This window comes from Mucilaginibacter sp. FW306-07-L (assembly GCF_058782065.1).
This window is the reverse complement of record NZ_JBYSXI010000003.1, coordinates 862,206-919,876: the sequence shown is the minus strand read 5'-3', so window position 1 is coordinate 919,876 and position 57,671 is coordinate 862,206. Positions and strand designations below refer to the sequence as shown.

52 protein-coding genes and 1 tRNA gene (1 of these 53 only partly in view) are annotated in these 57,671 nt (G+C 43.3%); 32 read left to right on the top strand and 21 right to left on the bottom strand.

Going from position 1 to position 57,671, the window contains the following annotated elements:
- Window positions 1-848 carry the 5' portion of a class I SAM-dependent rRNA methyltransferase gene (locus tag AC3WJC_RS19295; protein ID WP_492400756.1) on the bottom strand. The gene continues 340 nt to the left of window position 1, outside the view, so only the first 848 of its 1,188 coding nucleotides appear in the window; the start codon lies at window positions 846-848; the stop codon falls past the left edge of the window.
- 27 nt (window positions 849-875) lie between these two features.
- Window positions 876-2,369, bottom strand: coding sequence for a bifunctional phytoene desaturase/3,4-desaturase (gene crtID, locus AC3WJC_RS19290; protein ID WP_492400755.1), 1,494 nt, complete (start codon window positions 2,367-2,369; stop codon window positions 876-878).
- 95 nt (window positions 2,370-2,464) lie between these two features.
- Between crtID and AC3WJC_RS19285 the strand changes: the two genes are divergently transcribed.
- The 4 genes from AC3WJC_RS19285 to AC3WJC_RS19270 are packed head-to-tail and all read left to right on the top strand — an operon-like array spanning window position 2,465 to window position 4,746.
- Complete coding sequence (locus AC3WJC_RS19285) at window positions 2,465-3,301, top strand: phytoene/squalene synthase family protein (protein ID WP_492400754.1); 837 nt, start codon at window positions 2,465-2,467, stop codon at window positions 3,299-3,301.
- On the top strand, window positions 3,301-3,840 hold the full coding sequence (locus AC3WJC_RS19280) for a hypothetical protein (protein ID WP_492400753.1): 540 nt from the start codon (window positions 3,301-3,303) through the stop codon (window positions 3,838-3,840). The genes AC3WJC_RS19285 and AC3WJC_RS19280 overlap by 1 nt, the downstream gene beginning before the upstream one ends.
- Window positions 3,837-4,517 (top strand): lycopene cyclase domain-containing protein, encoded by a 681-nt coding sequence (locus AC3WJC_RS19275; RefSeq protein WP_492400752.1) that lies wholly within the window; start codon window positions 3,837-3,839, stop codon window positions 4,515-4,517. Before AC3WJC_RS19280 ends, AC3WJC_RS19275 begins: the two co-directional genes overlap by 4 nt.
- On the top strand, window positions 4,510-4,746 hold the full coding sequence (locus AC3WJC_RS19270) for a cytochrome b5 domain-containing protein (RefSeq protein ID WP_492400751.1): 237 nt from the start codon (window positions 4,510-4,512) through the stop codon (window positions 4,744-4,746). Before AC3WJC_RS19275 ends, AC3WJC_RS19270 begins: the two co-directional genes overlap by 8 nt.
- 100 nt (window positions 4,747-4,846) lie before the next feature.
- Here AC3WJC_RS19270 and AC3WJC_RS19265 read toward each other — a convergent pair whose 3' ends face one another.
- On the bottom strand, window positions 4,847-5,761 hold the full coding sequence (locus tag AC3WJC_RS19265; RefSeq protein WP_492400750.1) for a PfkB family carbohydrate kinase: 915 nt from the start codon (window positions 5,759-5,761) through the stop codon (window positions 4,847-4,849).
- Window positions 5,762-5,848: 87 nt separating this feature from the next.
- Here AC3WJC_RS19265 and AC3WJC_RS19260 point away from each other — a divergent pair.
- From AC3WJC_RS19260 to AC3WJC_RS19230, 7 genes are all read left to right on the top strand, one after another.
- Window positions 5,849-5,922 (top strand) — tRNA-Asn (locus tag AC3WJC_RS19260).
- 353 nt (window positions 5,923-6,275) lie between these two features.
- Window positions 6,276-7,298, top strand: a complete 1,023-nt coding sequence (locus AC3WJC_RS19255) for a sensor histidine kinase (protein WP_492400749.1) — start codon at window positions 6,276-6,278, stop codon at window positions 7,296-7,298.
- The gene (locus AC3WJC_RS19250) at window positions 7,295-8,074 is read left to right on the top strand and encodes a LytR/AlgR family response regulator transcription factor (protein WP_492400748.1); all 780 of its coding nucleotides are present in this window, start codon (window positions 7,295-7,297) and stop codon (window positions 8,072-8,074) included. The genes AC3WJC_RS19255 and AC3WJC_RS19250 overlap by 4 nt, the downstream gene beginning before the upstream one ends.
- A gap of 96 nt (window positions 8,075-8,170) precedes the next feature.
- Window positions 8,171-8,989, top strand: a complete 819-nt coding sequence (locus AC3WJC_RS19245) for a sterol desaturase family protein (protein ID WP_492400747.1) — start codon at window positions 8,171-8,173, stop codon at window positions 8,987-8,989.
- A gap of 315 nt (window positions 8,990-9,304) precedes the next feature.
- On the top strand, window positions 9,305-9,700 hold the full coding sequence (locus tag AC3WJC_RS19240) for a DUF4890 domain-containing protein (RefSeq protein ID WP_492400746.1): 396 nt from the start codon (window positions 9,305-9,307) through the stop codon (window positions 9,698-9,700).
- A gap of 47 nt (window positions 9,701-9,747) precedes the next feature.
- Window positions 9,748-10,797: an alpha/beta hydrolase gene (locus AC3WJC_RS19235; RefSeq protein WP_492400745.1), complete on the top strand. Its 1,050-nt coding sequence runs from the start codon at window positions 9,748-9,750 to the stop codon at window positions 10,795-10,797.
- 14 nt (window positions 10,798-10,811) lie between these two features.
- Window positions 10,812-11,876 carry a serine hydrolase domain-containing protein gene (locus AC3WJC_RS19230; protein ID WP_492400744.1) on the top strand — a complete coding sequence of 355 codons (1,065 nt, stop codon included), beginning with the start codon at window positions 10,812-10,814 and terminating at the stop codon, window positions 11,874-11,876.
- Window positions 11,877-12,163: 287 nt separating this feature from the next.
- Here the strand turns inward: AC3WJC_RS19230 and AC3WJC_RS19225 are convergent, their stop codons facing one another.
- A complete protein-coding gene (locus AC3WJC_RS19225) occupies window positions 12,164-13,429 on the bottom strand; it encodes a hypothetical protein (RefSeq protein WP_492400743.1) in 1,266 nt (421 codons plus the stop codon).
- An 86-nt stretch (window positions 13,430-13,515) separates the two neighbouring features.
- Between AC3WJC_RS19225 and AC3WJC_RS19220 the strand changes: the two genes are divergently transcribed.
- From AC3WJC_RS19220 to AC3WJC_RS19200, 5 genes are all read left to right on the top strand, one after another.
- Window positions 13,516-14,517 (top strand): sensor histidine kinase, encoded by a 1,002-nt coding sequence (locus tag AC3WJC_RS19220; protein WP_492400742.1) that lies wholly within the window; start codon window positions 13,516-13,518, stop codon window positions 14,515-14,517.
- Complete coding sequence (locus AC3WJC_RS19215) at window positions 14,502-15,194, top strand: LytR/AlgR family response regulator transcription factor (RefSeq protein ID WP_492400741.1); 693 nt, start codon at window positions 14,502-14,504, stop codon at window positions 15,192-15,194. Before AC3WJC_RS19220 ends, AC3WJC_RS19215 begins: the two co-directional genes overlap by 16 nt.
- Window positions 15,195-15,396: 202 nt before the next feature.
- On the top strand, window positions 15,397-15,978 hold the full coding sequence (locus tag AC3WJC_RS19210; protein WP_492400740.1) for a hypothetical protein: 582 nt from the start codon (window positions 15,397-15,399) through the stop codon (window positions 15,976-15,978).
- Between the two features lie 441 nt (window positions 15,979-16,419).
- Window positions 16,420-16,752: a helix-turn-helix domain-containing protein gene (locus tag AC3WJC_RS19205; RefSeq protein ID WP_492400739.1), complete on the top strand. Its 333-nt coding sequence runs from the start codon at window positions 16,420-16,422 to the stop codon at window positions 16,750-16,752.
- Between the two features lie 277 nt (window positions 16,753-17,029).
- Entirely contained in the window at window positions 17,030-17,209 is a 180-nt protein-coding gene (locus AC3WJC_RS19200) for a histone H1 (protein ID WP_492400738.1), read from the top strand.
- Between the two features lie 82 nt (window positions 17,210-17,291).
- Here AC3WJC_RS19200 and AC3WJC_RS19195 read toward each other — a convergent pair whose 3' ends face one another.
- The 11 genes from AC3WJC_RS19195 to AC3WJC_RS19145 form a co-directional block, all read right to left on the bottom strand.
- On the bottom strand, window positions 17,292-18,359 hold the full coding sequence (locus AC3WJC_RS19195) for a PLP-dependent cysteine synthase family protein (protein ID WP_492400737.1): 1,068 nt from the start codon (window positions 18,357-18,359) through the stop codon (window positions 17,292-17,294).
- A 159-nt stretch (window positions 18,360-18,518) separates the two neighbouring features.
- Window positions 18,519-20,168 carry a protein-disulfide reductase DsbD family protein gene (locus AC3WJC_RS19190; RefSeq protein WP_492400736.1) on the bottom strand — a complete coding sequence of 550 codons (1,650 nt, stop codon included), beginning with the start codon at window positions 20,166-20,168 and terminating at the stop codon, window positions 18,519-18,521.
- 187 nt (window positions 20,169-20,355) lie between these two features.
- Entirely contained in the window at window positions 20,356-21,432 is a 1,077-nt protein-coding gene (locus tag AC3WJC_RS19185; RefSeq protein ID WP_492400735.1) for a redoxin domain-containing protein, read from the bottom strand.
- A gap of 256 nt (window positions 21,433-21,688) precedes the next feature.
- Window positions 21,689-23,770 (bottom strand): S41 family peptidase, encoded by a 2,082-nt coding sequence (locus AC3WJC_RS19180; protein ID WP_492400734.1) that lies wholly within the window; start codon window positions 23,768-23,770, stop codon window positions 21,689-21,691.
- A 101-nt stretch (window positions 23,771-23,871) separates the two neighbouring features.
- Window positions 23,872-24,807 (bottom strand): S1 family peptidase, encoded by a 936-nt coding sequence (locus AC3WJC_RS19175; RefSeq protein WP_492400733.1) that lies wholly within the window; start codon window positions 24,805-24,807, stop codon window positions 23,872-23,874.
- A gap of 64 nt (window positions 24,808-24,871) precedes the next feature.
- Window positions 24,872-25,996, bottom strand: a complete 1,125-nt coding sequence (locus tag AC3WJC_RS19170; protein ID WP_492400732.1) for a redoxin domain-containing protein — start codon at window positions 25,994-25,996, stop codon at window positions 24,872-24,874.
- Window positions 25,986-26,528, bottom strand: a complete 543-nt coding sequence (locus tag AC3WJC_RS19165; RefSeq protein WP_492400731.1) for a TlpA family protein disulfide reductase — start codon at window positions 26,526-26,528, stop codon at window positions 25,986-25,988. The genes AC3WJC_RS19170 and AC3WJC_RS19165 overlap by 11 nt, the downstream gene beginning before the upstream one ends.
- 37 nt (window positions 26,529-26,565) lie before the next feature.
- On the bottom strand, window positions 26,566-27,522 hold the full coding sequence (locus AC3WJC_RS19160) for a DUF1735 domain-containing protein (protein ID WP_492400730.1): 957 nt from the start codon (window positions 27,520-27,522) through the stop codon (window positions 26,566-26,568).
- A gap of 81 nt (window positions 27,523-27,603) precedes the next feature.
- Window positions 27,604-29,013: a RagB/SusD family nutrient uptake outer membrane protein gene (locus AC3WJC_RS19155; protein WP_492400729.1), complete on the bottom strand. Its 1,410-nt coding sequence runs from the start codon at window positions 29,011-29,013 to the stop codon at window positions 27,604-27,606.
- A 3-nt stretch (window positions 29,014-29,016) separates the two neighbouring features.
- A complete protein-coding gene (locus AC3WJC_RS19150) occupies window positions 29,017-33,138 on the bottom strand; it encodes a SusC/RagA family TonB-linked outer membrane protein (RefSeq protein WP_492400728.1) in 4,122 nt (1,373 codons plus the stop codon).
- 272 nt (window positions 33,139-33,410) lie between these two features.
- Window positions 33,411-34,556 carry a FecR family protein gene (locus AC3WJC_RS19145; RefSeq protein ID WP_492400727.1) on the bottom strand — a complete coding sequence of 382 codons (1,146 nt, stop codon included), beginning with the start codon at window positions 34,554-34,556 and terminating at the stop codon, window positions 33,411-33,413.
- Between the two features lie 262 nt (window positions 34,557-34,818).
- Here AC3WJC_RS19145 and AC3WJC_RS19140 point away from each other — a divergent pair, with 262 nt between their 5' ends.
- From AC3WJC_RS19140 to AC3WJC_RS19100, 9 genes are all read left to right on the top strand, one after another.
- On the top strand, window positions 34,819-35,490 hold the full coding sequence (locus AC3WJC_RS19140) for an RNA polymerase sigma-70 factor (RefSeq protein WP_492400726.1): 672 nt from the start codon (window positions 34,819-34,821) through the stop codon (window positions 35,488-35,490).
- Between the two features lie 490 nt (window positions 35,491-35,980).
- Window positions 35,981-36,193, top strand: a complete 213-nt coding sequence (locus AC3WJC_RS19135; protein WP_492400725.1) for a hypothetical protein — start codon at window positions 35,981-35,983, stop codon at window positions 36,191-36,193.
- Window positions 36,194-36,413: 220 nt separating this feature from the next.
- Complete coding sequence (locus AC3WJC_RS19130; protein WP_492400724.1) at window positions 36,414-37,019, top strand: AAA family ATPase; 606 nt, start codon at window positions 36,414-36,416, stop codon at window positions 37,017-37,019.
- A 189-nt stretch (window positions 37,020-37,208) separates the two neighbouring features.
- On the top strand, window positions 37,209-37,466 hold the full coding sequence (locus AC3WJC_RS19125; protein ID WP_492400723.1) for a hypothetical protein: 258 nt from the start codon (window positions 37,209-37,211) through the stop codon (window positions 37,464-37,466).
- A gap of 168 nt (window positions 37,467-37,634) precedes the next feature.
- Window positions 37,635-38,045, top strand: coding sequence for a plasmid mobilization protein (locus tag AC3WJC_RS19120; RefSeq protein ID WP_492400722.1), 411 nt, complete (start codon window positions 37,635-37,637; stop codon window positions 38,043-38,045).
- Window positions 38,012-39,238 (top strand): relaxase/mobilization nuclease domain-containing protein, encoded by a 1,227-nt coding sequence (locus tag AC3WJC_RS19115; protein ID WP_492400721.1) that lies wholly within the window; start codon window positions 38,012-38,014, stop codon window positions 39,236-39,238. The genes AC3WJC_RS19120 and AC3WJC_RS19115 overlap by 34 nt, the downstream gene beginning before the upstream one ends.
- A gap of 10 nt (window positions 39,239-39,248) precedes the next feature.
- Window positions 39,249-41,189, top strand: coding sequence for a conjugal transfer protein MobC (gene mobC, locus AC3WJC_RS19110; RefSeq protein WP_492400720.1), 1,941 nt, complete (start codon window positions 39,249-39,251; stop codon window positions 41,187-41,189).
- Between the two features lie 202 nt (window positions 41,190-41,391).
- On the top strand, window positions 41,392-41,856 hold the full coding sequence (locus AC3WJC_RS19105; protein ID WP_492400719.1) for a MauE/DoxX family redox-associated membrane protein: 465 nt from the start codon (window positions 41,392-41,394) through the stop codon (window positions 41,854-41,856).
- Between the two features lie 141 nt (window positions 41,857-41,997).
- On the top strand, window positions 41,998-42,294 hold the full coding sequence (locus AC3WJC_RS19100) for a DUF6520 family protein (protein WP_492400718.1): 297 nt from the start codon (window positions 41,998-42,000) through the stop codon (window positions 42,292-42,294).
- Window positions 42,295-42,335: 41 nt separating this feature from the next.
- Here the strand turns inward: AC3WJC_RS19100 and AC3WJC_RS19095 are convergent, their stop codons facing one another.
- The 5 genes from AC3WJC_RS19095 to AC3WJC_RS19075 all read right to left on the bottom strand — a co-directional run bounded on the left by AC3WJC_RS19095 (window position 42,336) and on the right by AC3WJC_RS19075 (window position 49,090).
- On the bottom strand, window positions 42,336-43,706 hold the full coding sequence (locus AC3WJC_RS19095; RefSeq protein WP_492400717.1) for a RagB/SusD family nutrient uptake outer membrane protein: 1,371 nt from the start codon (window positions 43,704-43,706) through the stop codon (window positions 42,336-42,338).
- A gap of 10 nt (window positions 43,707-43,716) precedes the next feature.
- Complete coding sequence (locus AC3WJC_RS19090; protein WP_492400716.1) at window positions 43,717-46,932, bottom strand: SusC/RagA family TonB-linked outer membrane protein; 3,216 nt, start codon at window positions 46,930-46,932, stop codon at window positions 43,717-43,719.
- A gap of 7 nt (window positions 46,933-46,939) precedes the next feature.
- Window positions 46,940-48,265 carry a TlpA family protein disulfide reductase gene (locus tag AC3WJC_RS19085; RefSeq protein WP_492400715.1) on the bottom strand — a complete coding sequence of 442 codons (1,326 nt, stop codon included), beginning with the start codon at window positions 48,263-48,265 and terminating at the stop codon, window positions 46,940-46,942.
- 69 nt (window positions 48,266-48,334) lie between these two features.
- The gene (locus AC3WJC_RS19080; RefSeq protein ID WP_492400714.1) at window positions 48,335-48,694 is read right to left on the bottom strand and encodes a hypothetical protein; all 360 of its coding nucleotides are present in this window, start codon (window positions 48,692-48,694) and stop codon (window positions 48,335-48,337) included.
- A 132-nt stretch (window positions 48,695-48,826) separates the two neighbouring features.
- Window positions 48,827-49,090, bottom strand: coding sequence for a hypothetical protein (locus AC3WJC_RS19075; protein WP_492400713.1), 264 nt, complete (start codon window positions 49,088-49,090; stop codon window positions 48,827-48,829).
- A 347-nt stretch (window positions 49,091-49,437) separates the two neighbouring features.
- Between AC3WJC_RS19075 and AC3WJC_RS19070 the strand changes: the two genes are divergently transcribed.
- The 7 genes from AC3WJC_RS19070 to AC3WJC_RS19040 all read left to right on the top strand — a co-directional run bounded on the left by AC3WJC_RS19070 (window position 49,438) and on the right by AC3WJC_RS19040 (window position 57,112).
- Window positions 49,438-49,653, top strand: coding sequence for a helix-turn-helix domain-containing protein (locus AC3WJC_RS19070; protein WP_492400712.1), 216 nt, complete (start codon window positions 49,438-49,440; stop codon window positions 49,651-49,653).
- A gap of 600 nt (window positions 49,654-50,253) precedes the next feature.
- On the top strand, window positions 50,254-51,771 hold the full coding sequence (locus tag AC3WJC_RS19065) for a hypothetical protein (RefSeq protein WP_492400711.1): 1,518 nt from the start codon (window positions 50,254-50,256) through the stop codon (window positions 51,769-51,771).
- A gap of 6 nt (window positions 51,772-51,777) precedes the next feature.
- On the top strand, window positions 51,778-52,086 hold the full coding sequence (locus AC3WJC_RS19060) for a hypothetical protein (RefSeq protein ID WP_492400710.1): 309 nt from the start codon (window positions 51,778-51,780) through the stop codon (window positions 52,084-52,086).
- 259 nt (window positions 52,087-52,345) lie between these two features.
- Window positions 52,346-53,188 (top strand): DNA adenine methylase, encoded by an 843-nt coding sequence (locus AC3WJC_RS19055; RefSeq protein ID WP_492400709.1) that lies wholly within the window; start codon window positions 52,346-52,348, stop codon window positions 53,186-53,188.
- Window position 53,189: 1 nt separating this feature from the next.
- Window positions 53,190-54,392, top strand: a complete 1,203-nt coding sequence (locus AC3WJC_RS19050; RefSeq protein WP_492400708.1) for a metallophosphoesterase family protein — start codon at window positions 53,190-53,192, stop codon at window positions 54,390-54,392.
- Window positions 54,379-56,175 carry an ORC-CDC6 family AAA ATPase gene (locus AC3WJC_RS19045; RefSeq protein WP_492400707.1) on the top strand — a complete coding sequence of 599 codons (1,797 nt, stop codon included), beginning with the start codon at window positions 54,379-54,381 and terminating at the stop codon, window positions 56,173-56,175. Before AC3WJC_RS19050 ends, AC3WJC_RS19045 begins: the two co-directional genes overlap by 14 nt.
- Window positions 56,176-56,179: 4 nt before the next feature.
- Window positions 56,180-57,112: a hypothetical protein gene (locus AC3WJC_RS19040; RefSeq protein ID WP_492400706.1), complete on the top strand. Its 933-nt coding sequence runs from the start codon at window positions 56,180-56,182 to the stop codon at window positions 57,110-57,112.
- Window positions 57,113-57,449: 337 nt separating this feature from the next.
- Here AC3WJC_RS19040 and AC3WJC_RS19035 read toward each other — a convergent pair whose 3' ends face one another.
- Window positions 57,450-57,644, bottom strand: a complete 195-nt coding sequence (locus tag AC3WJC_RS19035; RefSeq protein WP_492400705.1) for a hypothetical protein — start codon at window positions 57,642-57,644, stop codon at window positions 57,450-57,452.
- Between the last annotated feature and the right edge of the window lie 27 nt (window positions 57,645-57,671).

The window sequence follows — 57,671 nt, the reverse complement described above, 5'->3', positions numbered from 1 at the left end:
AACTGGCTATTCACATCAGCCTTAATGGCCTGGTTTTTTTCAGCGTCAAACCCATTCAGCCTTATATTTTCATTCAGCGTTTCAACAGCCAGGGCAGAGCTATCTACGCTGGTAACCGAAGCCGCCTCGCTTTTTAAACTATTGAGCGTAAAGCCGCCGGTGTACGAAAAGCAATCCAACACCTTTTTGCCTTTAGCATATGATGCCAGTATGCGGCGGTTATCCCGCTGGTCGCAGTAAAAGCCTGATTTTTGTCCTTCGGCGATGTTGATGCCGTAAGTAATGCCGTTCTCTTTAACTTCAACCAATTCGGGTGGTTGTGTACCCCAAAGCAGTTTATTATCAGTTGTAAGGCCCTCATGCTGCCGCGATGAGGCATCGCTTTTATCAAAAATGCTTTTGGGTTTGAGCAGTTTTTGTAGTTCGTCAATAATAACCGGCAGGTTGTTTTCAATACCCGAGGTGAGCACCTGCACGGCCAGGTGGTCGGCGTATTTGTCAACGATGAGTCCCGGCAGGTAATCAGCTTCGCTGAATATCAATCGGCAGGTATTAGTGCTGCCATCAGCCAGTACATGGCGGCGGGCATTAACGGCATCCGCCACTTTGCTACGAAACCAGGCTTCATCAATAGCCGCTTCTTCATTCCATTCCAGCAGCCTCACCGCCACGCGCGATTTATCGTTATAAAAGCCATAGGCCATAAACAAGCCCTGGGCAGATACCAGCTTTACTACCTCGCCGTTTACCGGCTTACCCTTAACACGCTCAATAGCGCCCGAGAACACCCAGGGATGGCGTTGCAGTACAGCTTTTTCTTTGCCTTTCTTTAATATAACATCAACCATAGGCACAAAGGTAGCAAATACAATGTGTTATGGCTGTCCGCCGGCAGGCTTTATCAGCTTTTGTACCTCGGCAGCCACTACCCTGCCCGATATTATGGCGGGCGGCACACCCGGCCCCGGCACTGTAAGCTGCCCGGTATATAACAGGTTACTGATGTGTTTTGCACGCATGGCCGGTTTTAAAAACGCGGTTTGCTGCAAGGTATTCGCCAAACCATAGGCATTGCCTTTGTAAGAGTGATAATCGGCCTTAAAATCATTTATGGCGTAGCTGCGCTTTACAACGATGGCATCCCGGATAGTTTCACCTGTTATTGCTTCAAAGCGGCTCACCATTACATCAAAATACTTTTCGCGCATGGCTTCGCTATCCTCTAACCCGGGTGCCAGCGGCATTAAAAAGAACATGTTTTCACACCCTTCGGGCGCTACGCTGCTATCCGTTTTTGAGGGGCACGAGGCATAGAACAGCGGCTTGGAGGGCCATTGGGGTTGGGTATAGATCTCGTGAGCATGCTGGTCAAAATCCTCATCAAAAAACAGGTTGTGGTGTTTGATATCACCCACCTTTTTATTCAGGCCGATGTAAAACAGCAAACTCGATGGTGACATGGTGCGGTTATCCCAGTATTTTTCGGTATAGTTTCTAAAGGGTTTATCAATCAGTTGCTGGTCTACATGCGCGTAATCGGCACCGGCAATAACGAAATCAGCCATATAATCGCCCTGGCTGGTTTTAATAGCGGCTACTTTGCCATTGGCTACTTCCAGATGCTTTACCTCTGTATCAAGCTTAATGGTAACGCCCAATTCACGGGCAACGCTTACCATGGCTTTTACAATTTCATTCATCCCACCCATGGGGTACCAGGTGCCCAGTGCCAGGTCGGCATAGTTCATCATACTATACATGGCCGGCGTATTTTGCGGGGTAGCCCCTAAAAATAACACGGGAAACTCAAGCAACTTGATCAGTTTGGTGTTTTTAAAGTACTTGCGCACATGCTTACTCATGCTGGTGAGTAACTGTATGCCCATGCTTTTTTTGATCAGGCTAAGATCAAAATACTCGGTAACCGAATGCGAAGGCTTAAACACGTACTCGCCCATACCTACCCGGTATTTATATTCGGCTTGCCTTAAAAACTCACGCAACCCCTGGCTGCTGCCGGGCTCCGTTTTTTCAAACAAAGCCTCAAGGTCATCCATTGCCGCGGGTACATTTATTAAGTCGCCCGCGCCAAAATATACCCGGTAACCGGGGTCAAGACGTTTAAGCTGGTAATAGTCTGACGGTTTTTTTCCAAACAGGGCAAAGAAATCCTCGAAAACATCGGGCATCCAATACCAGCTTGGCCCCATATCAAAACGGAAGCCCTGTGTTTCCCAAACCTGCGCGCGGCCGCCGGGCTGGCTGTTCTTTTCATAAATGGTTACATCATAACCTTGTTTGGCTAACACGCAGGCGGCGCTTAACCCTGCAAAGCCCGATCCGATAACGGCTATTTTACTTTTGAGCATCTGATAACACTAATAACCCAAAGTACTGAAATTGTTTGAGCACATAAAAAACAAAGTGTGTGTTAATTTGTACATTTGAGGTAGTTCCAAAATTTATGATGCAGCTTTACGATAGCACCTGTTTTGATTGCAGTAGGCTAATTACCAATAATTACAGCACCTCGTTCAGCTTAGGCATAAAGGCTTTCGCAAAAAAGTTCAGAGATCCTATTTATGCCATTTATGGCTTTGTAAGGTATGCTGATGAAATTGTAGATACCTTTCATGATCATGATAAGGCCAAACTGATAGCCACTTTTCGTGCTGATACCTTTAGGGCCATTGAGGAGCGCATCAGCCTGAACCCGGTTTTACATGCCTTCCAGATCGTGGTGAACCATTACGGCATAGAGGCTGACCTGATCGATGCCTTTTTAACCTCGATGGAAATGGATCTATACACACAAAAATATGACGAGGATGGCTATAAAGCCTACATATACGGCTCGGCCGAAGTAATCGGCCTGATGTGCCTGCGCGTATTTTGCGAGGGTAACACCCAGCAGTACCAGGCTTTGCTGCCCAGTGCCTGCAGCCTGGGATCGGCATTTCAAAAAATTAATTTTTTGCGTGATGTAAAGGCCGACCGTGAGGAACGCGGCCGCACCTATTTCCCTAATGTAAATTTTGATGCGTTTACCGAGCGCGATAAACAAGTCATTGAGCTTGACATACAAAAAGATTTTGACGATGCCTTTGAAGGCATAAAAAAGCTGCCTGTTGGCAGTAAGCTTGGTGTATACATCGCTTATACTTATTACAAGCAATTGTTTAAAAAAATAAGCCGTATGCCGGTTGACAGCATATTGCAAAAAAGGATCCGTGTATCAGACACGCGAAAATTAGCGTTATTTGCACAAGCAGTGATGCAGCAAAAACTTAACGTTATTTAATGAAGGCCCTTGTAATAAGTTGTTTTATATTTTTCACCATTGGTTTTACGCCAACAAAGGCTTACGACCACGATCCTGAAACTATACGTAAACAACTTTTAACAGCCCTTAAAAACAGCAAAACTACCGATTCGCTCTATAACTCGCTGAATGCCGTAAAACACAAAAGCGCGCTTATAACCGGCTACATCGGCACCCTGCAAGCCCTCAAGGCCATACACGCCTGGAACCCCATCAGCAAGTTAAAATACCTTAATGCTGCCGAAAAAACCTACGCCGAGGCGGTAACTGCCGACCCGCATAACATCGAAATAAGGTTTATGCGTTTTTCGGTTGAGCATAATGTACCCGGCTTTTTAGGCTACCATAAAAACCTGGATAACGACCGCAAAACCATCATCGAACAACTAAAAAAAAAGAATTACAAAGACGAGGATAAAGACCTGATCAGAACAACCGTAAAATTCCTGATCGATTCAAAAAGATGCACTCCGGCCGAGAGTGAGTACCTTAACAAACAATTAGCCGCACTAAAGTGAAATACACTTACCTCATCATCAATTTTCTTACCATATTCTTCCCGGTTGTACTCTCGTTTGATAAAAGGGTACAGTTTGGCAAAAGCTGGCGGCATATATGGCCGGGCATGGCTATAACCGGCCTGGTATTTTTATTTTGGGATGTGCTGTTTACCATTAAAGGCGTGTGGTGGTTTAGCCAGGAACGAATTATCGGCATCAACTTTTTTGGCTTACCGCTTGAGGAGATACTCTTTTTTTTAACCGTCCCTTTTGCCTGTATCTTTATTTATGCCTGCCTCAATTACTATGTAAAGTGGCAGCCTAACATCAGGCTTACGCGTATACTATCAAACCTGATCCTGATCCTATCAGCACTGTTACTGATCCTTTATTATGACAGGATATACACCGCCGTTACCTTTGGTTTACTATTCGCATTGCTTGTTTACCTGCAATTTATAAAACAGGTTGAATGGCTTGGCCGCTTTTATATGGCCTTTGTGGTATCGCTTATTCCGTTTTACATTGTTAACGGCTTGCTTACCTCTATACCGGTTGTGTTGTATAACGATGCTGAAAACATAGGTATACGCGCCGGCACCATACCGTTTGAGGATCATTTTTACTCGATGGCCCTGCTGCTGATGAATGTTGGCTTTTTTGAATATTTTAAGCATCGCAAAGCAAATGGATGATCTGCCACAATACACCCGCTTCCAACTGGCCCTGCGCAACGGGCAGGACAAACCGCAGATATGGGTGGCCTACCAGGGCATTATTTATGATGTAACCGATAGTCGCTTGTGGCGCAATGGCAAGCATTATGAGCACTGGGCCGGGCAGGACCTCACCGAAGAACTGGCCGACGCACCGCACACACAAACTGTTTTTGAGAAGTTCGAGAAAGTAGGAAAACTAAGTTAAGCCCTAAGCCAAGACCCCTGCCCCCTAAGGGGAGCTTAAACTCAGCTTGTTTAAATATCATTCCCCCTTTAGGGGGTTAGGGGGCCGGAGCTGTTTGGGCTTACAACTCAAACTTCGACAGCTTCACGAATTGCTGTACACGTTCCGCTATTTCTTCCTGGGTAAGGTTTTTTATACGTTCAGGACCGAATTTTTCTACGCAGAAAGATGCCAGGGCTGAGCCGTAGATCAACGCGTTTTTCATGTTATTAAAGTTGATGCTGCCAACCTTTGCCAAATAACCGATAAAGCCCCCGGCAAAGGTATCTCCGGCGCCGGTTGGGTCAAACACCTCGGCAAGCGGCAATGCCGGTGTAGCAAAAACCGAGTTTTGATCAAATAACAAAGCACCATGCTCTCCCTTTTTTATAACAAGATATTTGGGGCCCATGGTTAATATTTTAGCGGCTGCTTTAACCAACGAATATTCGCCTGAAAGCTGTCGTGCCTCTTCATCATTAATGGTCAGTACATCTACCATTTTCAGGGTATCAAGCAGGTCATCAAGGGCGATGTTCATCCAAAAGTTCATGGTGTCCATCACAATCAGCTTTGGGCGTTTGGTTAAACGGTTAATAACCGTTTGCTGCACTTGTGGCGTAAGGTTACCCAGCATCAGGTATTCGCAATCCTGGTAGCTATCCGGAATGATCGGGTCAAAGTCGGCCAAAACATTCAGATCTGTTACCAAAGTGTCGCGACTATTCATATCATTATGATATTTGCCTGCCCAAAAGAAAGATTTTTCACCCTTTTTTATCTGCAAGCCTTCGGTGTTGATGCCATGCGCGTTAAAATCGTCTATTTCGCTTTGGTGAAAATCATCGCCAACAACGGCAACAATTTTAACTTTATTGTATAAATAAGAAGCGGCCAGGCCGGCGTAAGATGCTGAACCACCGACAATTTTATCGGTTTTACCAAAGGGTGTCTCAATAGCGTCAAACGCTACGGTGCCAATAACAACCAAACTCATGTGAAAATATTTTAAATTTTTTTTCAGCAAATATTGTGAAATTAAAGCAGAAAATATACTTTTGCACACCCAATCAGGGAAAAGCATTCCTGAGTAGCTCAGCCGGTTAGAGCATCTGACTGTTAATCAGAGGGTCGCTGGTTCGAGCCCAGCCTCAGGAGCCTCAAAATCAATGATTTAACCCCACTCTGGCGAGTGGGGTTTTTTTATTTGCATAAAATTTGCATACTTTTTATAGTTTGCATGCTAATATCTACTCAACTACTCTAGTTTACCTTTTGCGGAAATCATCGACAGACCCCATATAGGAACGCCGTCCTATTTGATTCGCATAGTCGGAAAATTGATAATACAGTATTTGCTCATACAATATACGGGGTGGTCTTGTGGATTGTTCAAATGTCCAATCAAGGTGTTTATTTTTCGCGCCTTCTTTTTAACACTTAAGCTGCTGTTTTATCAGCTTCACCTTACCCGCATATAGGCAATGGAAATATAATAGCTAATTTCACATATGGACAAGAACGAACTCCGTATTTGCGTATACAGCTCCCTGCTGATCTCCCTAATGGTGAATTCTGCCCGTTTGCTGGCTTTACGGACAAATGGGGTCATGGCGCGCTACTGGCAGTTCGACCTGGGGGAACTGACTTTTCAGTTCGTTTTTAACCTGGTATTTTGTGCATTACTATTTTACCTGAACCTGGAAAAAGGTGCGGGTTTCGCTGGCTACCGGAAACAAAAACGGTATGGCATTTATATCGCGGCTAACGGGATGCTGATCTTTTTGCTTATGGGGACAGGGAATTTCCTCCAATATACCCTGTTTGCAGGCAACCACTTAGCGGGCATTTACCGGATGGGGTATTTTCCCCGTTTCGGGTTGAGTGCCATCCTGATCGGTATCACCATCAGGATCATCCTGCTGCTCAGGGAAAGTAAGCAAAAAGACAAGGCCCATGAGCAATTAAAGAGCGCATACCTGGAAGCGCAGCTGGAACTGCTGAAAGAGCAGCTGAACCCGCATTTACTTTTCAACTCGCTTAGTAGTCTTTCCGGTATTGTCAGGGAAGACCCGAAGCTGGCGCAGTTCTATATTTTTCATTTGTCTAAAGTATTCCGCCATGCGCTGACACGTTCAGGAACAGCGCTGGTAACAGTTGCGGCGGAGCTCCAAGTACTCAGATCTTATGCGCAGCTTTTAAATATGCGCTTTGAAAAGGCTTTTCGCCTGGACATTGAGGTCGAACAGCATGATCTCGCTGCCCGAATCCCGCACCTGTCCTTACAACCCTTGTTAGAGAATGCGGCCAAACATAATTCGGCTACCCTTGAAAACCCTTTGATCGTACGGGTTTTTACAGAAAATGACTGCCTGGTCGTCAGCAACAACCTCCAGGAAATAGCCCTGCCGGAAAGCAGCACCGGCATTGGGCTGGTCAACCTGAACGAGCGCTTCCGCCTGCTGGTGAACCGGGAAATTGAGATCGAAAGAACAAACGAAATGTTTATCGTTAAATTACCTTTGAGCCGATGAAAGCGCTGCGCATTGTATTGATCGAAGATGAACCGGTTACAGCCCGTAACCTGGCGCATATATTACAGCATCTTGACGAAAACATCAGTGTGATCTGCGTACTTACCGGAGTGAGTGAGGCGGGAGCCTGGTTTAATACCCATCCGGGTAGTTATGACCTGGTTTTTATGGACATCCGGCTGACCGACGGATTATCCTTTGAGATCTTCAAACAGGCTCCGGTTAACCGGCCGGTAATATTTGTGACGGCTTATAACGATTACGCAATTGAGGCCTTTAAAAACAATGGTATCGACTACATCCTGAAGCCCTTTAATGAGCAGGAGGTGGATCGGGCACTGCAAAAGTTTGAAACCTTGGTCAGGCCAGCAGAGCGGGTACCAGACAGCTCAACGTTTAACCGGTTGCTGGAACAGTTCCAGGCCAGCGTCAAGTCCTACAAAAAATCCTTCCTGGTGCATTACCGGGATAAGCTGGTGCCTGTCGAAACGGCAAAGATCGCCTGGTTCTATACCGAAAGCGAAATTGTTTATGGTCATACATCGGAGGGAAAACAGTATATCCTGGAGTATACAATGGAGCAACTGGAACAGCAGCTGGATCCACAATTGTTTTTCCGGGCCAACCGGCAATTTATCATTAACCGGATGGCTATCTCGGAAGTTGATTTTTATTTCAATGGCCGGCTGTCTGTAAAAGTGAACCCGGAGCCACCAGAACGCATCCTGATAAGTAAAGCGCGTGTACCGGAATTTAAAAGCTGGATGAACAGCTAAACACTTCGCCCCCTGATTTTTCAGCCTCACCTGATTTGGCCTGCTTTCTTCCGGTTTTCCTGGCCAAATTACATCGTGAATAAAAAAACGAAGTAAATGAAACATCAGATCGGCCCGTATCGCGTTTACATTTTATTGTTCCTGCTGCTCCTGATCACAGCGGAGATCATCTGGAGCTGGAAAAAAGACAAATACGTTTATGAAGTTAAGGAAACATTGGCCAACCTTTCCGTCTTTGCCGGATTCCAGTTCTCTAAATACCTGTTTGCCGGTTACCAGTTAAGTATACTTAGTTTCTTTTCCGGTTTATCACCCATTCATCTGCCGCATACCGTCTGGATATTTTTACTTACGTTCCTGACGGCTGATTTTATTTATTACTGGTTTCACCGGGCATCGCATTACTGGAAACCTTTATGGGCTTTCCACCTCGTACACCATTCGGCGATGCACATGAACCTGACTACTGCTTACCGGCTCAACTGGTTCTCGGCCATCGTTAGCCCGCTTTTCTTTATCCCCGTAGCGCTGCTGGGCATGCCGACTGACTTTATTGTGATCTCCTACGCGCTTAACCTGGCTTACCAGTTCTTCCTGCATACCGAAGCCATAGGCACGCTGGGCCCGGTTGAAAAAGTGATGGACACCCCATCGTCACACCGCGTCCATCATGGCAGCAATCCCATTTATATTGATAAGAATTTTGGTGGCGTATTGATCATCTGGGACCGGCTATTTGGTACTTACCAGCCCGAAACCGAACGGGTTAATTATGGCTTAACTACAGGGTTTTTAAGCTATAATCCATTCCGGTTGGTCATGCAGGGGTTTCTCAATTGGTTTAAACCAGTCAGTCCAACCAAAGCAATAGTGAACTCAACCCCTGTTTTGGAAGCTTCGCCGGAAAAGCAATAACCGGCACCTCATTTTAAAGTCCTACCTGAAAACAAATAATTTAATTTAAAATACCATGAAAAAAATCCTTGTAGTTATCGCCCTGGCATTTATAAGCGCTTTATCCGTGAATGCCCAAACGCGTGTCGTTGTAAGAAGAACACCTGCCCGCAAAGTGGTGGTCGTACGCAGACCGGTCATCAGGCCCGTTGTGGTCGTACCCGCCAGGGCTGTTGTTGTCCGTCCGGTTGTTCGCAGGCGTGTCGTCGTTGTTCATTAACTCCCTGTCCATTTATTAAATAGCTTAACCACCCTTAAACATTAATCAAATAAAATATGAAAAATCAAAAGAACAACTTTAGGCTTACCCTTGCGCTAAGCCTGTTAATGATGCTGTTCACCCAATTGGGCACAGCACAAAATACAACCGGGATGAAGGACAAAACACCGGAAGAAAGGTCACAATTCCAGACCGGCCTGATGAAGACCAAACTCAGCCTGGATTCAGGGCAGCTTACCCGGGTACAGGCGATCAACCTGAAATACGCCTTAAAAAATGACCCTATTATCAAAAGCGATATTAGCAAATTCTCCAAGTTTAAACAGCTCAAGGCTCTGCAGAAGGAAAAGGACGGGGAGCTGAAAAAGATCTTTACAGCCGAGCAGTATAAGCAATACCAGGCATTTGAAACAGAGATAAAGGAAAAAATGAAAGCGAAAATGGGTCAGTAATAATAGCGCTACGCTTTATTCGATACTTATATTCTAACAAACATCCCATGAAATCTATTCTTATTAAAATGTGCTTTTTATTGCTGCTGTTATCCGGTTGTTCCAAAAATAGCGACAGCAGCACGGATCAACCTCCCGTTGATGATGACCTTGCAGGGCCGATCTCCCGTCCTTCATCCGGCTACGGCTCCGATGGTACCTATAAGGTTGCGGAGATCAATTTCCCAAACACCGAATATCCAGGTACCCAGGTAACCATTTTTTATCCTGCGGGAATTACTTCAGCAAGGCCGACGATCTTTTATTCCCACCCCTATGGCGGTGAGAACAAGGAATATAACCGGGGCCTGTTCGAGTTTATCGCTAAAAAGGGTTGTGTTGTTGTTTTTGTGCCTTATCCGACAACGGACGTCAGCATTGACCATCGCTATTTAACCTTATGGACCGGTTTCACTAAAGCTGCCGCTGATTACCCCAATATCATAGATACCAGAAAAGTGGGCTTTATGGGACATTCATTTGGCGGTGGCGCATCTATCGGGTTGTCCTACAAAGCTTTTACCGAAAAAGGATGGGGACAGGACGGGCGTTTCCTTTTCACGATGGCACCCTGGTACAGTTACCAGATCACGCCCGCGCAACTCGGAAACTTCCCTGCAAACACCAGGATGATCACGCAGGTCTATGATGAAGATGTTTATAATGACCACCGCCTGGCCATTGACATCTTTAAGAATATCAATATTCCTAATTCGGAAAAAGACTACTATTACCTGAAGCCCTCAACGGTGGCAGGCTATAAATATACAACGGAGCATAACCTGCCCAACAGCCGCTCTGCTTACGATGCTTACGACTATTACGGGGTTTACCGTTTACTGGACGCGCTGATGGACTACAGCTTTAATGGTAGCCAGGCAGGTAAGAATATTGCCCTGGGTAATGGCTCTTCCGAGCAAGTGACTATGCCCGGGTATAACGGGCAGTTCATGGCCCCTCTCGAGGTCACCGATACCCCAAGTCCCAAATACGATCCAGGCAAATACCTGTTTCCCTGCAATAGCGCGGACAATCCCCGGATCGCTAATTGTAATTGATCAACCCCGATACGATGAAGAAAATAATAGTGCTATTACTAATTCTTGCCGGTTTTAACATTGCCAGCGCCCAACAGCCATTTAGCAAAGTAGATCAATGGCTTGCCGACCAGGCTTCCGGCATGGGCGGCCGCCTCATGCTGGTGGTAAGCAAGGATGGAAAGATCGTTTACAGCCATGCGGTAAACAATATGAGTGGCAAGGACAAGATGCTGGTCAGGCTGATCGCAAAAAAACACGGTAAACCGGCCGATCTCAGCGGTTATACCTCAAGCACCCGGCAACCAATTGCCAGTTGCAGCAAATGGCTGAGTGCAGCCCTGGTGATGACTTTTGTAGATGAAGGTAAATTAAAGCTGACTGATACGGTGGGTCAGTTCTTTCCCATATTATCTCAAAACAAAAAAGGGTCGATCACCATCAGCCAATGCCTGTCCCATATGACCGGAATACGGTCTCCCGATCTGCGGGAAAACCTGGCGGAAATGAGGCAGGTGAGCGGCATGGAAGAAGAGATCGGTAAGATCGCGGCTTACCCGATAGAAGGCCAGCCGGGCAAGGTATTCCGTTATAGCAATACCGGTTTGCAGATCGCCGGTGCGGTGATCGAAAAGATCAGCGGCAAAAGCTTTGAAACGCTGTTTGCCGAGCGGATAGCAAGTCCGCTGGAGATGAAGCATACCGATTTTGGTAAAGGAAAAGTAGCCTTACCAGCTGGTGGCGCCATTAGTACCGCTGATGATTACCTAAATTTCCTGGTCATGATCCTGAACAAAGGGGAGTTTCATGGCAGGCGGGTGTTGTCGGAAAGCAGTGTTGCACAAATGCAGGTCAACAGGATATCAGCCGATGTTAAAATAGCTTATACTCCGGCCGAGGCTGCAGGCCTCGGTTATGGCTACGGCGAATGGATAACAGGCAATGGTATTGTGAGCAGCCCTGATCTGTTCGGCAGTTTCCCCTGGGTGGACAAGGAGAAAAAGTATTGCGCTTTTTTAATGGCTTTCTACCTGAGATCGGACGGAAGGCAGGGAAAGTATACCGAACTCAGGAAACTGGTTGATCAGGGTCTTCGATAAAACAGGCTGCTTATCATTAATTAAAGTCAATAGAGATGAATGATCTAACAAATAATTCCAAAAGAAATTGAGTTCAATAATCCAGGTATTTAGTAGGCCGACATTTTTTATAATAAATGTCGGCCCCGTGCTACAGGCTCAAGGCAGCTTACGTCCTGATCGCCAATATAACGGCGCATTTCAGCTAATTCGGATACCAGCGGCAAGGTGTTGATTCGCTGATCCGATACATCGTCAAAGCAAAACAGGTAGCCGGGCCTATGTTTACGAAATCCCCGCAGCTTATATCAGTTTGGACTGAGCGTATAATGTAAATCGTCATTTTTAACCACATGCCAGCCGTCCGCCAGATCAAGCGTCCAGCCATCTCCCTCCAAATGCCGGGCTGCCATGCCCAACTGGCCACTCACCGGTACGCTTACAATGTGCCAGTCTTTTAGCAACATCCCGCCTTTGTTTACTTTGAGATGGCCCCAGTTATCTTTAACCTCACCCGTCGGGTAGATTGTGCCGTAAGTGCCCAGGTCGAAAAGTGTGTTGGGGTTAAAGAGCACGCTCATTTTGGCCAGTGTAATGCGCAGCACAGGCCTTTGGGTAAAAATTTCGGTATATGCGGCGGCAGTTTGAAGACGAATATTTTCTTTTTTTTGTTCGGATGATCGGATGTCAGCCCCACTATAAATCGATTCGTCCGGCGCGATGCTGGCTTTGATCTGGTAGTAGTGGCTGATTAGGTCCGGGAAATTAGCATTGGAGTCGATCTTCTGCGTCCAGTGCTTCGCTTTTTCCTGTAAGAGTTGGCCGTAGATCGGCCCGGTTAAATAAGCAAAGGAACGGATCAGCGATTTTCGGTTACCGGCCGTATCGATTTGCGCGTAAAGGTGCGGGCGCAGATCGCTGCGGCCAAGCGATGCACCCGTATATTCGGCCAACCCTTCGTTCATTTCCAGCATACGTTCATTGGCAAACGTCTTCGGAAACAATCGTTCTCGTTTTTGACGGAAAGCTAAGGCATTAGCCAGGTCTGTTTTTCTGCGATTGATCGGTTTTTGCAGCGCCCCTTTAAGCGCCCGCAACTCCAAAAAGAAAAATATGCGGCCCTCCATGGTACTCAAATGATCAGCGGTCGGGCTTTTAGCGGGGAAGCCGGTCTGTTGCTGGATGCGGTGAAAAGATTCATGCAATAGCAAGTTAACCCGTTCATTGCTATCCTCAGGCAAAGGCCATAACAGAACCGACCAGGTGCGGCCCCCCCAACGAATCGCCGTATTGGCCACCATCACGTCGTTCGGCAGCGAGCCTGTGTATATCCCTCCTTCGGGTTTCAGTATTCCCGCGCTATCGGGAATATTGGCATAAGTGAGCCGGCTTTGCTGATCAACAAAAAGCATTGGGCCGTAGAGCGGTGTTTTCCATAGCTGTTGTTTTCTGCAGGCAGCCTCAGCTTCTTTGAAATATGACGCAGCCAAAGGTACCTGTGCGCCAGCGGTACCGGTGAGAAATAATAAGCAGATCCATAACTTTTTCATAGCACCAAAATAAAGGCTTTTCATGAGCGGGTGCCGGGCTATTATACCAATGGTCTTAAATTTTATACAAGCGGTAATAAGGCTTTGGCTGATGATGTGTACTTTAGAGTATGCGTAAATTTTTGGTGCATGCGGGCTTCTGGTTAGTGTTCTTTTTGATGTGGGACCGGCTGCTGTATTTTTATGTTGATAACGAATGGAACCGGCTGTACTTTTCCGCCTTGGATACTGGCCTTATCCTGCTGGCATTTTATGCGCTGTATGCCTATATTATGCCCGATTATTTTCGGCGAAAAAGCCTGACCAGGTTGATCATGCTGTCAGTTTTGCTGGTATTGGTATTGGCAGGCCTGGCTGCGTGGATCATGGGATTGCTGCTGCAAAACATGATCGTGCCTATCCATTTTGATTTTAGTTGGACGTACAAGGACATGCAATACAATCGGCTATTCATGGCCCTGTTGGGTGTGCTGGCCGGCATATTTATTAAACTTGCACTGGATCGTTTTGAGTTGCGCCGAAATTTAGCGGCGCTGGAAAAGGAACGCAGCGCGGCGGAACTGACCTATTTAAAAGCCCAGCTAAACCCGCATTTTTTGTTCAATTCACTTAATAGCCTGTACAGCCAACTGGAATTGGGAACGGGTGATCCGAAGCAGACCTTGTCGGCACTGGCCGATATGTTGCGATACCAGTTGTATGATTCGGGCCAGGATATGGCCTCTTTAAAAAAGGAGCTGGCTTATTTAGCCGACTATATCGCGTTGCAAAAGCTGCGCCTCGATAATTGCACGGTCAAATATGTGGTAGATGGTGACATCGAAAGTCAGCAAATAGCGCCGCTGCTGTTGATCACCTTTGTAGAAAATGCGTTCAAGCACGTTTCCGATAATTTGACTGAAAATTTTATTGATATCCATGTTCGCATCAATGAAGGTCAATTCTATCTCAATTGCCGGAATAGCTATGAAGCAAGGGCTACAGGCAAGGGCATTGGCCTGGACAATGTGCGTAAGCGCTTGTCGCTGATCTATGGTGAGTGTCAGCGATTACAGATCAAAGAAGAGAAGAATATTTACGAGGTAGAATTATCGTTATGCTTAAAGTCCTGATCGTTGATGATGAACCGCTGGCGCGGCAACAACTCGAAGCCTATGTCAGCCGCCTGCCCTTCCTGCAATTAGCGGGGGTAGCACGTAACGCGTTAGCGGCAAACGGTATTCTGCACAGCACGCCGGTCGACCTGATCTTTTTGGATATCCAGATGCCGCAAATGAGCAGAATTGAGTTTTTAAAAAGTCAGGAGATCGTGCAACAAGTCATCCTGGTCACGGCTTTTCCGGAATACGCGATCGAGGGTTTTGAGCTGGCAGTCACCGATTATCTATTGAAGCCGGTAACTTTCGAGCGTTTCGCCAAGGCCTGTGAACGGGCTTTGGCCAACGTCAGCGGCCAGGGTTCCGTGAATTTATTAAAGCAGCAGCCTGGTTATTTCTACGTCAGATGTAATCAGCACCTGCAGAAGATCCGCATTGCCGATATCCTGTTCATAGAAGCGATGGCCAACTATGTGCATATCGTTTTAGCGGACCAAAAGTTCACCGTCTATTCCAGTTTAAAGGGTTTGGAAGCGCAACTACCGGCGGATGCTTTTGTTATGACCCACCGGTCTTACCTGGCGGCGGTCAGTCATATTGATACTATTAGGCAGGGGGAAGTCTTAATTGGTGAACATCGCCTGCCGCTTAGCCGTTCGCAGCGAAAAGTTGTGCAGTCGCTTATTCTTTAAATTCGCCACCGCGTCAAAACCTAAATTAGCTATTGATACTAATTGTTCGCGTTACCTTGGTTGAGTCATTTAAGTTTCGACCAGTTTTGTGAAGCTGAAAATGAAGATAATGTAATCCTACATTATCAAAAATATTTTCGTTTCTTGGACTTATCACCCGTTTGCGTGGAACTGCATAGAATTGATATATTTTGATTAAAATATGGAAGAAATTGAAATGAAAAAGCAATTGATGGAATTAGCGTATAAATATTATCCCTACAATATAGCAGATGATGGCACCAATGCCTATTACGATACCAGGGAATATAAAAGATTAAAAAAAAGCAGGTTGAAGTTTGATATCCTTCTACCGGATTGGGATAATCTTCTTCTTAAAATTAAATCCCATTACAATTTATACGAGTTAGAAAATTGGGTTGAAACGGCAACGGTTGATCATTGTTTTATAGGTCGGTTGGTTTTAAGAAAAGAAGATGGTCCTTTAATACCGAAAGTTTTAGTATTTAACATTAGTTTTATAACTCCGCTTTACTTTATTTACAAATCAAGCATCGGTTCTCCATCTCGGCTTATTCCGACAGAATTAGATCATGTATACAAGCAATTAAAAGATATTATCTACGAAGTGTTTCCGAATTATATTGAGTTAAGCACTGACTTGGCAAATCAGGAAATAAATGGTATTTCATATAATGGCGTCGGTAGACTTCTGTATGAAGAAAGTGAAATTTTAGAGAATATGACCCTTTTTAACGCTTTTTTTAGCTGCAGTTATTATTAAATATGTCATAATAAAATAAATAATTTTTGTGCTATTCGAATTGCCATACTATGCATCGAATCTGACAATGTGTTACTAGCAGACTGCGAGTATTTTCAATATTGTAGCTAATAATGAAATTAATATCGGCAAAAGTGTGGTACTTTACCCGAAACTGAAAGAGATTTTAAATACTAATGGACTAAAACACAGAACGTCGATTTAAATTGGCAAGGTTAATCTTAAATATTATGAATTATCCAAACTTTCGTTCCTTGATATCCTCATTCAAAGTTTGGTTAACACGGTAAATGTTCTTTTAACTACTCTTCTTAGGCTTTAATTAAATTGATTAATTCCGAATAGTACTTTAATTAATTGCTATCCGACTCGGACAATATCGGAGTGTTGCACGCATCAGCTTTAATAATTTTGCCTCCATAACGAATCCTATAAACTGCTATGGAATTATTAACATTTGATCAACTGCCAAAGGCAGTGAGCGAACTTCTGGAGAAAGTATCTAAAATTGAAGATATCTTAAGTCACGATCATCTTGAGGAAAAGACTGCAGATAATTTGTTCTCTATTAAGCAAGCGTCTGCATTCCTGAATTTGTCCATCTCTACCATCTATGGAAAAGTTTGCCGCCGTGAAATTCCGGTAAGTAAACAAGGGAAGAAACTTTACTTCAATAAAATTGAACTACTGGAATGGATTAAGTCTGGTAGAAAGAAAACAATTGCAGAAATTCAAAGTGACTTTACGTTAAAAATAAAAAATCGTCGGGTCTAGCACTTATTTAATTAAAGATGTGCAATTACATTTTTTTTTAATAAAGAGGCAAAATACATAGTTAAGCTGGCTGTCTCCGACAATAGCCACAATTGGCAGATCCAGCAACCACTTGATCGGAAGCCTTATCGATATAACTTAGGTTTTTTTCCGCAAAGTCATAACTTGCTCACCATAAACCAAGCTATATAGCATATTTTTATATTTTTGCCTTTAATATCTGTTATTCAGCATTTATAAAAAGACGCCACTTTCGGTGCAAATTAAACTATAACAAATGGAAAAATTTACAGCCCTTAAAGAACTAATCGCAGGCGCAGAGGACGATTACTCCGCATTTTTTGAGAAAGGCAATAAAGCCGCCGGTACACGTTTGCGCAATGCTATGCAACAAGTCAAAGTTACCGCAACGGAGATTCGCAAAGAAGTTACAGAAAAGAAAAAAGAAGTAAAATAATCACCATAGGTTGTTTTGGGTAAACCCCGGTCAAAAAATGCCCGGGGTTTTTAGGTTATATAAGAAAGGAACACAGTTCCCATCAGTCAATACTTTTGTAAAAAGCCTCATCTAAACGGGGAATAGGTGTATAGTCCATAAAGGAGGTGTCGGTCGAATAATAACCTGATTTTACCGGTTCTGCACGAACAAGGTCAGTACTCAAGTATTTTTTATTGCTATCGCATAAAATAGTGACGACTACAGATTCTACTCCCAACGCTTCTCTAAGTTTTATCGCACCAATTATATTAGCCCCTGATGAAATCCCTACCGCAAGCCCGAGCTGACTACTTAATTTTTGAGCCATAATTATAGCGTCTCCGTCACTCGCCTGAATCACCTTGTCTAATTGTTGTAAATTAACAATGGCCGGAATAAATTCGTCAGAAATACCTTGGATACGATGACTGCCAACTTTATGACCCGTTGTTAACGTAGGTGATTCCGAAGGCTCAAGCGGATGTATCAGTACCTTTGGATTGAGCGTTTTTAAATGCTTGCCCACGCCCATTACAGTCCCACCGGTACCAACCCCCGCCACAAATGCGTCAGGAATCAAACCGTTGGAAGCCAGTTGGCACCAGATCTCCCTGCCCGTAGTTCTTTGATGAGCTTCAACATTGGCTTTGTTTTCAAACTGGCGTGGTAAAAAAACATCATTGTCTTCGGCTGCCATTTTCTCTGCCTGTTCAATACTTCCTAAAAATCCCCCTTGGGCTTTACTTATGGAGATAACTTCTGCCCCCATACTTTTTATGATGTCAACCCGTTCCTGGCTCAACCAATCGGGCATTATAATCTTAACAGGGTGCCCCAGCGCTTTACCGATTGCCGCAAAGGCAATTCCTGTATTTCCGGAAGTCGCCTCAACGATTGTATCACCTTTCTTGATTAGTTTATTTTTGTAAGCTTCATAAAGGACAAAAAGAGCCATCCGATCTTTAATGCTACCTGTCAGATTGTAATGCTCACACTTTGCGTAAATGACTCCTGATATTCCTTTGTAGATGTAATTAATGGCAATCATCGGGGTATTCCCTACCATGTGCCATAGATTACTGAAAGTTTTTTCCAGCTCATCATTCAATTCTTCCATAATAAATTTCATAATTTGTTTTTGGTACAGTGGGCAATGATTAATTCGATTATTGAATTAATGAAAAAAGTACTTTCCAACTTATTTCATTATGCCTTTGGCTTTAGCAATTGCGCCCGCTGTTCTTAATCTAGGTAACAGACGATCTCGCAGCGCTAATTGTTAAAAGGTTTATTTTATTTTGTTAAAAGCTTCAACACCGCTGTTCAAAAATTTTTGATACTCCCGGGTGTTAAATATCGCACCTTGTGGAGCTACCAGTATTTTTTCAGTATATGGATTTAATAACACGTAAAAAGGCTGTGAATTTGCCTGAAAACGTGTTATTTGTAAATTGCTCCATTTTTTTCCGATAGTTTTAATGCTTTTTCCTGTAGAAGAGACAGTCTGTTCTTTTACATCAAGGTCGGTCTTATCATCAACATATAGTTGTATCAATACATATTCGTCATTAATCAGTTGCGAGACATCTTTTTCCGACCAGATATTGGCTTCCATTTTACGGCAATTTACGCAGGCATGCCCTGTAAAATCTATCATGACCGGTTTTTTCATTTTTTTCGCATAGGCTACTCCCTCATCATAATCAAAAAACGGGTAAAATCCTTTTGGTTTTTCAAAAAGGTCCGAGTACTTACGCGGCCCGCTATTGGAAACGGCTGAACTTTCGGACCCTGAAACCGCTGAAAGATCGAAATCCTGAGTTGACATCGGCGGCAGGAATGCACTGATAGACTTTAGTGGTGCCCCCCAAAGCCCCGGCACCATATAAACAGTAAACGATAATACCACAATTGCAATAAATAGCCTGGGCACAGAGATAAATGATAAAGGTGAATCATGACTGAAAGTTAATTTACCAAGCAGATAGAAACCCATCATACCAAATATAACGATCCACAACGCAAGGAAAATCTCCCTATCAAACCATTGCCAATGGTAGGCAAGATCGACATTTGATAAAAATTTGAGTGCCAGCGCCAGTTCTAAAAAGCCCAGCGTTACCTTCACACTATTCAACCAGCCTCCGGATTTGGGAAGGGAATTCAGCCATTGCGGAAACATAGCGAAAAGCGCAAAGGGAACGGCCAAAGCAAATGAAAACCCCAGCATGCCAATGGCTGGCCCTAATAGCGCGCCACTGGTAGCCGTTTGTACAAGCAAATAGCCGATAATTGGACCCGTACATGAAAAAGAAACCAGGGCAAGGGTAGCGGCCATAAAGAACAAGCCTGAAATGCCTCCTCTGTCAGAACGCTGATCCATTTTATTTACCCATGAATTGGGCAGGTTAAGTTCAAAAGCACCCAGGAACGACGCAGCAAAAATGACGATCAATAAGAAAAACGCAAAATTAAATAGTCCATTAGTTGATAAACTGTTCAGCGCATCAGCACCAAATATAAGCGTAACAGCGAGGCCTATAACCACATATATTACTATAATAGATGCTCCATATAATAGCGCTCGTTTTATGGCAGAAACTTTATTTCCGGCCGTTTTAGTGAAATAGCTTACTGTTAAAGGTAGCATTGGGAATATGCACGGCATTAACAGGGCGGCAAATCCGCCTGCCAATCCCGCTAAAAATATGGCCCAAAGAGTTGGCTGGCCATTTCCATCTGGATGACCAGTTAAGATCTTATGACTTTTTACTGTGGGGGTTTCGCTGCTTTCTTTAGTTACTATTGTCGCGGGTTTGGCAGCAGCCGAATCCATTTCAGTAAAAATGACATCGTTGGTACTAACCGTGTCCTGCGCATTTATGTAACTTATCGACAGTAAAAATATAGTTAAAAAAAGGAAAAACGTTTTTTTCATTTAAGGTCAGGTAATTAGGTTGCTTTTTAGGGTAATCGGAAAATTTTTAAAGACTAACCGAAGGATAGTGATTTGTTAACTTTTACAGGACGGTTAGTCAAGTGTGCCCACTAAATCTAAACTTAGAAGTCAGCGATAGCTAATGATGTATTCAGTTATTTGATACGGTGCATAAACCATCGTGATTTCAATCTTGATTTAATAACACCTCTAATTTTTTCTTCAGCTGCATGCCCATGAGATTCTTGGCAATAATCACTCCTTTGGGGTCGATTAGTAAAGTACTTGGGATACCCTGGATTCCAAAATAAACACATAATTCATTATTCCAACCGTTTAAATCAGATACCTGAGTCCATGGCATATTATATCTGGAAATAGCCCGCAGCCAACTTTCCTTATTATCATCTAAGGATACGCTCACAATTGTAAAGTTCTTTGTACTGAAGTGACGGTAGGCTTCTATGAGACCAGGGATTTCTTTACGACAGGGTGCACACCAACTTGCCCAGAAATCGATTAATATATACTTTCCCTTAAAATCGGATGAAGTAATTGGTGCGCCTTTTTCATTTTTTGTCGTAAATGCGATCATCTTCTGCCCAATGGCACTATGGTTTAATATCTCTAAACGACTTGCTAGTCGTTTACCTTCCCACGTTGATTTCATTATTGGACTCAAAGTATCATACATCCTTGATACATCCTCATACACACCCAGCCGCGAATATTCCGTCACCAGGTTTAAACTCAGGGCACTTGTATTATGTTGGGTGATGTAATCGTAAATCAGCGCTTTCTTTTGATCAGCAATCAAACTGAGCTTTGTCTCTTTCACCATTTCCTCTTCGGGGCTAAGTTGATTATGCTGTTGATATAAAGCCTTTTCCGATTCTTCTAAAATCCGTATTGTTTTGGCGTAAGCGATTGCCTCATCATTTGTGACGGATCCGGTTATTTTAAGGTTATCAATGGAATCTCTGGTGCCTGTCATCTTCATACGCCCGGGCTCCACAAATACCCACACGGCCCTTCCCGGAAAGATCATTGTAATCTTCTGAACTTCCGTTATTGGGGCTGACCAATCGAACTTTCCATCAATTACTTTCACCGTGTTGCTTTTCTGAACATTACCCTCAAAATATTCAATAATCAGATCAGCATCTCCAAGCGCCCGTATATCACCTGTTAGGCGCACCTGGCCGAGCAAATCCTCCGTAAAGAAACTCAATAATAAAAACGATAAAATAAAAAGCTGTCTCATAATATTTAGAGTATGTTTGTAATTTTGAATAGTTAAAACGGTTCGGCTAAATGGCTTGCAGGCTTAAAAACATTCTTATAGTCTCAAACTAAATTGATGTCAATCCGTAAAATGGCACCACCCTTCAAGATGATGCCTGATTAACTAAAACTTATATTAACTTATAAAGAACGAATGAAGCTTGTGATGATAACGATGAAAAAATATTGCGTGATTACACAACGATTCAAAGATTATCGTAAGGATTTTAACAGACTTATTTACCATTTATAATGCCTGTGTTCCCCGATGGCTGCTTTTGATTAGTTATAGTTTCAATAGCTGCCATGATCCATGAGTTTGAAACCGTGGTTTTAACCCAGGTTTTATACCATTCGGTCGCTTGAAATTCTCCGATCCCAATTGTTTTTAAAGTACCGTCTGTTGTTTTTTCCAGTTTCGTATACTTAGCCATTGCGGCCTTCTTTGCCTTTGTTTGATTTAGCGCGTAATTAAAACCAATCTCCCGGACGGGTTTTGCACTTAAAAAACGGGCGAGAGCATCCATTTCCTTCAAAGATTTTGCATGATCGTTTGAATAGGTCTCAAAATTCTTTTTCATGCCGGCCAATGGATATATTTCTCCGCTGTAAGATACTTTACCAATAGAATCTGCAGACAGTACAGAAAAGGCATCCTTTTCTTTAGGATGGGCATAAGAAGTCAGATCGGGCAAATAAACATCAGGATGTACCCCGATCTTTTGAGTGGTCGACCCATTGATCCGGTAGAATTTTTCCATTGTCAATTTCATCGCCCCGTATTTTGGTTCACCAAAGCTGTCTGGGGGCCCCAATGGAAGCTGATGCTGAACAGTTCCTTTACCAAAGGTTTCTGTACCCATGATAATCGCTCTTTTATAGTCCTGCATCGCAGCTGTGAATATTTCTGATGCGGAAGCACTGTAGCCGTTCACCAGAACAGCCATCGGGCCATCATAAAGTGTTGTCCCATCTTCATCAGATAAGATCTTAAGTTCTCCATTATGATCTTTAACTTGTACAATAGGCCCATATTTGATAAAGTATCCGCTTATTTTTAAGACATCGTCCAACGACCCCCCGCCATTATACCTCAGATCTACGATCAGGGCGTCAATTTTTTCATTGTTTAATAACTTGAGTTCCCGGGCGATGTCATTCGCACTCTTCGCGCCATCCCAATGGGCGTAATCATTATAAAACTCGGGCAATTGGATAACACCAATTTTTTTGCCTGTATTGCTTAAAATAACAGTGCTTTTTGCACCTGATTCCTGAACGCTTACCTTCTCCCGTATTAGTGTCAGCTCGTTGATAGCCCCGGTTTTTGCATCTTTGATCTTCAGTTTAACTAAAGTCCCTTGCTTACCTCGGATACGATCTACAACTTCGGGGATTTCCCAACCGTCAATATCTTCCCAGTTACCGGTAATGCCCTGTGATATCGAAACCAAAATATCACCAGTGTTTATTTTTTTGCTTTTCCATGCAGGCATACCATTGGTTACAGCCAACACTTTAATATCTCCCTGATCTGAAGCTCCGAGGCTGAGGCCAACCCCAAAGTACACGTTGCTCATTTGCTGATCGTACTTGGCTTTGCTGACAGGGGGCTGATACTCGGAATGAGGATCCAATATGTAAGCGATCACATTGATATAGTCCGCGAAATATTTATAGGAGTCGTCAGATTTTAGTTCATTAGTGAACCAATGTCTGTATTTATTACGTACAGCGGACATGGCGCGCTTATCTCTTTCTTTTATATCTTTAAAACCAACAGATAAGTCAGCCTCTTTAACAAAAAATTGATAAGAAATTAATTTATCCCAGCGTTTCTGCCTTGCATCTAAATCATTACACCAAGCCTGGCTATCTTTAGAAGACAGTAATTCGTTTTCATAACCAGGTTGCCAGGTTCCTGCACCAAGGAACGGCATCTTTTCCAGTTCTCTTAAACGACGCAAATATATTTTCCTGGCCGTAGTGAAGAATAGTAATGGGGGAACTTTTCCGGTTAGTTCATCATCCAGTTTATATCGGAAAGAATCCAAACCAAGAATATCAGCCTTCAAAAAAACAGCTTTATTGGGATCTAATTTATCCAGGTAATTGTCATAAATCTTCGACGACAAGGAATCATTGAATTTAGGTGGTGCATAATGATATTGGGAAATCAGCCCGGCTAAGCCCTGATAAAGAAATTGCTGCTGACGAAAGGTAGAATCTGAAGATGCGCTTTGTTTAACCTGCGCGAATGTATACACCGTCGTAAAATTGATTATAACAAATGTAAAAACTGATTTAAGACTGAACATATAGGGTTTTAGATTAATAATAAAGCCGATAAAAGGCCGCCGAAATACATTAAAAAAGGTATTCGGGTTGATTAAATTCGCCGGTGAAAAATTACAATCAATCACTCCAGGTTAACTGACTTTAACAGCCTGAGTAAAGACCGGTTAGGTATGATATTTTTGATGACCATTTGCGTAAGCTGGTAACCATTTCTTTGCTGCTCTATTGTGTGGGTGGTGGAAACCATGCCAATTACATTACCTTTCGTATTAATCACCGGACTGCCGCTTGCACCGACTGCAAAATCTGCAGTAATCGCTATCAGATCACGCATGCTGCCGCCTTTTCCATCTGGCCATCCAATACCATCATTGTATAGATTTGACACGATTCCTTTAGTGAATGAGTAATACATGCCCTGGGGGTTTCCAAGCATAAAAATATCTTCTCCTATCTTTGGCGTCTCCCTTTCAATAGCTAAGCATGGCAGGCGTTCTCCTGGTTTTACCTCTAATTGAAGTATAGCGATATCGTCTTCTATTGATGCTGCCAGGACGTTCTTCAGCTGGTAAATTTTACCATTACCCAGCCTTACCATGAAGGCACCAGAACCATCTATCCCCTTATCACTGGCATATGCGTACAGAACATGATAATTAGTAAGGCATACACCCCCTGGTGTAATAACAAATGCTGATGCCGGATTAACTTCTAAAGGTGCCGACATACGTTTACGATAGCACATGGCAACCCAACCTACGCCATCCTTACTTTTCACATAGATATTTTCAGCATCTGCTTTTGACTTACTGCTTGCAGGTAATGTAATTTTAGCACTTAGCGTAGACTTGGCAGCATTTTGTAAATATTCGCCCGCGTCGGCAGGCGAATATTTTATCAGGTGCCCTCTCAGAAGAGAATCAGCTATTGCTATTACCCGTGACTTGATTTCTTTGTCTCCGTTAATATATTGAGCCTCCGTTTTGGTGTAATTTAATAGTTGTGTAGCAAACGCAAGGACAAACAATATCCTTTTTTTCTTTATCGTAAATATCATTAGCGGAATTATAAATAGCCAGTTGTCGGTACAGCGGTTAAAAATTAATAGAGTCCGTGCGGTACTAATTGATTACTTCCGCCAATTTCTTTTCCAGCATATCTCCTCTCAGATTGGTGGCAATGATCTTTCCTGAAGGATCTATTAAAAAATTTGCGGGGATTCCATCCACACTGTACAGTTTAGCCACAAAACCAATTTGGCCGGGTACCCCTAACACATTATTCCAGATATATTTGTCCTCGGTGATCGCCTTCTTCCAGGCATTGCTGTCCTCGTCTAAAGAAAAACTAAGAATGGTAAAGTTTTTAGTTTTGAATTTTTCATAACTTTTTACCAGGTTTGGGCTTTCCCTCCGGCAAGGCCCGCACCAGCTGGCCCAAAAATCCAATAACACATACTGACCCTTTAATTCTGACAAATGCACTTCCTTGCCATCTAACCTTTGTGCAGCAAAATCCGGTGCAACTTTACCGACGCCAACTTTAGTGACATCTTCCATAGACAAAGCGTATATTTCTGCCGGTGGTGTTTTTCTAACAGAATCTGAAAGTGTGTTAAACAAAGTTCTGGCAAGTTCAATGTTGTCGGATGGTTTGAAATTCGCCCTTAAAACATTAAGTGCTACGGACGAATTTGGGTGGCTTTGAATAAAATTTGCCAAACTCGTCTGTAGCATTACATCAAGTTGTGCAAAATCTTTTCTTATGGAATCCTGGGTATTCTGGTTATTTGAAACCTGCATTTTTGAGTTTAGGGCTGCCTGTAGTTCCCTTATATTTCCAAGTGCGTTAATGTAATCCTGCTGGTCACGGTTTAATTGCGTACCGCCAACTTTTGCATGTTTTAAGGAGTCCGGTGAGTCAATGGTAATGTTTCCGTTTTCTAAGTAAACGGCGACCTGATCCATCGATGGATGACTATAAACATTCTGGCCGGCTTGTGCTAATAATATGAAAGCCTTCATTGGCAACGGTACAGTTCCGTTCATGGTGAAATGGCCATTGCTTACCACGGCTGAATCTTTGTGAAAACCCTGGTATTGGTAATACATATAAGCTTTCGCCGGTTCCTTAATACCTTTTAAGTTTCCGGTAATAGTGTATTTAAAATCGTTAGTTTTTTGTTGTGCTACAACAGGGAATGACAGTGCCGATAATAGGGCGAGCACGATTAATTTAGTTTTCATTTCGGTTTGTTTCTTTATTTGTAAACAGTTTATTTAATTTGGTTAAGGTCGCCGGATCAGATGGCCTGGTAGTATCCATCTCTTTCACCGTACCATCAGGATTTAACAAGATGAATCTTGGTATACGATCAATATTAAAGGCTTTTTCGAACGCAGTATCGATTACACACCATTGCGTACCTTTCATCATATAACCTTTTAAAGCGCCCATCCATCGCCAGGATGGCCCGGACATACCTTTGGACTCATGATCAATGGAAATGCTGACAACTTTCACTTTCGACGTGTCAAGTTTAGCGATCATTGATTCTAAAAAAGGGTATTCTTTCCTGCAAGGGGAACACCAGGATGCCCACATATCCAGATAAACATACTTACCTGCATATTCTTTTAGGGAGTGCTGTTTATTAGCGTTGTCAATAAATACATGTTTATAGATATCAGGGGCCACGGGCTGGCTGGATGATTGGGCGTTTGAGTCCAGGGCAAAAGCCACGCTGATTAAACCAGATAATACAAGTTTTAACTTCATTTTATAGTATTAGAATTGATTTGTATATTTTCGATTATTAATTCAAAAAGAACCTGACGTAGGCAACCGATGAGTCGCCGGGCATGGGTGGCGCACCGAACTTAGACTCCGTATATTGCTTAAGCTTTACGCCCATGATATAGTATTGATATTTTTCGAGTTTGTCCTTATTGGTTAAACTTACCGTCAGACTATCATTTCCTGATAGCTGGTCTTGAGGAATTGTTGTTAATCTCTTTGTTAATCTGGAACAACTCGACGGTAAAGGAACAGCGTAAAGATATTGGGCATTAATAACAGAATCCATTTGCGTTTCTGACAATAATGTGCTTTCTACGATTACATCGTGACCAGGTAACGCCTTACTCAGCGAAACATTAAATCGTAAAGAATCGGGATAGTAATCAAAAAACAATAAACTAAGGGCCCCTCCGTTCAACCTGGACGCATTCGATCCGTTTCCATTCGATCCGCTTTCCATCCATGCAGTAAGATTTCCTGATGATAGCATCATTTTGAAATAGATCACTTCATTAATAACTTTATTATTGTTTTTCGAGGCGATCTTTACAGGAATGAGGTAAACTGTTTGGCCTTTAAGGTTCGTTCCGTTTTTCAGGATAACAAACAAAGAATCCTTTGACTGGGCCTCTCCGGCTGAAACGGGAAATATGCCCTTATTAGACAGCGCAAATGCGCTATCCGGAAACACCAAATTATGCTCGCCATGCTGGGTGTTATAAGCACTGATCAATGATGGATCTATGGTTGCAACGATTATATCGGCAACTTTTGATTTGACTGCTAATTGAACAGGAATACCGATAAAACTTGATGTCCGGGTATAATTTATACCGTTTAACACAATTAGATCTCCTTTTTCTATATAAGAAACAGGATTTTGATTGACTGTATTCGATAACAGTTGCTGATCGAGTCTTCCTTCTTTTGAACAGGCTGATAATAGCGTAATCCCACAGATCATGATGATCATGGCTATTGAATGAAAAGATAATTTGAAATGGCTATGGCTTACGGTTGAACCATGTTGTGTTTTTCGAATCAGCATAAGTTTTTACCTTGGGTTTTGAATAATATTAGGATTAGCGGCCAGCACTGCTGGTGAGTAGGGAAAGATATAGCGTACGGAACCCGGCAGCAGTTGCGCCTGAATTTCGCCGGAATAGTTCATACGAACAAGACGCTGCTGAAATTGCTGATCCTTATTCAGTCGTTTTAAATCAAATAAACGCAGACCGCCGTGGAGAAATAACTCACGTCGTCTTTCACCCAATACATAATTTAAGATATTGCCGGCGGTGTAAGTTCTGCTGGAAGCAGAATAATTAAGGATCCGCTTACTTCTTAAATCATCCAGTAAGTTTCCGGCAGTTGCAAAATCTCCTTTCCGTGCGAGGCACTCGGCCTTGATTAACATGATCTCCGGAACGGAAATACTATTGTCAAATACCATTGTTTCAGCATTTAATTGATTTTGATTATAAAGCCCTGGAGAGAACCGGCTGGTTGAAAATCTGCTCGTAAAGCGCCTGTCCTGGGTGAAAAAACCACCTAAACTGTCTAACAATGAACCACCGATAACGAAGGTGCTTTTGTAGGCCTGATAAAAACCGTCATCAGAACTGATCCTCCCCAATAAAATCTCAGGATTGACTGTCAGATCCTGTAATTGATTAGGTGAATAATTGACTTTTGTCAGATCCAGGAGCCTGTTCTCAAGCAAGAGGGCTGAATCTGCAGAACTCGAAGCTGATTCAAAATCGCCTTTATAGAGATATGTTCTGGCAAGTAACCCATAGGCCGCCGCCTTACCTGGGTGAATAATATCCACACCCTTTGCGGGCATAGCAGGATAACTAACCGCTTTGTTCAGGTCGGCAATGATGGCTTCATAAACCTGTTCTACTGAAGCACGCGCAGGCAACGCATAAGCATCCGGCGTCAGTACAAGCGGCACGCCAGGATCTGTTTTTGCAGAGGCCGCATCGTAAGCTTTACCATAAGTATTTACCAATTGTAAATAATAAGATGCCCTGTTGATCAACGCCTGTGCAGTAACTAGATTTTTTGTTTGGGGTGTATTCAGGGCATCTTTAACAGCAGCATCGATGCGGCTTAAAATCACGTTCATTTGCAGTATTTTACCATAGGTGTAGTTATACATAAAATCCGCTTGGGCAGGATACCAAATGGTGCTTTCCCAAGTATAAGCCCTGCGGTAGAAATTATCACCGGTATTATATTGGTTGTCGTTTAAAGCAACGTCATCCGTCATCAGGTCAAGCGGAAAAAACTGTATCCGGCTTAACGAATCGCTATTTAAGATCTCCTGGAAATCCTTAATGGTAACAGGGTTTACACTTTGGCTGGATGGTGTAATATCTAAGAATTTTTTACAACTACCGGCTAACAGCCCGGCGGATAGTAATAATAAAAAAGTACTGGTCTTTTTAAATATGCTCATGATTTAAAAACTGGCATTTATGTTAAACGAATATTGTGTGGGGATAGGCAGTCCTATACGCCCTGCCGCATCAACCGTCACCGGATCTATGTGGTAAGGATTTCTGCTCCACGAAGCAATGTTTTGGCCGGTAAGCGTAAGCGTGCAGGATTTTACGCCGATCTTTCTTATAAATCCCGGGTTAAGCGAACATCCTATCATCACCTCCTGCAATCTGATGTTATCAGCAGTAGTGATGCTGTTAGTACCATTCTGGGTAACGAACGCCCGATAAGTAGCATTACTGTTGTTATCATTGTCTATCCTGGGAACATTGGTGAATTGTTCGTCACCGGGCTTGCGCCACCTGTCTTTTATCAGACCACTTGTTTCATTTACGATATTAGATGGGTATGGTATGTAGGTGCGCATTACATGGCCGAGATTGAAAACGATGGATGCCCTTGCGAAGAAATTCTTATACCTGATATCATGTATAAATCCACCTGTCCACGGTGCTCTTGTTTTGCCGCTGTATTGTAATGCACTGACGATCATTGCACTGTCTAATATTGCAGTGGCCTTACCTTGTTTATCATAGATCTGAGGATCGCCGTTGTGGTTTAAACCAGCCGATTTTACACTAAAGATGCTGGACACATCATAGCCGCTACGGTACATGGTGGTGTAATCTGTAGAACCATAAAATACAGGGTCAGGCACATCTTTTACAATATTTAAATTGTAGGCTCCGTTTAACGTGATCCCATATTCCCAGCTGTCTGTTTTTATAGCCCTCACCCTAAAATAAAGCTCAACACCTTTGTTAGTAATTGTGCTGTAGGTAGTTTTAGCATTGATGCCGGTGGTAGGATCAGTTAGCGTAGGTGTAAAATTATTTAAGCCGGCAGTTTTATGGTCATAATACCGGAGATCAAGACTGTATACGTCGTCTTTAATAGCTATCCGGGTATAAGCTTCTAAGTTGGTGTTATTTGGAGGCAATAATGAATAGTTACTGTTGACGGCTTGGCTAAAAGAGCCATTACTGCCAACATTGGTACTCATAATAATTCCCAACCCCTGATAAGGACTGATATTTTCCATCTTTACTCCAATGTCGAACGCACTGATCCAAGTGGCATGAAAATATTTCTCGTGCCCGATATCGTAATTCAATCCTCCGTTAAACGTTGTTGTGCCTTCCGGTGATTTGGCATAAGCAGCCTGAAATCTAAGCAATCCGCGCCTGAATGCGCCGTTAATACCTGCACTTAGGTAATGGAGCACACTGTTATCGGAAGATCCCGTGCCTAACGAAGATGGGTCCGTACTGGAGGTGTTCAGGTTACCACTTTTAGTTAACGTGTTGTAGGCTACGTTAACTGTTAAAAGACTATCCAACAGGTTAAATGTGAGCTTTTGATACCAGTTGATTGAGGACTGTCCTTTTTGTTGCGTAGGTTGCAAGCCGTTAACCCATATCGCATAATTGTTCCAGACAGGCTGCTGATACCGCACGTTAGCATAGCTTTCCGGTAAATCCGGCAATTTGAACTGGTCTACCCCGGTAGAAATATGCACATTACCCAAAAATCTGCTTAAACGTTTAAATATCAAGCCGTCTGCAGTAAAGCTGGAAGTTGATAAGGTAGCATAGGAATTAGCCTGACCATAAACAGGTGATAAGACCTTGTTAAATGTACCTGATAGCGTTATCCTTTTACCATAGTTGTAAGCGACAACAGCATTCGCATTTAAATTCCTGTTACGGGATGTGTCTCCGCCATTGGGTCTTGTCAGCTGATATGGATAGGCACTCGGAGACAGGTTATTAGATAGCAGGTAATTATAGTTGGTGATTGCCGCGTAAGGATCTGGTGTTGGAAGAAATATGGGCGCACTGGTTCCGGTTTGAGGATCATAACCGTAGATGTTCGTGCTGTTAGGTCTTACACTGCTTGTGCTTGATCCGCCCGCGCCAACTGAAACGTCAAAATGATGCTTGCCAAATGATTTGGAATAGCTAAGTCCTGAGCGCACGTTCCACAGGTCATTGTTTCTCCTGCCAAACTGCAAAACATCCCCCCATGGCGCGTAAAAATTTACGCCACCAGGTGTGTACTCGCCATACGTGTTTACCAGCTGCCTGGTGTAACTGGATTGTTTACCGTAAATGTTGTTTGACGAGTTTGTAGAGCCGTCATAATATAAAGAAGCACCAAAGGTCAGGTTGGGGAGAATGTTCCAGTTGATGTTAAAATTGGTTCTTTTTTGTACCAGTCTTTCCAGTATCCTATTACTTCTGGCATCTTCCAATACGTTAATTCCCTGATTACGATAGCCGTTTGCCTCCATTAACGCATTTGTGTAAGGAGAGGAGTTACCACTGTAATCGTAAACATAATTGCCCTGGTGGTCGGAAATTAATTGGTATGGTTCAGTAAAGGAGTTAGGCTGGAAGCTATATCCTCTTCTGCTAAAACCATTGGTATAATTAATAAGCCAATTAATTTTTAGATTATTATGAAAAAGGTTAAATGAGTTATTCAAATTTAGTGTAAGGGTTTTGTTATAACTCCCTAAATCATGAGGTTGGTCGTACAGGTAATTGGTTAGCAAACTGAACTTATAGATCTTACTGCCTCCATTTATGTTCAGAGTGTGGTTCTGACTGAACCGGTCTTGTTGCAGCGAATTTAATTGTGCATCATTATTCAGGCCTCTTAAAGAATCCAGGCTCTTGTTATAAGAACCAGCTGACAGCATGCCGAGTCGTTGTTGCGCGAACAACCGTTGTGCGGGCGTGTAATAAAATGATTGATTGGTGTAATTTGGTGTGAATATGGAATCCAGATCTTTTACATAATCCAAATAATCAGATGTATTAGTCAGCCGCATTTTTTTCCTGTCAAATTTGGGGGCTTTTTCATAGTAAAAATTTGCACTGTAATTGATCTGGATCTGGCCCTTTCTTGCAGCTTTCGTTTTAATGAGAATTAATCCATTATTGGCTTTTACCCCCCATTTAACCAGCTCCCTGGGGTCTTTTATGACTTCTACTGATTCCACGTTAGACATGGGGTAGTTCGCTGGAAACCCATCCTGGGGGAAACCGTCTATCACCACGAGCATCCCCGCTGTCGATCCGGCAAAACTGTTTGAACCTCTAACCTGTGGAACCAGCACACTGGTGCTTTTGGTGATGGTATTAAGATGATATAGATTCCGGAAATTTTGGGGTACGTTTCGTCCGCTTAAAAGCACATCTATAATTTGCTGGCCTGCAGCCTGGCCTTTATAGTTTAAGAACTCATCCACGGACATCCGGACAAAAGTCATGTAATTTTGTCCGTTTAAATATTTCACATAGACATCTAAACTGACCACTTCCTTACTGGTTACAGTTGCTGTTTGCAATGTAAGGCCGGGAACGGTGCCTTGCAATATTTGAGAAAGATTCATATAACCCCTGTTGTCCAGGTCAATAAACCGGTTTGGGGTAGATTTAGGATTACTTGTAGAATTAACTACCACTTCTGATAACTCCAGGACGCGTTCCCTGCCTTTTTTTAATCTAACGCGCACTAGTGAAGAGTCGGCATATTCAGCGGTTTGGTTTAAAAAACCCTCTCCGGAAAAGCTAAGTATGCCCGTTTTACTTAACCCGGAAAGTTTAAATTCACCATTCTTGTTAGTTATGGTTCGTGTTGCCGTTTGCGATGATTGAACAACAATATTTTTTAAGGGCAGGTCATTCTCGTCCACAACCTGTCCTCTTACAGCGGGTGTATCAACCGGGACAGAATTTCCTGTTTGGTCATTTTGATTTTCATTAAGCGCTTCACCGGAAATTTTTTTAACGGCGATAGTCTTATCAAAGAATTTATACTGAAAACCTTGTTTAATCAGTATAAACTCTAAAACTTCTTTTAAAGGGGTAACTTTAAAATCGACACTTAATCGAATAGGTTCTACTTCATTTTTGTCGCTAAAAAACTCATATGGCGTTTGCTTTTCTATCGCTTTCAGAATACTTTGAAGCGACGCGTTTTCTTTCTTTAGCGTTATATTTTGTGCAGAACAAACTTGGTTTGCACAGAAAGATATAGTTATAGTTAATAACGCGATTCTGAGTTTTGACAAACCAGAATCTGATATTTTAAAAATTGTGAAAAATCCCGAGAATGGAAGTTTCGTATTATGCCATAAAAAAGTTACAATAAATATTATTTTTCGCCTCCAGTCAAGGAAGTGATGTGAATTTAAAATCATTAGTTTTGTTGCGTTTTAGGGGCAATGCGTTTACAGTGAATAAATGAAGTCATCTAGGCAATCAAACCGGGTTGTGCTGTCACACAGCTCGGTTATTTTCTAAGAATTTTATTGGGGGATTAATCGGCATTCGTAGAGTTATATCATAGGATAGTCAGTTTAAGTTTTCCATTTTCTTTTTTATAAACCTTTACGTTAATTCCAGTATAGTTGAGTAAATCCACCAACTGACCCAGGCTTACAGTTGACGGGATTCTACCGGTATGTTCTTTCAGGTGATCAATATTTTGTGTATCTAATTCTAAATCATACCATTTCGCGATTTCTATGAGCATCTCTGCCGTATTATCTCCGTTAAAAACAAAGAAACCTTCTTTCCAGCCCACAGCTTTTACGGCATCCGTTTTTGACACCTGTATGCCGCTGCTTTGCAAAATCGCCTGCTGATTAGGTTTGATAACAACAGGATGAAAAGATTCATCTTTCGGAGTAATGCTTACAGAGCCTTCAATCAGACTGGTCTTTACAAACTTGTTTTCAGCTATTTTTATATTAAATTTAGTACCCAAAACTTTAACAGTCTCTTCATCCGTCCTAACGTAAAATTTGGTGTGACGCAGCGTTTTTATCACTTCAAAATAACCTTCACCCTGTAACTTCACTTCTCTGTCGGCATTGGCAAATTTTCCGGGAAATGTTAACTGTGAATTAGCATTGAGATAAACTTTAGTACCATCCGATAATATCACTGTTTGTTGCGAAGCTTTTAATGTTTTTAAAGTGCCGAAAATTTTCATCTCGTCATTTTTGCCAGCGGCGTCAAATATGATGGTGCCGGAGTCATTTTTTCTAACCATGAGATTTTTACCAACCACTACCGGCCTAAGAGGGACCATCGTGTCTGGGTTAATTATTTTACCGTTTGAAAAGCTTAATATTACTTTTTGCGGTTGTGGCATAATTGCGTCAATTTCCGAATTTTTCAAAAGCTGATCGGCATCTCGTTTGAAATGATTGTAATACAGATAACCGGAGATAGAGACAATTAATATAGCAGCAGCCGATTGCCACAGGATCATTTTATATCTGAACCTTTTTTGTATCGGTTGTATTTCATTAAATAACCTTTTCTTACTTTTCAGGAAAGAATTTCTGATTTCCGAAGAAGTTATTTCCTTGCCGGTTTTTAAGTTATTGTACCAGGTATAAAGTTCCTTTCTTTCATTATCTGTTTCCTTTAACAGAATATATTTGGAAATGAGCTCTCTGATTTTATTAGTTATGGCCATGTTACGTAATTCCCCTTTTATTGGGAGTTATAATCGATATTTACATATAAGTGATCAAAAACAAGGGTAGCACCCATGCCAATTTTAAATTAATTTAAAATTTGTGTTAAAAAATCACCGAAACGCCTTTTTAAGGTCGGTGACAGGTACAAGTTATTGGTTGATTATAACTATTGTAATTTTTAGGGTGCTTTTAATGTTATTTTATTAAAAAGAAGTGCAATTTTTCTTTAACTTGCTTGAATATTACAACTCTGGTCTGATGAAACAGGATGAAGATCGTGATTATACCGATTTACTAATTAAGATATCGTCTGGAGATCAAAAATCCTTTGCCCAGGTTTATGAGATATTTTATCCGCCACTTCTAAAACATACTACTTCGAAAGTTGGTGATTTAACGGTGGCTGAGGATATATTGCATAACTTATTCCTGAGTTTATGGAATAACAGGGAGAGGCTTGTAGCGATCAGTTCTCTATCTGCATACCTGTATACGTCATGTCGCTACCTTACTATCCAACATATTAAAAAAACGATAAAGGATGAACATAATATTATATTGTTTCACGAATCGAGGCAGGATAATGCGCAATCCATAGAAGATAGATTATATTTCAGGTACTTGTTAGATATCGTAAATTCAGAAATAGAAAACCTTCCTGAAAGATGTAAACAGGTATTTAAACTTAGTAGAGAAGAACTAAAATCAAATAAGGAAATCGCTGCTTGCTTAAATCTTTCTGAGTCTACCGTAGAAAATCAAATTAACAAGGCTCTTAAAAGAATCAGAAACGCAACAGGGCATTTGGTTCTTACCTACCTGATTTCTTTAACGCCAGCCGGCTCGAGCGATGTACCCTCTGCTCAAATATTTCATTTGATAAGCAATCACGATTTTATTAATAACGCGTCGAACAAAAAGTTTCAATAAGCCAATGCCCTCACTTATTCAATGCACATGCGTATAAGGGCAGGGTTGCAGGGTGCTTGCCTAAAATTTATACAGAACGTCTAAAGGGATCTTAGTATCACGCTGGGTATATTATAAAGTAACTGTGATGCATTAAGCATTCGAAATCTAAACTTTAGCATCAGTTCATTTCAGCTGATTTCAATAAAAAGAACCTAAGATAAGCTATCCCGTTCATTCTTCTGGAACCATTGAGCGCTTATCCCGGAATAACAACACCTCTTTTTCATTACCCCAGCCATTGATTTGAGAAAATGAGTTGAGTCAGTTTAATAAAAGCTGGTGTCCGACTCGGATAAACTCGAATAAATATGACTGCCATTTGTAGCAAATTTGGTCATGTTAAACATTTAAACACACCGTTATGGCATCAAAGGTCATCACGAAAGAAGACCAACTATAGTTCGGGGGAAATTAATGAACCAAATCAGGGGCCTGCTCAGACAGGCCATTGAGAAACCTGAAAAAATGGACTAAAGCTAACCCGGTAAAAAAACTGCTCAAGCTTTCAGATAATACTTTGTACACACTCAGAGAACGAAACCTTAGCGGTTACAACGGTCGGAGAGATCATTTATTGAATATGGAGGACATCAATAAAGTGCTGATTGAAGCGGTCAAAAGCAAACGTTTCGGGATTGGTAAGTATACTGATACCTTTTGATTCGACTGTTTTACCTCTACGGTCCGCTACATTCCGTTATCGCTTGCGCTACTTTAGATGCTCGCTGTATGATACATTGCTGACTTTGGATGCTTTGATTTTTTGACGCTCCGACTCGGACAATATCGGAGTGATTTTCCTGCCCGGATATGGAGATTTGGTTAACAATTATTCATTTCTGCATTTGAACAATTATTCGGTTGCAGCTAAAAAAAATGTCATGGCAAAGATAATCACATTAGCACACCAAAAAGGTGGCGTAGGTAAAAGCACACTGGCCCTAAACCTGGCTTTATGCTTTCAAGATCAGGTAAGGGTTGCCCTGATCGATTCCGATCTGCAGGGTAGTATCTATCATTTGAAAGAAGATTTTCCGGAACTGGATATTTTATCCCCGGACGTGATAGCGGAAATCCCTAACCTGGATTACGAACTGATCATCGTCGACACGCCGCCCTACCTATCCAACCGCTTAAACGAATTGTTCGGCTATTCGGATTATATACTGGTACCGACAAAGGCAGGCTTTTTTGATGTAATGGCCATCAAGTCGACCCTTGCCCTGATCAAATTCGCCCAGGCACAAAATCAAAATCTAAAGGCGGGCATAGTCCTCAATATGTTAAAGCCCAGGTCTGGGATTACAGCGGAGGTGGTCGAATTAATTAGCTCACTGGGTACTCCTTTATTGAATGCACGGATATATGACCGGGTGAGTCTGGCGAGGTCATCCATGACTTCCGGTATCCTGAAAGGTACGGATCAAAAGGCCATCCGGGAAGTTACCTTTCTTGCCGAAGAGATCGTTGACCTGATCAGTGTATAAATGTGTTAGGAACATTTGAATAAATGTTCATTGGAATAAACCTGTAATGGTACAAATGAAGATTTGTTCAAATGTGCATTTGTCTAAAGTTATAAATGTAGTTCTGTTCAATTATTCATTGAGATAAATATTCAAATGTTCATTGCTGCACTTGTAGCATTATTCAAATGCAGATAAAGCTTAACCGCCATGGATGATTATAAAAAAAAGCTGGACAACCTGGCCAGCAAGATTAAAAACGAAACGCCGCAAACGCCGATACAGCAGGTGCAACCTGTAAAGGCATTGACAGCGCCTTCGGAGGAGGAAGAGGCGCGTTTCAACAACTGGATTCCGAAAGGGCTTAAAAGAAGTATAAAGGCTTACGGAGTGCAGCATGATATGTCACAGAAAGATATTACGATTCAGGCATTACAGAATTTTTTGAGGGAAAATGAAGTTCAATAATTCAAATCGCAAAGGATGTCATGGCAATCGAAAAGGAATTAAACTGCTGTCTTTTTGCAGTTAGCAAGATGTACGTTTGTACCACAAACGAATCTTGCCCTTTCCTCCGCAGTCGGCCGGGGTATGGCATCAGACGCTCCGGAGTCGGTTTGATCAAAATGGAAAACAATGGACTTAACAAAGGAAAACAGGTCGGTATGGCTGAAGGTAAGGTTCAAGCCAAGTGAATTGCAGGCCATGGAAAAGCAGTATAAAAAAACCACATTTCAAAGCTTAAGTGAATTCGGAAGAGCGATGTTATTAGGCGAACCGGTGACCATCGTGACCAGGGACAGGTCAATGGACGACGTACTGGAGGAACTGACGATGCTAAGAAGGGAATTAAACAGCATCGGCAATAACCTGAACCAGGCCGTTCGGAATATTAACAGCGCACACGGCTATGCCGATAACCGGTTGTGGATGGGCTTATTAAGTGTAATCAGTGGAAAGCTGGAACCTTCCATATGGCAGATCAAAGAGAAGATGAACCAATATGCTGACCTATGGTTGCGAAGATCAGAAGCGGAAAGAGCCTGAAAGGCGCTTTGAATTACAATGAGCATAAAGTAAGTAAGGGGCTTGCTTTTTTGATCGCCGCACCGGGATTTCAAAAAGATGCGCAGGATCTGACCTATACCGACAAGTTGTCCCGACTTACAAATCTTGCTGCAGGGAACCAAAGGGTCAGAACCAATACCTTTCACACGTCTTTGAATTTTGATGCTACCGAATGCCTTGACGATGAGCGGTTAGCAGAAATTACCAGGGATTACATGGACGGGATAGGTTTTGGCAGGCAGCCATTTTTAGTATATAAACATACCGATGCTGGTCATCCGCATGTGCATATCGTCGCTACCAATATTGACCGGGACGGTCTTCGGATCAGCATGCATAACCTGGGTAAATACCAGTCCGAACAGGCCAGGAGATCGATCGAAGAACGCTACGGACTCGTAAAGGCCGAAGGTCAAAAAAATGAAGATCAGCAAAGGATCAAACCGGCTCCGGTCGTTTATGGAAAGACCGACACGAAACGGGCTATTTCCAACCTGGTCAATGAAGTTAGCCGTACTTATAAATTCACCAGCCTGGCAGAGTTTAATGCGGTATTGACCCGGTTCAATGTCCTTGCGGACCGGGGTAACCCGGCCTCTGTGATGTATGCTAAAAATGGATTACGGTACTACATCACCGACCAGAGCGGAACGAAGCTTGGCGTCCCGATTAAAGCCAGCAGCATCTATGGTAAACCGACCATGAACACATTGTTCAGGTATTTTCAATTAAACGAGGTCTTGAGAAAGCCGCTCCGGGACAACCTTCGTGCCCGGATTGACCTGGCGATCAGGAAAAGCATTGGTTTCAGAGACCTCGAAAATAACCTGCGCAAAAATGATATCGACCTAGTCAGGCGGGTAAACCAGGACGGAAAGTTGTACGGGCTAAGCTTTATAGACCACCGGCTAAGGGTGGTGTTCAATGGGAGTGATATCGGAAAAACCTACAGTGCGGCCAACCTGTCTGCCGCACTGGGATCTAAGGGCAGCGATAAAGAAAACAAGGCTTTATCAGGTACCCGGCCCATGGGCGTAACTGAGCCGCACAACACTTTTCAAAAGCAGGGACAGTCCGTCCTGGAGGTCCTGTTGGCGCAGGAAAACCAGGACAATGTTCCTGCTGAACTGCTGATTCAAAGAAAGAAAAAACGGAAACGTAAACATATTTAAACGCAGCATTATGCAAACCGGAGAAAACGAACAGGCCCTAAGAAAGGTCATTGATTTTACCAGACTGTTAAGCATCGCGATCCTGATCATTCACTTTTATTTATGCTGTTACGATGCCTTTAGTGAATGGCACCTCACCCATAGGCTGGTCAACAAAGTTGTCCTGCCCATCTCGCGTTTCAAGATTTTCAGTACGATGACGTATATAAAGGGCAGCATTTTGTTGTTGCTGCTTATTTCCCTGTTAGGCAGCAAGGGTAGAAAGGAGGAAAAGATCAGCTGGAGGGAGATTGCTGCTTTCGGCATCACCGGTTTGATCACCTTTTTGGGGAGTGGTTGTCTCTATTTCAACATGCAGCGATCGGTCACCGCTCAGGTGATCTATATGGCAATGACGACAACGGGGTTTCTGATGATCATTCGATCCGGATCCCTGTTTTTCAGGCGGCTCCGGATCGATCTGTCAAAAGACATCTTTAACCGATTAAATGAATCCTTTCCGCAGGAAGAGCGTTTGCTGGAAAATGAGTATTCCATTAACCTGCCGGCAGAATATCACTATAAAGATAAGGTGAGAAAGAGCTGGATCAATATTATCAATCCTTTCCGGGGTACACTGGTGCTGGGCACACCCGGTGCAGGCAAGTCTTACTTTGTGATCCGTCACATCATTACCCAACATATTCGCAAGGGTTTCGCCATGCTGATCTATGATTTTAAATATGATGACCTGTCTAAGATCGCCTACAATACCCTGCGTAAATTCTCGCACCGGTATAAAGTGAAGCCGGGACAATATGTCATTAACTTAGAAAAAGTAATGCACCGTAATAATCCCCTTGAACCGGAAACCATGATTGATATTACGGATGCCATGGATGCAGCCAGAACGATCATGCTCGGCCTGAACCGGGAGTGGATCAAAAAAACCGGTGACTTTTTTGTCGAATCTCCCATCAATTTTGTTACGGCACTGATATGGTTTCTCCGGAAATATGAAGGCGGAAAATTCTGCACGTTGCCGCATACCATTGAACTTGCACAGGTAGATTATAAATACCTGTTCGCCTTACTTAAAACAGAGCCGGAGATCGAAGTATTGATCAATCCCTTTATTTCGGCCTGGGAAAATGAAGCGACCGATCAGTTGGAAGGACAGATCGCCAGTGCTAAGATCAGCATGGCCCGGTTGGTTTCACCAACACTTTACTACGTGCTTTCCTCCAGTGACTTTTCACTCGACATTAATGATCCCGGGGCACCTAAGATTGTCTGCCTGGCCAATAATCCGCAAAAGTCCCAGATCTTCGGGGCTGTACTTTCGCTATACGTTAACCGGATCAATAAGCTGGTCAACCGGAAGAACCAGTTAAAATGTAGTCTGATCTTTGATGAGTTTCCTACCATTTATTTTAATGGGATCGATAACCTCATCGCCACAGCGAGGTCAAACAAGGTTGCCACAACTTTGGCGGTCCAGGACTATAGCCAGCTCAAAAAAGATTATGGACCTGAACAGGCGGAAGTGATCATGAATATCGTAGGGAACGTGATCTCGGGTCAGGTTACCGGCAATACCGCTAAACAATTAAGCGAACGCATCGGCAAGATCGTTCAGGAGCGGCAAAGCATCACGGTAAACAGCCAGGACACCTCGGTCAATAAATCGACCCAGCTTGATTTTGCAGTACCGGCCTCCAAAATAGCGGCCCTGTCTTCCGGTGAATTTGTGGGTACGGTTGCCGATGACCCGGATGACAGGATCGATCTAAAAGTTTTTCACAATGCCATCATCAATGACCACCAGGTTATCAAAGCGGAGGAGGATGCTTATCAGGAGATTCCGGCAGTCAGGACGGTCTCGGAAGAAATGCTGAATGCCAATTATCTGCGAATCAAAAAAGATATCGCCACGATTATTGATCAGTTGATCGGACAGTCGCGATCCTGACCTACAATTAAGGGGGGGGGGTAACGGGGATTGATTTAATTCCTGATATCACAGCGTAAAGTGGGTAGATAACGGGCTTGATCTACATTCTCCGGGCAGTGGTTAGCGTTCGGACAATAATAAGTGCAGGATTGGTACTAACCGTTTATGAACTGTTTGAGTATTGCCCGGGCACCGAAATTAGAGGTTAAACAATTACCTCATGATTTTGCAGCTACCAGGGACTTTCCACCCAAAATATTTAAAATCGTTAGCCGGGGCCTCAACATGCCTGCTGATCATTCTGTTCATCCATACGGCGATCAGTAAATTGATATCCTTCGAAACATTTAAAGAGGCGATGCACAATCAGGCTGTTCCTTATTGGATGGCTGCCCTGCTGATCTGGACCCTGCCACCGGTAGAACTAGGAACCGTAGTACTGCTTTATTTTAAACGGTCGCGACTGATCGGCTTCTGGTGCGCCCTGATCCTGATGGGTATGTTTACCGGGTATATCGCACTGGTCTTATCCGGCTTTCTGGGTGAGGCTCCATGCTCCTGCGGCGGGGTACTCAAGTCGATGGGCTGGACGGCTCATTTCTTTTTCAATCTCTTTTTTTTGCTGTTAAGTTTATCAGGAATATGGGCGACCAACAGGGAAAGGAGGATGACCGGCAAGCGATGAATAATCAGTCTGCAGGTTCTTCGACCAGGTTGGAGAAAATGTCCGGGGGGTGCTGAAAACCGTTCAATAGAGTAGGCAACGTTATTTTAAGTAATTAAAGTTTTTCCGGATGCTTTTTGATCTAACAAAGCGTTCAAAACCATGAAAAGAGTTAAAATCAACCTGGCTTTACTGGCCGTTCTGATGGGCATTTCAACTGCCTTTGCATTTAAAACCCCCGAAACCAAAAAGTTCGCGTCGGTGTGGCGCAGAACGGCGACCTCCGCGACTAAAGAGTCCAGCAACACCTGGGTACAAGGCGCGCCGGGAGGTAGTTGTTTAAGCGCTACCAGGATCTGTAGTGCATCCTTCGCAGATGGTTACGATCCGAACATGCATACTTACGCTGAAAATGATGCTAATGCGGTTGGCAAAACATTGGGCTACCGTACCAATTAAGCTAATAAGGCCGTCTCTTGAGAGGCGGCCTTATTATTTGGCTATCTGTCGTTCTGTTCGATCCCGCTTCTCCGTATCTCTTCATCCGGGATCGGGAAAGTATAACGCTTGTCATCTGGTGCTAAAGTGACCGTCACTCCGTCATAGAGCCTGTTCAAGGTTTTCTTAAACTTATCCTCCTTGTTCAACCGTCGCAGATCAGACCAGCGCAACCCGCGCCCGACCAGCTCTTTCCTTCTTTCCTGTAAAACAAGAGCCAACGCGGTTGCTTCATCGGGAGCGGCATAAGGTTGAAAGGTTCCGGTTTCCCACCTGGTTACCAGTAATCCGTTAAGTTCCTTTAAGGCATCTGCCGTGTTTCCCCGCCTGGCATAGCATTCTGCACGGATCAGGAAAAGTTCGTCCGTTGCGGGGCCTCCGAATAAAGTGCTGAAATCACCGGTATAGGAACCGACATAGTTATAGCCGCCGTTACCCTGGTCTGCAAAAAAGCAGGTTTTTCGAAGGTCATGTTCTGCATAGGTGTTTAACAGTTCGCCGCTGACGAAGACACCAGGTTCCACGAAAAAGGAATAACCAACCAGGTTCTCATAACACAACACCTCATCATTCCCATTTGGCAGGATAAACGGAAAGGGGCTGTCGTATCCTGATGGTGCCAGGTCATTATAATTGATCAGCCTGGCCGAGCCGCTTAATGCCGCTGAAGCGGAACTCAACGCTTGCGGGTAGTCGCCCATGATCAAAAATACCCTGCCCAGCATCGCAAGCGCGGCAGCTTTGGTCGGGCGTGTCTTAACGGTAGTGGTTTCGCCCAGCAACAAACTGGCAGATCGGAAATCGCGCACAACCTGCTCATACGTTGCCTGCAGTGTACCCCGGCCGCTGATCTCGTTAACGTTAGCGGTGTTCCTGATGGGGATACCTTTCGTCTGCGCAGCTGTCGCCGCATCATACGGTTCCGCGAATTGCTGCGCTAAGGAGAAATAGGCGTTCGCCCGGTAGTACAGGGCCGTACCTTTGAGTTGGTCGACCTGTGAGTTAGCGTCGTCATGGAGTTTTTCCAAGCCATCCAGCACGACGTTACAAACAAAAACGGCGTTATATAAATAGTTCCAGTCATTGACCGTAGCGCCCTGATATATGTCTTTTTCCCAGAGATAGGCATTCCTTTCCGTCGCGTCCAGCGAAAGCAGGGTTGCGTCATCTGCACTGAAGTTATCGGACGCGATCTCGTTCAATCCTGCAACCGTGTTCAGGTTCGAATTAAATGTCGCATCCAATAGCCGCTGGAAATCATCCGGGCTGGTCGGAACCAGCAGGGATTTGTCATTCCTTTTGTCCAGGTACTCTTTGGTACAGCTTGTGCTTAGCCACAGGATAGCCGTAATGATGATCAAATATTTTTTCATGATGTTGTGTTTAAAAGTCTGCTTTAAGTCCTAAGGCAATGGTTCTGGACAGGGGTAACAGGTCACCGTTCACGGCGTCCGGGTCCAGTTTGTTGTTGGCGGCCTTCCACAGGATGCCGATGTTATTGGCATAGGCATACAGGTGCAATCCTTTAAATGGAAGGTTTTTTAATGCTTTTCCGCTGAGGTCGTAACTCATGCTGATATCCTGCAGGCGGATGTTATCCGCTTTTTGAACCAGAACGGCGGAATACGTATAAAAGTTATCCCGGTTGTTGTTGACGGCAGAAGGTAGTGACGGGACCTGGGTGTGCAATTCGTCACCGGGGTTTTGCCAGCGCTGTGCATAATCCCCATGACCGCCAAGCCCGGACAGCACCGTATTATATTGTACAGATGACCTGCGGGTATAATAGCCCAGTCGGTAACTGATATTGGCTGATAAGGAAAACTGCCTGTAGCGGAATGTATTGCGCAGGGCACCATAAACAGTTGGACGGGCAGGACCATTATAGGTCACATTGTCCAGCGTAGCACCATTAATGATAGCTGCATAATCCTTACTGACAGCGCCATTCAGGTATCCCTGCGGGTCACCTGTCAACGGGTCAAGCCCCGCCGAGGCGTAACTGTAGATCCCGTAAAGTGGTTTCCCTATCGCCGGCACGATACTATAAGCACCGGTCAGGTAATCGCGTGCTGCATTGGAGGAGGCCAGTTCATACTTGGTGACCTTTTCCGTGTTCCGGGAGAACAATAAGGTAGTTGACCATTGCAGCTGCCCGATGGTGTTCTTACTGTTTAAGGTGATGTCTACGCCGCTCCCTTTGATACCGGCTGTATTACCCCGGAATTGGGCCAGACCGGTCTGCGGAGCAAGGGGTGCATTCCCGATCAGGTCTGTTCCGTTTTTAACATAGTATTCCAATGAACCGGATAACCTGTCCTTAAAAGCACTGAAATCCAGTGCAAAATTGGAAATATTGATTCGTTCCCAGCGGAGTGACGGGTTGGGCGGATTTTGGATCACCGCATAAGGCAATCCTAAAAATGAACTGGAGGCAGCATAATAGAGGGCCGTCGTATAGGCAGAAAGCGTGTTGTCGATATTGCCGGTACTGCCGTGCGTAATACGGAGTTGCAACGTTGGCAGCCAGCCGACCTTATAAAAACCTTCTTCGGAAAGCTTCCAGCTGAAGCCCCCGGAATACAGGGGCACGCCTTTTTGATTGGTCGATACCCCGAAAAGGTTGCTTTGGTCCAGTCGGGCACTGGCCGACAGGATATAGCGGCTTTTATAAGTATAGCCTGCGTTAGCATAGTAGGATATAAACCTGTTTGTCAGGTCGGAAAGGCCATCGTTGTTCTGCACCTTGTTACTGCGCGTAGATGGGAAAAGATAGGAGCCAAACGCACTGATATAATCGACCGGCTGACTGGCGGCATGTTCTTCATCATAACCGTAAAAACGGGTACTGTTGCCCGTACTGTGGATATCACGCAACTCTGCCCCGCCGATGAGATTTAGTTGGTGATTTTCGCCCCAGCCGCGGTCATAGCTTAACTGGGTGCGGACGTTATGGGTATTGGATACCGTGTTCCGCATATCCAGTATGCTACCGAGCGGAACCGGACGGTTCAATGATCCGTCAGGGTTGACCGTTGTCAGCCTGTTGATCTGGTCACGTGTATACCACGTTTCGGTGCTTTGGTCGTTCCGGTAGTTATTCGTCGTCCGGTTATACTGATAGAGGATACTGGCATTTAATCCGGGGATGACCTGGTATTTTATATCAATATTATATCGGTGATCAGCTGATGTTGATTGCTGATCTGCCGACCGCAATTCATGAAGCGGCACAAATTGCCAGTTCAGCAGGCCTTGTCCCTGCGCAGTTGAAAGCAGGCTGTTTCGATAGGTATGGGTAATGGCCAAGGGGTTGCCCTGATCATCGGCCAGCCTGGCATAGGGATAAAGCGACTTACCGGTGGCATAATTCAGGGAAGTGACCGGCAGCGCGTTTTGAGGTGTCCTGCTAAAGGTCGTAAAAATACCGGTCCCGATCGTTAGCCGCTTATTGAGCAGCGTGTACGTGTTTTGCGCATCAAGGGATAATCGCTGGTACCCGTTGCCAACAGCTGCCGCGCGGTTCTCATCATAGCCGGCAGAAATGTAAAACTTTTGATGGCTGCCGCCGCCGCTCAGGTTTAAATTATATTGCTGGTTCACAGCGTTCCGGTACAGGTAACGGCTGACATCTTTGCGGCTGTCCGCCTGGTTCAGTAGGGCGATCTGCTTTTCGGCCGCTGCCGCGCTGATCTTCTGATCACGGGCAGCGATCAGTAATTCGACAACCGGTGTAAGGGCGATTTTATTGCTGCTGTTCTCCTGGTTATTATAATAGTCTTTGGCAAAAAGGGAGCGTTCTGTTGCTATAAAATCAGCCGTGGACATGACCGGGGTGTAAAAAAGGTCGGGCCTGGCCGCGATGGTCACGTTACTGTTAAAGGAAACTTTGGTATCCTCGTTATAACGCCCTTTTTTCGTCGTGATCACGATCACGCCGTTTCCCGCACGGCTACCCCAGATGGAAGCTGCCGCCGCGTCTTTCAGTACCGTCACGCTTTCCACATCGTTCGGATTGATGTTATTGACATCTCCTTCATAGGGATAATTGTCGATCACGATCAAGGGCGAGGTCCTGGCAAAGATCGTGCTTTGCCCTCGGATGGAGATCGCAGATTGCTCGGCTGCCCGCGTCCCAACCTTGTTGAAGGTAAGGCCCGGGACCACGTCGGCAAGCCTGCTCAGCACATCGGTACTGACGCTCCGGTTCAATAACTGTTTGTCCACCATTGCAAAGGAACCGGTTGCCCGCTCCCTGGGTAATTCCTGGTAACCGGTCGAAACGACAACTTCCTGTAACTGGTTCGCGGTCAATTGTAGTTTGATCAGCAACTGGTGGTCCAATGGTGTAGAGACGGAAATTTCCTGTGCAACAAAACCGGTATAGCTGATCTCTAAGACGACCTTGCCACCGGCACTCAGCGTAAAATAGCCGTCTTCTAAAGTTTGGGTCGCTATACTGGTATTTCTGATCCTGACCGTCGCCCCGGCCAGAGGGCTGTTATCAGTAACGGACAGCACTTTTCCGCTGATTGTGTTTTGGGCAAAGGCTGTAAAACCAGCGATACAGCATAGGATAAGGGTGATTGTTTTTTTCATAAGTGATTTAGTTAGGGTTTAAGGGTGGACGGTCGCTGATAACGAGCTGATTGACCTTTTGCGTGCCGGGTGCTATTTCCAGCCCATAGGCCCTCAATTCATCATTTAGTAGTTTGAGGTCATTGAACCCATTTTTGAGGGTCAGGTCTATGTTTCCGGTGAACCCCGTTGCGTTGACCAAAGGCAGTTTCAATAACCCATGGGCATTCACGCTTGCCACCCAGTAACGTAAAGGTTGGTTACGAATGGATGTCCCGAACTGATCTACGGTCATCATCGTCGTACCACCCTTTGTTTTGAGTTTGCCGTTTTGCCCTGTACTTTTCAATACAAAACATTGCTCCTCCCTGGCGATGAGGCTTGGGACATAGTCCGGAAAGAAACGGCCGATTTCTTCACGCATTATACCAAATGCCATTTTTCTCATGGCCGCCGGTACTTTTAATTCGTAACAGAATCCGTGACCGTTGGCCAGCCAATGATCGTATTCCATACCAACGGCATAGGAGGTTAACTTGCTGGTATCCCGTACCTGCAGTTTGATACTGTCCAGGTAGGTAAGGAAATCTCTTCCTTTGTCAGAATGTGCCACCGCAAAAAGCTGGAGCGGGTTGAGATTTTTACAGAGAATGCGCAAAGCGCCGTCCTTTTCCGGCTGTATCAGCATCTGAAGAGGCAGGCCGGCTTTATAGTTGGTCAATACGGAATGGTATATCAGGTCCGTACCGTCGCCGCCGTTTCCGTTAACCAGTAAAGGGACCGAATCATTATACGGGATCATCGGCGCATCTTGCTTTATAACGATGTCCGGTGCTTTCCTGAGCAGCAATTGTTTGATTGTTGCCGCATTAACTGCCTGAAATTCCGTGATCGCCCTTAATTTGCCATCCTGGTCTATCCATACATAATGCGGGAGGAAACGATGTGGAAAGAGTTTGGAAAGGACCGTATCATTGCTCACCTGCGGTACGGCATAACGGACTTTGCGGCTGTCTTCCAGCTTTTTCATAAACCCGGTCACCAGGGCTGTTGGCTGGTCGCTCACGGAAAGGAATTGTATTTGACTGCCAAACTGTTGCTGTAACGAATCCATCTTAGGGATCATCGCGATACAGGGTGAACACCACGTTGCCCAGAAATCAATGATCAGGAGCTTGCCCCGGAAATCGCTCAGCCTGGCCGTGGGGGTTGGGTAATTGGAGAGGTTAGTGATCGTTACATCCGGAACCTGTTGGCCGATCTCGGGAACCTGAAAGGATGTTTTGTCCTGTGCCCGTGACGGAAAATTGAGGCAAAGGAGTACCGCTACGATCAGTATCGTTAATTTTTTCATTTTTTTTAAATAATTAAGGCTTTACCGTTCGTTCAGAATGGTCAGCCGTTGGTGTTAATGGATTTGTCTTTATTTTGGGTTTGCTGCATCTTTAAAATCGAGGTTAAAGCTGTTTAGCTGCCGCTGGTGAAAGCGGTGCGCCGAAGCGATAAAATCATTAAGCTGGTCCAGGAATGTCGCAAAGTCTTCGTCCGGGATTTCTGCCTTGAACTTGCAATCGTTGATCGCCCAGCATTGGAAAATGACCAGGGTGAAATAACGGAACAGTTCCGGTGGATGGTGTTGGAAGAAGGTCGACAATGCGCCTTGGAACCGCCTGTCCTCCCTGCGCAGGTAGAAGACCCGCATTTTACCGGTCCTGCCCTGTCGGATCTGCCGGAAAAAAAGGCAAAGCATGGCCACGATACGAAAGCGTATCAATTTTTTCATGGTGGTTTTGTTTAGAAGTTAAGGATCGGTGAAGAAAACGGCAACCGAAAATCAACTATTAACTGGATCGGTTGCCGTGATCCTATGACTTAATCAGGCGGACATAGGACAAAGAACCAGGGATGGAGTTTGTTATGGTTCATGGTCTTCTCCTTTCTGAACTTCTTGTTGTTGGGCATATAGCGCGAGCGAAAGATCCTGGAGTTTGCGGATGAAAAGGCCGAGTTGCTCCGGAGGGAGCTTATGCAGGTCGCGGCCGTTTCCGGTAAGGCCAAAGGCATGCCATTTTTTTAATTCCGCTTTCACTTCTTCAGAGGTAATGCTGCTGAAGATCCGCTCCAGCGCCTGCTCCGGGGTAATGAGTGTTGAGGAATTGAGTGTTCTGACTTTGGCCATACCTAGCAATAAATTTTGCTGGGAACACGCTGTGATTAAAAAAAGCAAGGCGTGGTACCCAACTTACCGCTTTAGAGGCCCTAGGAAGCCTGGAAACGAATAAGCCAGGCCCACGCCTATGGCGCGAGCACTGTAACTTATTGTCTCGTTTCCCTTTGAAATTTCCTAGGTTTCTAAAGCGAGATTTTAAGTACGATGCATCAATATTTTGAAGTCTATCGCAAAAGTAATTAAACGCTAATAAATGTTTCTATCTATTATTTTAATAAAAGTAGATAAAAAATACCTATGGTACAAAATAATGTACCACTTTTTTTAAAAACATGATTGATATTCCCATAATGTCTATGAAACAACAGAATTTCAAAGTATTATTGGGTCAAGAGATTGAAAGAAAGAGGATTGCTCTCAATTATGGTGTGCGCGAATTAGCTAAAATAGCAGACATTGAGCATCATCAACTAATTAATATTGAAAAGGGGCGGGTCGACATTCGTATCTCCACTTTGTTGAAAATTGCTACAGCTTTTAATTTAGAAGCTAAAGATCTTTTAACCTTTTAATCTGGCGTTGCCTGCGGCCAGGCTTTCCGCTGCAAGTCCTCGCTACGCTGTGGGCTTTACACTTCAATCCTTAACGCATTACTTAGAAAGAACTTTAATTGTTAGAATATAGACTTTCTTTGAAGTCTCTCATATATAGTTACAGATGGAGTTTCGTATAGATAACGATAAGAGATAATGTTCAGTTATCCTTTGTTGGTTTTATAAATAAATAAAATGGGAATTCAATTATGTCGAATTTTTCTAACTGAAAGCCTTTGACTGCGTAATCCAGAATGACCATAAGGCCCTGAAAAAGAGATCGCCGCTTATGTGGAGCTGCCGATGCTGAGCATGATCAACACGGGCGCCATCCAGCGCAATTACTTGCAGATCAAACAAGATGTGGAGGATATCATTGAAATGGTTAGGAACGGCTGCTTGGGGGATCCGGCGAAGGCACATTTGGTGGTCAAAAAACCTGCGCGAAGTAAATTTATATTGGCTATCGGGAAGATGCATACAAGTAAAATTGCTTGTTTTCCAAAAAAGCAGTAATTTTAAACAAAGCCTTTAACACGCTTTTTTCAGACGGCGTGATTACCTAATTAATAACCTATCATGAGGATCATCCATCCGCAACCATACGTGCCGATCAATGCCCAGTTCTTCAAAGAGCCGGTGACGATCAAACTACGTGCGGCCGATTTTAAGGGTGTGGCGGTCGTTCCCGGTCAAATGGCGGTATCTTTTCAATTTTGCTTTTTTCCCGATCTTTTTATTGAAAATGACGACGATATCGATTTTGAGGAAGTTTCCCTCAGCTTTCAAAATTGCTTTGTCATGAACCTGAAAGTTGAAAATATCAAGTCAAAAAACATATCCCTGCGCTTACATGCCTGTGTATTCGCGGGGAGAATTAGTGCACCCGAATTGATGGTGGTAAGTCTAAACAATTGTCTGTTAAAATATGGAATAACCTTATTAAATCTCCAGAAAGTCGAGCTATCCTACACGACTGAAAATATCTTCCCGTATTGGTGGAAGCAGCTATTTTACCAGCTGAACATTAAAGATCTGAAATCATTTTTAATGGAGGAAGAGCGTTATCAATTACACAATATCGGGCAAGTGCTTATTCGGTCATCAAGAAAGGATACAGACAAGCCGGGTTTTTACCGGTTTCCCAATAATACTTTGCCGGAATATAAATTCGGGTACAAGCTTTCAAATGAAGAAGACGCTTTATTGAAAGTTTCCATCCATATCGAGTTCCCTACGGACGAAACGGACAAAAATACACAAATCGAAAATGTCAGTCTGCACTCGCTGGCGCTGGTCGGCAACCCGGGCGGCAAGGTGACGATCGAAAATGTGCACGTCGGAAATTGGTACCTGTCTGAATTTTCCCCCAAGGACGGGGCAAGTTTTTATAACATCGATCCCAGGAAGCCGCATAATGAAGAAACGAAGATTGGCATCCACCGTTGTAACCTGGACAAGGTATGGTTTGACAACGTTTACTTTGGTGAGTTTGACCGGTTATCGTTCTATAGATCCAAATTCTCGAATGCCATTTTCACTTCCTGCAGCTTTCCCGAGGACTACGCAGCCTATGAAAAATTTTTGCCGATAGAAAATATACACTACCCGGAAAAACAAACAGCTAATCACCACAAGGACCAATACGAGATCTTCCTACAGTTGAAAAAGGCTTTAGAGGCTACAGGCAATATCTATGAAGCCCTTAAGCTGCAAGCGATATCGCAGATGGCGCTGCATAAGATCACCACCATTGGCGGCGGGGATAAGTTTATTTTGTGGACAAACCGCGTGTCCAACGATCATGGTTTATCGATCAGAAAACCGTTTATCTGGTTTCTGCGAATCACCATACCTGGCTACCTGCTTTATCTCCTGTGCGCAGGTTTGCTGTTTCAACCGACGAAATTTGATCCGGACCTGATCGGTTACTATTTTTCTTTTATAGACCTGACGCACAAGATCGACTTTCTAAAAGAAAAGCACGGTGGCCTGAATGCCTTATCGCTAACACTGGACTATGTCACTAAACTATTTGTTGGTTACATCATTTTCCAATTCGTAGTCGCTTTCAGAAAGTACGGCAAGAAATCATAACATGAAATGAAAAACAGAAGCGACATCATCGAAAGGATAAATGCAGAACTAGCTGCGATAAGGGAACGACAATATAACTCGGACGGGTCACCGCTCTATACGATAGCCCCCACTGTGATCTCGTTGGACTACCAGGTCAGATCAGGTGCAGCACACGGTGCGGTAAATGTGTATGGCAAGTTTGACGGCGTTTTAAAATTAAAACCACAGATTGATCTGCGCAGTTCGCTGAACGACTACCCAAACTTATTGGAAGAAATCAAAAACGACATCCGTGAAATTGAAAAAAACATTAATGTCGACCTGCAAAAATGACCATTACGCTTTGCGCATTTAACTTATGTTGGGGGACTTAGCAAGAGCCACTGTTTACCTGACGAGAATCTTTGCTATTGATAAAAAAGTTAACAATGATAATTGAAAGCCCTTTTTGTTGTAAATTCAGCGTCTAAATCTTTTCGATTTGAATTTATTATCACAAAAATCACTTCTAATCCCTCGCTCGGACAGCTTGTCTACTAATTTATGGCGGGGGGGGATTGGGCCATTTTAAAAGTTCTATATTCGTTTTTAAATGGAGCCTGAAGTAGAAAATAGATCTGTAATACCCTTCCTGCGCTGGACAGGATCTAAGCGATGGTTCACAAAAAGCCATATAAAAGATTTTTTGCCGGAAGAATTTGGCGACTATCATGAGCCTTTTTTAGGTGCTGGAGCAGTATTTTTTCATTTGATGAATAAAGTTTCAAGCGGGAAACAATTTTTTCTTTCAGACTCCAACGAAGATTTAACGAACGCTTATTTGCAGTTACGAGATAACCCAAATGAGGTGATTCATAGTTTGAAATCTTTTAAAAATACTAAAGAAGACTACTACCATGTTAGAAGTTTGAGCCTCGATTGCGCACATGAACGCGCGGCGCGTTTTATCTATCTGAATCGGACTTCTTTTAACGGTATTTATAGGGTGAACAGTAACGGCCTGTACAATGTACCGTATGGTAACCGTGCAAAAGTAGACTATGTGACGGAACAATTGTTACTGAATGTCAGTGATCGTCTACAGGGCGTGCATCTTCGGACACAAGGGTTCGAATGCTGCATTCAGGACGTGAAAGCTGGAGACCTCGTCTTCTTGGATCCACCCTATACAGTTGCACACGAAAACAATGGTTTTATTGAATATAATCAACATCTCTTCGCCTGGGAGGATCAGGAAAGATTAAGGCGTTTAATTGAAAATCTGATGGATTTGGGCGCATACTTTATTCTAACTAATGCCAGCCATACATCGATAGCCGAACTTTATAAAAATATCGGCACGATGAAAAAGTTGTCACGGAATAGCCAGGTCGGCGGCAGAAACAAGACTAGGCGGATGTATAATGAATTAGTTATCTCAAATATCTGCAGGTAATATGGCGATAAAGAAACTTAAAATAGCTGTAATTAGCGATCTGCATTGCCACCCGGAGGAAAAGGAATACGCGAAAAATAATACGCTTTTATTCAGTGATAAATTACGACTGCCCACCAACGAGCATCCGGTAGAAAATTTGCTGGATATTATTGAAGATGAAAAGATCAAAGTGGATTTGGTACTAAGCCCGGGCGACTTTACTCACCAATCGCATAAGCAAGGTTTTTTTTCAGGTTGGTCATATGTAAAAGAAATCGCCCGTGCCTTGAAGGCGGATGAGGTAATTGCTACTATTGGCAATCATGATATTGATTCACGACATACCTACTCAAACTATAGTTTCGATATACCGAAAAAGATCAGCCAAGATTTCCCGCTGGATAAGACAAGGCTTGCGCAGTTTTGGGATACCGGTTTTGCATTCATCGAAGAACCTGATTTTCAAATTCTCGTAGTCAACAGCACCCATTTTCATACACATTCTGACAAGGACAACCCGATCGACAACCCGGTTGTTAAAGGCAAAATGGACACGGCGCAGATTGAACAAATAGAGAAGTATCTGAAGGAACACAACGATCCGAAAAAAATCAAGATTGCACTGGTACATCATCATCCTATCAAACATGCCCGACAACAATTAGGCGAGTACGATTTCATCGAGAACGGTGAAGCTTTTTTAAATGTTTTGGGAACATACCGCTACGACCTATTGATCCACGGGCATAAACATGATCCATGGCTGAGATATAATATCACAGAAAACGGATTTGAGATACCAATACTCTCGTCAGGTAGTTTTTCCGCAACAAACCAGATTTCTTGGATCAACAAGTTTAACTATTTCCACTTGATTGAAATTACTAAGGATGAAGACACACCCGCCACTGGTATGTTGGAAACCCTTACCTTCAAAAATAGAATCGGATGGAAAAAAGACCGTGAAGATGGCTTTTACCCTTATGCGGGGTTTGGATATTTAGATAATCTAAAATTAATCGTAGAAAAGATTAAAACAAAGCTAGAAGCGTCAGCTACTGGCATGCTGAAATGGGACGCTGTCGTAGAAGATATTCCGGAAATTCGCTACCTCACACCCGATAAAATGGACGAGCTGGAGGCACAATTGTTGGCGGAACAAATGTTATTAACATCGAAGATCGGCGTAAAACCGAAGCACGTATATTATGAAAGAGATTGACAATTTCTACAATACTTACAATGCGCGGCATTTAAAGCCATCCGAGGTTGCCGAGAGCTTTATCTTTTCAAACAGTTTTGAAAAGCTGATCCAAAATGACCATTCCGTAATATTGGGTGCACGGGGGTGTGGTAAAACTACATTAATGAAAATGTTGACGCTGCCTGCGCTTTACCATTGGGACCATGCAAGGGCTGCTGATATCCGTACGGGTCTGCCATTTCATGCAGTTTATATCTCGACAGACATTTACTGGGATGTTAAAAACCAAACATACAGTTCAGAGCTGGAATCGTTTGGTAACTTTTCCGAACGAATATCACAGTTCTCAGTTACAAGTAATGTATTTTCATCACTGTGCGACACTTTCAAAAACATTTTGGAAATCGACATTCAGTGCGATGACGAAGCAAAGGAGCTAGAGTTATGTAAGGTTTTGATCAAGGCCTGGAAGTTGAACGCTACGGTTCCGAAGATTGAATATGTTAAAGAAGCTTTAAATGAAAGGGTTGATTTCGTGAACCAGTTCATCCAGGATGTAATCTTTAACCATAAAAAAAATCAAGAGGTTGTTACGCCTGATTTTTTCAATCTGTCGTTCGAAACTTCGTTAGAATATGTAATACCGATCTTTGAGAGGATATATGGTTTGCAAAACAAAAGGCAATGGGCTTTATGTTTTGATGAACTTGAATTCGCGCCATTATGGCTTCAGGAAAAGTTATTTAGGTCATTGCGTAGCAGGACCCAATATATACTTTATAAACTAAGTTCTAGTCCGATACTTCCTTTAGCACTAGCGAGATCGTTATCCGACGAATATAGCGCGACAATCGGAAACGATGTGTCCCTCATTAAAATGTGGGGTTCGTCGGAGGCGGACAACTTTTCTAAAAAAATAATAGAATCTTATTTAGCCAGAAAACTTAACATTCGCGATGTCAAAACCTATTTTGGTTCAAACGAGATCTATAATAAAAGCCAGGATAGCTATAACGAAGGCAGCGAATTTTATAAAGAGATGATCGAGCTTTTGAAAAAAGACGATGCTTTTAGAGAGTTTATGGTTGATAAGAATGTGGACGTTAGCCGACCTATTCCGGTCGATAATCAAAAAGACGTCTTATTCAGAAAGATTAAGCCAGTTGTTGCTTTCAGGAATTACTATTTGTCTGAAAATAGAAAAGTGGATGGCAACAAGTTTAAAACTGGCTATCGTAGCAGGAAAACGGGTGAGCTTTATTCGGGAATAGAAGTGTTGACAAAAATCTGTGACGGTAATCCACGTTGGTTAATAGCAATCGTGACTTCAATTTTATCAAAAGCTGCCACGCGGGGAATGTCTGAAAAATTGCAATATGATGAGATCATCAGTGCGGCCAAACGCTTCCAAAATGTAATTGCAAATATCCCAACGGGGGCAACAATTTCCACGCCTTTAACGGAAATCATTGAAAGGGTTGGTCAGTTTTTTAAATATCAGGTTCTGGGGCCAAATTTTAACCTTGACCCTAAAGGGACATTTGTGGTTGATGAAAATCATCACCAGGTGTCAGGCGAGATTATAAATTTATTAGAAAAGGGTATAGCGCAAGGCGCACTTATTCTGGTAGACAGCGATGGTCAGTCGTTTGATTTCGAACTACGGGGTAAACGTCTAAAATTGTCGTATTTATTTGCTCCATTATATGATATCCCTCTTAGGAAATACACGGATATAAAGTTGAGCGAATGTTTGCGCGGGCTGCAGATTGAACGGGCAGGACAAACTTCATTATTTTAAGATTATGAAACTGGAATACGGACGACAAATTCAATTAAGCGAAGTACAGAATAAGACCATTCAACTGTTCCTATTTGCTTGTAATCATGAAAAAAGGATTTTATGTGCCCATAACAAAATCCAAAATAGTAACACAGTTATCAAATCAATTGGGTTTTCTTATAAACCGTTAACAAAGAAAAAGAAAGGTGCAATTGAGTTAATTCACCTTAAAAGTCATGTAGAAATTTACGATATCCTCGATTTAGAATTTGCTAAATATGGTAATGACGAGATTAATATAGTTGTCGATTATTCCTGTATGACTAAATCTTGGTATTATTCAATAATTCTGTACCTAACCAAAAGAGATCTTGCGATATCGAAAGTAATTGCATTGTTTTTTTATACACCATCTAAATATTCTGCACCCCAGAAGCCGAAGCACAATACAGAAATAGCCCCATTGCCGGGAAAATATGTTGTGCCGACAAATAAGCCCAAAGCTTTAATTGTCTGTTTAGGCTACGAGCAGAATAAGGCGGAGGGAATAATTGATCACTTAGATCCAAAGATCTGTTATGTTTTTTACACAGAGCCTGCCCTAGATTCCAAATTTGTTTCTACGGTCAAGGCAAATAACAAAAATATATTAGATCATTATACCAATATTATTACATATCCATTCGACGATCTGCTTTACTTGGAGCGGCAGCTAACCTCATTATACTACTTGCTTAGGGAAGATTACAGTATTATTATCGCGCCTCTTGGTCCGAAACCATTTACGTTTATCTCTATGTTACTATCAGTCAAATTTCCTGATATAGATATTTGGCGGGTCGGATCAGGCTCCGATATTAATGAGTATAAAAGGGAGCCAATTGATGATAATACATTCGTAATCAACGAAGTAGTATTTACATCGACATCACAGGACGACCGAAAAGTCAAGTAATCGCGGTGTCCGAATAGATTCCATTCTTTTCTCTCAACTCAAAAGTCCAGCACCGCGTCGATCGCCTCGTCCACCTTTTTAAAGGAAAGTTAGATTGGCATTGCATTTGTCGTTAAGATGCTTTCGTGCCTGTACATTTTCTGTAGTTCCTTTGGATTAATCTCTTTTTCCTCCGCCCTTTGAGCAAATGAATGTAGGCTTTTCTGCTGAGAAATATTTTTGATACTACCGATCATAATATGGGATTATGTGTATTGATGTAATTTCAAACCGCGATTCCACGTCATTAAGCAGTTTTTAGGGTTAGTTAAACCGTTACTTTCCTGATTTGCCGCCATCACTTTTTAGCCAGGTAGCAGATGGCGGCGATTACGATCAGGCAGACCACTACTATAGCGATCAGGGCGAAAGAAGTTTCAGACATGGCGTTGTTTTTATGGTTTTTTAATAAATTAATTTTCAGGTTGAGCAAGGCGGTCAGCAGGCCGATGGCAACGGTGATAAAAGGCAATAATTTTAATAAGGTCTCCATACATTATATATTATGTTACGTTAATGA

Bases quoted from the DNA above. Each gene is read 5' to 3' on its own strand.
- crtID (WP_492400755.1), bottom strand. From the start codon at position 2,369: ATGCTCAAAAGTAAAATAGCCGTTATCGGATCGGGCTTTGCAGGGTTA.
- AC3WJC_RS19285 (WP_492400754.1), top strand. From the start codon at position 2,465: ATGATGCAGCTTTACGATAGCACCTGTTTTGATTGCAGTAGGCTAATT.
- AC3WJC_RS19280 (WP_492400753.1), top strand. From the start codon at position 3,301: ATGAAGGCCCTTGTAATAAGTTGTTTTATATTTTTCACCATTGGTTTT.
- AC3WJC_RS19270 (WP_492400751.1), top strand. From the start codon at position 4,510: ATGGATGATCTGCCACAATACACCCGCTTCCAACTGGCCCTGCGCAAC.
- AC3WJC_RS19265 (WP_492400750.1), bottom strand. From the start codon at position 5,761: ATGAGTTTGGTTGTTATTGGCACCGTAGCGTTTGACGCTATTGAGACA.
- AC3WJC_RS19255 (WP_492400749.1), top strand. From the start codon at position 6,276: ATGGACAAGAACGAACTCCGTATTTGCGTATACAGCTCCCTGCTGATC.
- AC3WJC_RS19250 (WP_492400748.1), top strand. From the start codon at position 7,295: ATGAAAGCGCTGCGCATTGTATTGATCGAAGATGAACCGGTTACAGCC.
- AC3WJC_RS19245 (WP_492400747.1), top strand. From the start codon at position 8,171: ATGAAACATCAGATCGGCCCGTATCGCGTTTACATTTTATTGTTCCTG.
- AC3WJC_RS19240 (WP_492400746.1), top strand. From the start codon at position 9,305: ATGAAAAATCAAAAGAACAACTTTAGGCTTACCCTTGCGCTAAGCCTG.
- AC3WJC_RS19235 (WP_492400745.1), top strand. From the start codon at position 9,748: ATGAAATCTATTCTTATTAAAATGTGCTTTTTATTGCTGCTGTTATCC.
- AC3WJC_RS19230 (WP_492400744.1), top strand. From the start codon at position 10,812: ATGAAGAAAATAATAGTGCTATTACTAATTCTTGCCGGTTTTAACATT.
- AC3WJC_RS19225 (WP_492400743.1), bottom strand. From the start codon at position 13,429: ATGAAAAGCCTTTATTTTGGTGCTATGAAAAAGTTATGGATCTGCTTA.
- AC3WJC_RS19220 (WP_492400742.1), top strand. From the start codon at position 13,516: ATGCGTAAATTTTTGGTGCATGCGGGCTTCTGGTTAGTGTTCTTTTTG.
- AC3WJC_RS19215 (WP_492400741.1), top strand. From the start codon at position 14,502: ATGCTTAAAGTCCTGATCGTTGATGATGAACCGCTGGCGCGGCAACAA.
- AC3WJC_RS19210 (WP_492400740.1), top strand. From the start codon at position 15,397: ATGGAAGAAATTGAAATGAAAAAGCAATTGATGGAATTAGCGTATAAA.
- AC3WJC_RS19205 (WP_492400739.1), top strand. From the start codon at position 16,420: ATGGAATTATTAACATTTGATCAACTGCCAAAGGCAGTGAGCGAACTT.
- AC3WJC_RS19200 (WP_492400738.1), top strand. From the start codon at position 17,030: ATGGAAAAATTTACAGCCCTTAAAGAACTAATCGCAGGCGCAGAGGAC.
- AC3WJC_RS19195 (WP_492400737.1), bottom strand. From the start codon at position 18,359: ATGAAATTTATTATGGAAGAATTGAATGATGAGCTGGAAAAAACTTTC.
- AC3WJC_RS19190 (WP_492400736.1), bottom strand. From the start codon at position 20,168: ATGAAAAAAACGTTTTTCCTTTTTTTAACTATATTTTTACTGTCGATA.
- AC3WJC_RS19185 (WP_492400735.1), bottom strand. From the start codon at position 21,432: ATGAGACAGCTTTTTATTTTATCGTTTTTATTATTGAGTTTCTTTACG.
- AC3WJC_RS19180 (WP_492400734.1), bottom strand. From the start codon at position 23,770: ATGTTCAGTCTTAAATCAGTTTTTACATTTGTTATAATCAATTTTACG.
- AC3WJC_RS19175 (WP_492400733.1), bottom strand. From the start codon at position 24,807: ATGATATTTACGATAAAGAAAAAAAGGATATTGTTTGTCCTTGCGTTT.
- AC3WJC_RS19170 (WP_492400732.1), bottom strand. From the start codon at position 25,996: ATGAAAACTAAATTAATCGTGCTCGCCCTATTATCGGCACTGTCATTC.
- AC3WJC_RS19165 (WP_492400731.1), bottom strand. From the start codon at position 26,528: ATGAAGTTAAAACTTGTATTATCTGGTTTAATCAGCGTGGCTTTTGCC.
- AC3WJC_RS19160 (WP_492400730.1), bottom strand. From the start codon at position 27,522: ATGATCATCATGATCTGTGGGATTACGCTATTATCAGCCTGTTCAAAA.
- AC3WJC_RS19155 (WP_492400729.1), bottom strand. From the start codon at position 29,013: ATGAGCATATTTAAAAAGACCAGTACTTTTTTATTATTACTATCCGCC.
- AC3WJC_RS19145 (WP_492400727.1), bottom strand. From the start codon at position 34,556: ATGGCCATAACTAATAAAATCAGAGAGCTCATTTCCAAATATATTCTG.
- AC3WJC_RS19140 (WP_492400726.1), top strand. From the start codon at position 34,819: ATGAAACAGGATGAAGATCGTGATTATACCGATTTACTAATTAAGATA.
- AC3WJC_RS19130 (WP_492400724.1), top strand. From the start codon at position 36,414: ATGGCAAAGATAATCACATTAGCACACCAAAAAGGTGGCGTAGGTAAA.
- AC3WJC_RS19125 (WP_492400723.1), top strand. From the start codon at position 37,209: ATGGATGATTATAAAAAAAAGCTGGACAACCTGGCCAGCAAGATTAAA.
- AC3WJC_RS19120 (WP_492400722.1), top strand. From the start codon at position 37,635: ATGGACTTAACAAAGGAAAACAGGTCGGTATGGCTGAAGGTAAGGTTC.
- AC3WJC_RS19115 (WP_492400721.1), top strand. From the start codon at position 38,012: ATGGTTGCGAAGATCAGAAGCGGAAAGAGCCTGAAAGGCGCTTTGAAT.
- mobC (WP_492400720.1), top strand. From the start codon at position 39,249: ATGCAAACCGGAGAAAACGAACAGGCCCTAAGAAAGGTCATTGATTTT.
- AC3WJC_RS19105 (WP_492400719.1), top strand. From the start codon at position 41,392: ATGATTTTGCAGCTACCAGGGACTTTCCACCCAAAATATTTAAAATCG.
- AC3WJC_RS19100 (WP_492400718.1), top strand. From the start codon at position 41,998: ATGAAAAGAGTTAAAATCAACCTGGCTTTACTGGCCGTTCTGATGGGC.
- AC3WJC_RS19095 (WP_492400717.1), bottom strand. From the start codon at position 43,706: ATGAAAAAATATTTGATCATCATTACGGCTATCCTGTGGCTAAGCACA.
- AC3WJC_RS19090 (WP_492400716.1), bottom strand. From the start codon at position 46,932: ATGAAAAAAACAATCACCCTTATCCTATGCTGTATCGCTGGTTTTACA.
- AC3WJC_RS19085 (WP_492400715.1), bottom strand. From the start codon at position 48,265: ATGAAAAAATTAACGATACTGATCGTAGCGGTACTCCTTTGCCTCAAT.
- AC3WJC_RS19080 (WP_492400714.1), bottom strand. From the start codon at position 48,694: ATGAAAAAATTGATACGCTTTCGTATCGTGGCCATGCTTTGCCTTTTT.
- AC3WJC_RS19075 (WP_492400713.1), bottom strand. From the start codon at position 49,090: ATGGCCAAAGTCAGAACACTCAATTCCTCAACACTCATTACCCCGGAG.
- AC3WJC_RS19070 (WP_492400712.1), top strand. From the start codon at position 49,438: ATGAAACAACAGAATTTCAAAGTATTATTGGGTCAAGAGATTGAAAGA.
- AC3WJC_RS19065 (WP_492400711.1), top strand. From the start codon at position 50,254: ATGAGGATCATCCATCCGCAACCATACGTGCCGATCAATGCCCAGTTC.
- AC3WJC_RS19060 (WP_492400710.1), top strand. From the start codon at position 51,778: ATGAAAAACAGAAGCGACATCATCGAAAGGATAAATGCAGAACTAGCT.
- AC3WJC_RS19055 (WP_492400709.1), top strand. From the start codon at position 52,346: ATGGAGCCTGAAGTAGAAAATAGATCTGTAATACCCTTCCTGCGCTGG.
- AC3WJC_RS19050 (WP_492400708.1), top strand. From the start codon at position 53,190: ATGGCGATAAAGAAACTTAAAATAGCTGTAATTAGCGATCTGCATTGC.
- AC3WJC_RS19045 (WP_492400707.1), top strand. From the start codon at position 54,379: ATGAAAGAGATTGACAATTTCTACAATACTTACAATGCGCGGCATTTA.
- AC3WJC_RS19040 (WP_492400706.1), top strand. From the start codon at position 56,180: ATGAAACTGGAATACGGACGACAAATTCAATTAAGCGAAGTACAGAAT.
- AC3WJC_RS19035 (WP_492400705.1), bottom strand. From the start codon at position 57,644: ATGGAGACCTTATTAAAATTATTGCCTTTTATCACCGTTGCCATCGGC.